Source organism: Cellulomonas sp. P1_C4 (assembly GCF_056406355.1).
Window position 1 is genome coordinate 115,344 of record NZ_JBFUAI010000003.1, and the last position, 56,167, is coordinate 171,510.

Genomic DNA, 56,167 nt, shown 5'->3' on the forward strand with positions numbered 1-56,167 from the left:
CCGCGACCGCGTCGCGTACGTGGTCCATGGCCGAGCGCCCGAGGGTGGTGCCGATGAAGGAGTTGGCGTCGTTGTACGTGACGTCGATCTGCGCCGCGGTCGGGTCGTCGCCTCCCGCGGAGACGAGGTCGGCTGAGAAGTCCGTGGGGATGGTGACTGCGAAGTAATAGTCGCCGTCGCGGACGCCCGCGGCCGCGTCGGAGGCGTCGGTGACCACCCAGTCGAGCGCGCCGCCGTCGGTGAGCTCGTCGGTGAGGTCCTGCCCGGCGGTCACGGGAGATCCGTCGCGCTCCGCGCCCGCGTCGGCGTTCACCAGGGCGACGGGCATGGCGTCCAGGTGCCCGGTCGGGTTCCAGAACGCCCACAGGTAGAGCGCGCCGTACAGCAGCGGCACGAGCAGCATCGCGGCGACGGCGAGCCGGGGGAGCCGACCGCGTCCGAACCGGCGGAGCTCGGTGCCGGAGGTGAGCGAGAGCATGACGATCCTTCAGTCGGTGAGGGAGCTGGGGGCGGAGACGGGCACGACGGTCCAGGTGGTGCCTGCGGCCTCGTCGGCGGCCGCGCAGGACACGACGACGGTGACGCCGGTGGCGGCGAGCGCTTCGAGCCGGTGCCAGACGATCCGGCGGCGGGCTCGGTCGTGGACCTGGTCGACGTCGTCGACGACGAGCAGGCCGGGACGCTGGGCCATCGCGAGCGCGATGCGGAGCAGGAGGACGTCGACCTCGTCGAGGTGCCAGACGACGGTCTGGACGTCGGGCACGGGTCGCTCGCCGAAGACGGGCGCGAGCACGCGGTCCACGAGCGCCTGGTCGGCGCGCGGCGAGCGGCGGTACCAGGGCGACAGCCACGCGAGGCGCTCCCGCACGTGGGCTCCGACGGTGACGGAGTCGTCCAGCTCGTCGATCCCGGCGAAGCCGGCCAGGGCCGCCTCGCGGTGGACGGCCGCGCGGTGCGCCGGGAGGTGGTGACCCAGGACGACGAGGTCCGACGACGAGTCGGGCACCATCCGGCCCGCGAGTGTGAGCAGCAGGCTCGAGCGCCCGGCGCCCTGCGGCCCCTGGATCAACGTGAGCTCGCCCGCGACGAGGTCGAGGTTGACCGGGCCGTACACGGTGCCGCGGTCGGCGTGCAGCTGGAGCGCGCGGGCGCGGACGGCGGGCGTCGGCGCCTCGACCTCGGGGGGGAGGGTCACGGGTGCGAGGGTCATCGGAACTCCTTCAACTGACCGGTCAGTACAAAAGCGTAGCCCGTCGTAGGGCCCTCGTCGCGGGCGGGGCGTGTCGTTCTCCTCACACTCGGTGGCCGGGCCCGCCCGCCCGAGGCTGCGGGCACCTCGTCGGCCGGTCCGCCGTGCGAGGATCGGCGCATGGCGATGCGAGAGATCCGGACAGTCGGAGACCCCGTCCTGCGCACACCCTGCGACCCGATCACGACGATCGACGACCGCGTACGCGGCCTCGTCGAGGACCTGCTCGAGACGGTCGACACCGACGGGCGCGCCGGCCTGGCCGCGAACCAGATCGGGGTCAGCCTGCGGGCGTTCTCCTGGAACATCGACGACGAGGTGGGCTACGTGCTCAACCCGGTCATCGTGGAGCTGTCGGAGGACGAGTACCAGGACGGCGACGAGGGCTGCCTGTCGGTCCCGGGGCTCTGGTACCCGACGCACCGGTCCTGGTACGCCCGCGTCGTCGGCACGGACCTGGACGGCAAGGAGGTCGTCGTCGAGGGTGTCGAGCTGATGGCGCGGTGCCTCCAGCACGAGGTCGACCACCTCGACGGGATGCTCTACCTCGACCGCCTGGAGCGGTCCGTGCGCAAGAAGGCCATGCGCGCCATCCGCGACACGCTCTAGCTGATCGGCCGCAGGCTGGCGCCTGCGGTGCTCGTCGGGCATGCTGTCCCCAGCACGCCGCGAGCAGCAGTACTTTGTGCGCGATTCTGAAACGTGACTGAGGTCGTTGGGGAAGGCGAACCTCGAGCCCGTTCAGGAGGACGACCATGGCTGGTGCGATTACCCGCGGTGTACTTTTCGTGCACTCTGCACCGCGAGCGCTGTGCCCCCACGTGGAGTGGGCGGCAGGCAACGTGCTGGGCACGCGCGCCTCGTTCGACTGGACGGCGCAGCCGGCCGGTCCGGGCTTCTACCGCGCCGAGCACTCGTGGCAGGGACCCCAGGGCACCGGCGCGCGTCTGGCGTCCGCCCTGCGCGGCTGGGCGCACCTGCGCTACGAGATCACCGAGGAGGCCAGCCACGGCGTCGACGGCTCCCGCTGGAGCCACACGCCCGAGCTGGGGATCTTCCACGCCGCGACCGACGTGCACGGCAACATCGTGGTGCCCGAGGACCGCATCCGTGCCGCGCTCGAGCACGCCGGGGACGCCCAGCGGCTGCGCACCGAGCTCGACCTGGCGCTCGGGCAGGCGTGGGACGACGAGCTCGAGCCGTTCCGCTACGCGGGCGCGGGCGCCCCGGTCCGCTGGCTGCACCGGGTCGGCTGAGCACGGCGGAGGCCCGCACCGACACCGGTGCGGGCCTCACGGCTGTCCGGACGGCTAGACCGATGCCACGACCAGAGCGACGTTGTGGCCGCCGAACCCGAACGAGTTGTTGACCGCCGCGATGTCGCCGTCACGCAGGGCGCGGGGCTTGTCGCGGACCAGGTCGAGCACCAGCTCGGGGTCGGGGTTGTCGACGTTGATGGTCGGCGGGGCGAGCCGGTCGCGCAGCGCGAGGATCGTGAAGATCGTCTCCAGCGCACCGGCGCCACCGAGCAGGTGGCCGGTCATCGACTTGGTGGCCGAGAGAGCAACGTGGTCGGCCTCGTCGCCCAGCAGGCCGCGGATCGAGCGGGCCTCGATGAGGTCGCCCACCACCGTCGAGGTCGCGTGCGCATTGACGTGGACCACGTCGATGCGGGCGATCCCCGACTCCTCGAGCGCGGAGCGCATCGCGCGGATCTGGCCCTCGCCGGACGGCTCGGGAGAGGTGATGTGGTACCCGTCGGCGGACAGGCCGACGCCGGCGATGCGGGCGTAGACCCGGGCGCCGCGGGCGGCGGCGTGCTCGGCGCTCTCCAGCACGACCACGCCGGCGCCGTCGCCCATCACGAAGCCGTCGCGGTCGACGTCGTACGGGCGCGACGCTCCCTCGGGGTTGTCGTTGCGCAGCGAGAGCGTCCGGGACGCGGCGAACGCGGCCACGTTCATCGGGTGGATCGACGCCTCGGTGCCGCCGGCGATGACGACGTCGGCCCGCCCGGTGCGGATCATCTCGACGGCGTAGCCGATGGCCTCGGCGCCCGACGCGCAGGCGGACACGACCGCGTGGGCCCCGGCGCGGGCGCCGAACTCGAGCGACACGTAGGCCGTGGGGGAGTTGGGCATGAGCATCGGCACCGTCATGGGCAGCACCCGGCGCGCGCTGTTGTGCGTGAGCAGGGCCTCCCACGCGTCCAGGATCGTGCGGATGCCGCCGATGCCGGAGGACACGACGGAGCCCAGCCGGTCGCCGTCCACCTCGGGCGAGCCGGCGTCGGCCCAGGCCTCGCGCGCCGCGATGATCGCGTACTGCGCGGAGGGGTCCATCTTCTTCAGCTCGGGGCGCGCGAGGACCTCGGCGGGGTCGACCTTGATGGTCGCCGCGAACTCGACGGGCAGGCCGAACCGCTCGACCCAGTCGTTGTCGAAGCGCCGGGCGCCCGACTCGCCGTTCAGCGCGGCGGCCCAGGTGCTGGGGACGTCCCCGCCGAGAGGCGTGGTGGCTCCCAGTCCGGTGACGACGACGTCGGGTACGTGGCTCATCGGTGCTCCTGGTCGGCGATCGAGAGGCGGCGAGGGGTGGTCGGTCCCGGGCGTAGGTGTCCGGGACCGACCCGGTGGCTCAGGCTCAGGCCTGGGCGCCCGTGATGAACGTGACGGCGTCGCCGACCGTGGCGAGGTTCTTGACCTCGTCGTCGGGGATGCGCACGTCGAACTTCTCCTCGGCGAGCGTGACGATCGTCATCATCGACAGCGAGTCGATGTCGAGGTCGTCGGTGAAGGACTTCTCGGGCAGGACGGAGTCCGTGGGCAGGCCGGTCTCCTCGCTGACGATCTCGGCCAGACCGGCCAGGATCTCCTGCTCGCTGTACGCCATGGGGTGTCTCCTCGTGTCGGGTGGTGCTTCGGGGATGAAGCTGTGGGGTCGGACGAACGGTACAACCGTGGCGGTCGAACCTCCGGGTTCAGGGCAGGACGACGACCTGCGCCGCGTAGACCAGGCCGGCGCCGAAGCCGATCTGCAGAGCCAGCGCGCCGCTCGACACCTGGCCCTCGCGCAGCAGCCGCTCGGCGGCCAACGGGATCGACGCGGCGGACGTGTTGCCCGTGTCCGCGATGTCGCGCCCGACGACGACCGAGTCCGGGAGCTTCAGCGTCTTGATCATCTGGTCGATGATCCGCATGTTCGCCTGGTGGGGGATGAACGCCTCGATCTCGTCGGCGGTCACCCCGGCGGCGTCCATGGCCTTCTGCGCGACGGGGGCCATCTGCCAGACCGCCCACTTGTAGACGCTCGGGCCCTCCTGGCGCAGGGTCGGCCAGCCGGCGCCCTCGTCGCGGGTGGCCAACCACGAGTGCGTCTGCCGGATCGCCTGCGACTGGCTGCCGTCCGAGCCCCAGATGGTCGGGCCGATGCCGGGCGTGTCGGACGGGCCGATGACGACCGCGCCGGCGCCGTCGCCGAGCAGGAAGGAGATCGAGCGGTCGGTCGGGTCGACGAACTCGCTCATCTTCTCCGCGCCGATGACGAGCACGTGCCGCGCGGTGCCCGCGCGGACCAGGGCGTCGGCCTGGCCGATGCCGTAGCAGTAGCCGGCGCAGGCGGCCGAGATGTCGAACGCGGCCGCCGGGGTCGCGCCGATGCGGTCCGCGATGATCGCGGCACCGGCCGGTGTCTGGTGGAAGTAGGTGACCGTCGACAGGATGACGACGTCGATGTCCGCGCCGGTCAGGCCCGCGTTCGCGATCGCCTGCAGCGCGGCGGCCTCCGCGAGGTCGAGCACGTCGGTGCCCGCCTCGGCGCGCCGCCGCGTGATGATGCCGGTCCGCTGCCGGATCCACTCGTCCGAGGAGTCGATGGGTCCGACCAGCTCGTCGTTGGGCACGACCCGCTCGCCGCGGACGCCGCCGAGGCCGAGGATGCGGGTGTGCGCCGGCCCGGTGGCCTGCGTGAGGGTGGGACGGGTCACGACGGGTTCTCCTGAGCTGGTGCGGGGGTTCCGGCGTGCCGACGGACGAGATCGCGCGCGGCATCGAGGTCGGCGGGGGTCTTGACGGCGACCGTCTCGACCCCGGGAAGCGTACGCCGGGCCAGCCCGGTGAGCACTCCTGCCGGTGCCACCTCGAGCAGGCCGGTGACCCCGAGCTCGAGCAGCGTGGCCTGGCACAGGTCCCAGCGCACCGGGTTGGCCACCTGCGCGACGATGAGCTCCAGGGCGCGCGCGCCCGAGGCGGTGACGCTGCCGTCCGAGTTGGTGAGCAGCCGCACCTGCGGCTCGCCGGGCGTCACGTCGTCCGCGGCGGCCCGCAGCTCGGCGACGGCAGGCGCCATGTGCTCGGTGTGGAACGCGCCGGCCACCTGCAGGGGGACGACGCGGGCGCGGGTCGGAGGGGCGGCAGCGAACGCGGCGAGGGCGTCGAGCGTGCCCGCCGCGACGACCTGGCCGCCGCCGTTGACGTTCGCGGGGACCAGCCCGTGGGTCGCGAGTGCCGCCAGCACCTCGTCCGGGTCGCCGCCCAGCACCGCGCACATGCCCGTGGGCGTCACGGCCGCCGCGCGGGCCATCGCCGCGCCGCGCACGGTGACCAGGCGCAGCGCCTCGTCGTCGGTGAGCACGCCCGCGATCGCCGCAGCGGCGAGCTCGCCGACGGAGTGCCCCGCCGTGAAGCCGGCCACCCTTTGCGCAGCGACCGCGAGGGAGCCGTCGGCGTCGAGGTCGAGGACGGCCCGCAGGCTCGCCAGGGCCGTGGCCACGAGGAGCGGCTGAGCGACGGCGGTGTCCCGGATGGTCTCGGCGTCGGACGTGGTGCCGTGGGCGACCAGGTCGAGGCCGGTCGTGCGGGACGCCCGCGCGATCGACTCGGAGACGGAAGGCAGCTCGAGCCACGGGGCGAGCATGCCGGGGGACTGGGCGCCCTGACCGGGGCAGACGACTGCGAGCACCCGACCACTCTGCCTGGCCCGCGACGCCGACCCGCCTCACGGCGTGCACCAACCTTCTCCGACGCCCTTGTGCGACTCCTACAAGAGGTCAGCGCGCGCTGACGGTCGGCGCAGCGGCGGCTGCGTCGAGCCGGCCGAGGGCCAGCGCGGTCTGCAGGACGTAGGACTCGCGGGCGTCCAGCGGGTCCCACCCGGTCACGTCCGACACCCGGCGCAGGCGGTACCGCACCGTGTTCGGGTGCACATAGAGCGTCCGGGCCGCGGCCTCGAGCGACCGACCGGTGCCGAGGTATGCCGACAGCGTCTCCAGCAGGGACCCCGGGCTCGCCGCCAGCGGCGCGTACGCCTGCGCGACGAGCGCGGTGCGCGCGGTCACGTCGCCGATCAGCACGCGCTCCGGCAGCAGCTCGTCGGCCTGCACGGGCCGGGGCGCCTGCTCCCAGGCCGGGGCCGCGAGCAGCCCGGACAGGGCAGCGCGGGCGGACCGCGCGGAGTCCGTGAGGTCACCCACCACCGGACCGATCACCACGGGGCCGGGGCCGAACCGGGGCAGCAGGGTGGCCGCCGCCGTGCGGAGGTCGCCCTCGCCGCCGAGGAACACGACGAGGCGGTCGCCCTGGATGCCCACGAGGGCGTCGTCGGCGGCGCGGCGGGTGGCCCGACGCAGCTCGGCCGCCCGGACGTCGTCGAGCGCGGACGTCGTCGTCCCCACCATGACCAGCGTCGATCCCCGTCCGCTCCACCCGAGCGCGGCGATGCGCGAGCGCAGCGCGTCGTCGACGTCGCCCCGCACGAGGGCGTCGACGACGAGCGCCTCGAGCCGGGCGTCCCACGCACCGCGCACCTCGGCGGCGCGGGCGTAGACCTCCGCCGCCGAGAAGGCCACCTCGCGCGAGTAGCGCAGGACGGCCTCGCGGACCTCGCGCTCGTCGCCCGGTGCAGCGAGGCGGTCGCTGTGCGTCTCGACCACGTCGACGACGACCCGGACCAGCTGCAGCGTGTGCTGCAGCGAGATCGACCGGGTCAGCTCCGGGGGAGCGGCGGCGAAGATGTCCCCGACGCCGTGCGGCGGCCGGGTCGGCTCCGCGAACCAGGTGACGAAGGCCGTGATGCCCGCCTGGGCGACCAGGCCCACCCACGACCGGTCCTCGGCCGGGAGCGCGCGGTACCACTCGAGGTCGTCGTCGAGCCGTCGCATCGCCGCCGCCGACAGGAGCCCGGCGCTGTCGCGCACCCGGCGCTGCGTCTCGGGGCCGCCGCGTGCCTCGAGCACGGGCGCCCGTCCGCGCGACGGTGAGGACCGCCGGGCACGTGCCGCCGCCGTCGTGACGTCCGGCTTCTCGGGCGGGGCGGTGAGGGCGGGGTCTGTCCCCTGGGCGGTGCTGGACATGGGGCGAGCATAGGGTCCGGCCTTGTGGGAAGTCGACAAACGAGGGTGGAGCGCGGCCTCGGCGCGGCCGCGCCCGGTGTGTGAGGTATCTCCGGAGCCCGGTGGGCGTCGCCCCTAGCGGATAGGGTCACGTCATGGCACTCCTGCCCCGTCTGCGACAACTCATGCGGCGGCCGACCTCGGCCTCGCGGGTCGGCTCACGCCGCCCGACGAAGGTCGCGCGCCGCGGAGACACCCTCCACGAGGACGCCCTGCGCTCCATGCTCAGCGACGACCCGAACAACGAGCGGGCGTTCGTCGCGCTGGCGGAGATCGTCCGGCGGCGCGCCGCGGAGTCGAGCACGGACGTCGACCCGCTCGCCGGGCCGACCGACGAGGGCGAGAGCCAGCGCGCTGCGGACCTGGCCGTCTGGGCCCTCGGTGAGGAGCTCGCCGGCAACCCGCGGGCCTGGTACCCGCTCATCGAGGTCGCGCGCCTGTCGGTGCACGACGACCACGAGGGCACCGTGCGCCGCCTGACCACGGCCGCGGAGCGCGACCCCTCCGGCAGGGCGCTCGTCGCGGCCCTGGCCGTCCTGCGCGAGGCGGAGCTCCCCGTCGACGCGCTGGGACTCGGCGTGGGCCACTGGCGTCCGCGGGAGCACGACCCCGAGGTCGCCCGCCAGCTGGTCCTCGCGTCCATCGAGGCGGGCCGACCGCTCGAGGCCAAGCAGCACATCGCCGCCCTCGACCTCTACCCGGACCAGAAGGCGGTCGCGGAGCTGAAGAGCGAGCTGGCCCGCGACGTCGCGCACGCGCAGCAGACCATGCCCGGCACCTGACGGGTCGGACACCACGAAGGCCCGGGCTCCTGGAGAGCCCGGGCCTTCGTCGTGCTGCTGCGTGTCAGCCGGTCAGCTGTCGCCGCCGGTGTTGCCGGACGTGCCGGCGGTGACGTCGTACAGCCGGTAGCGCTCGATCGCCTGGGCCGGTGCCTCGGGGGCGACCGCGCCAGAGCGGGCGAGCTGCTGGAGCACGCGGACCGCCGTCGACGGGCCGTCGATCTTGAAGTGCCGACGAGCCGCGGCCCGGGTGTCCGAGAAGCCGAAGCCGTCGGCGCCCAGCGTCGCGTACGTGCCGGGGATCCACGCCCGCACCTGGTCGGCGACGAGGTGGTCGAAGTCCGTCGTCGCGACGAACGGACCCTCGGCGCCCTGCAGCTTCTGCGTGAGGTACGGGACGCGCTCCTCCTCGCCCGGGTGCAGGTACGCCTGCTGGTCGGCGGCGAGCCCGTCGCGACGGAGCTCGTTCCAGCTGGTCACCGACCACACCGCGGCCTGGACGCCCCAGTCCTCGGCCAGGAGCTTCTTGGCCTCGAGCGCCCACGGCACCGCGACGCCCGACGCCAGGATCTGGGCGCGCGGCCCGTCACCCTCGGCCGGGGCGACCAGGTGGATGCCCCGCAGGATGCCCTCGACGTCGACGCCCTCGGGCTCCGCCGGCTGGTGCATGGGCTCGTTGTAGACGGTGAGGTAGTAGATGACGTCGCGGTCACGGTCGTGACCCTCGCCGTACATCCGCTCGATGCCGTCCTTGACGATGTGCCGGATCTCGTACCCGTAGGCCGGGTCGTAGTGCACGACGTGGGACATGGTGCCGGCCAGCAGCGGGGAGTGTCCGTCGGCGTGCTGCAGGCCCTCACCCGTGAGGGTGGTGCGGCCGGCGGTGGCGCCGATGAGGAACCCGCGCGCCATCTGGTCGCCGGCGGCCCAGAACTGGTCGCCGGTCCGCTGGAACCCGAACATCGAGTAGTAGAAGTAGAACGGGATGAGCGGCTCGCCGTGCGTCGCGTACGACGTGCCGACGGCCTGGAACGCCGACGCCGACCCCGCCTCGTTGATGCCCGTGTGCATGATCTGGCCGGACTCGGACTCCTTGTAGGAGAGCATGAGCTCGCGGTCCACGGCCATGTAGTTCTGGCCGTTCGTGTTGAAGATCTTGGCGCTCGGGAAGATCGAGTCGAGACCGAACGTGCGAGCCTCGTCGGGGATGATCGGCACCAGGCGGTGGCCGAACTCCTTGTCCCGCACGAGGTCCTTGAAGAGGCGCACGAGGGCCATCGTCGTGGCCACCTCCTGGTGCCCCGACCCCTTCGCGAGCCCGTCGTAGACCTTGGCGTCCGGCAGCGTCAGCGGCTTGTGCGTCGTCCTGCGCTCCGGCACGAACCCGCCCAGCTGCCGACGGCGCTCGAGCATGTACTGGATGCCCTCGTCCTCGGCGCCCGGGTGGAAGTACGGCGGGACGTACGGGTTCTCGTCGATCTGCTCGTCCGTGATCGGGATGTGCAGCGAGTCCCGCAGCACCTTGAGGTCGTCACCCTTGAGCTTCTTCATCTGGTGCGTGGCGTTGCGCCCGGCGAAGCCGGAGCCCAGGCCGTAGCCCTTGATGGTGTGGGCCAGGATGACCGTCGGCTGCCCCGTGTGCTCGCGGGCGGCCTTGTAGGCGGCGTAGATCTTGCGGTAGTCGTGCCCGCCGCGCTTGAGCGCCCAGATCTCGTCGTCGGTCATCCGCTCGACGAGCTGCTTGGTGCGCGGGTCGCGACCGAAGAAGTTCTCCCGGATGAACGCGCCGTTCTCGGCGCGGTACGTCTGGAAGTCGCCGTCGGGCGTCGTGTTCATCAGGTTGACGAGCGCACGGTCCTTGTCGGCCTGGAGCAGGGCGTCCCACTCGCGGCCCCAGACGACCTTGATGACGTTCCAGCCGGCGCCGCGGAACTGCGCCTCGAGCTCCTGGATGATCTTGCCGTTGCCGCGCACCGGACCGTCGAGGCGCTGGAGGTTGCAGTTGACGACGAAGGTCAGGTTGTCCAGGCCCTGCTGGCCGGCGAGCTGGAGCATGCCACGGGACTCGGGCTCGTCCATCTCACCGTCGCCCAGGAATGCCCAGACGTCCTGCTGGCTGGTGTCCTTGATGCCGCGCAGGTGCAGGTAGCGGTTGGTCCAGGCCTGGTAGATGGCCGACGACGGGCCGAGGCCCATCGACACCGTCGGGAACTCCCACAGGTCCGGCGCGAGGCGCGGGTGCGGGTACGACGGGAGGCCGCCGCCCGGGTGGGACAGCTCCTGGCGGAACCCGTCCAGCTGGTGGGCGCTCAGGCGGCCCTCGAGGAAGGCGCGGGCGTAGACGCCGGGGGAGGCGTGTCCCTGGAAGTAGACCTGGTCCCCGCCGCCGGGGTGGTCCTTGCCGCGGAAGAAGTGGTTGAGGCCCACCTCGGTGAGCGTCGCCACGGACGCGTACGACGAGATGTGCCCGCCGACGCCGATCCCGGGGCGCTGGGCCCGCGTGACCATGACGGCGGCGTTCCAGCGGATCCACGAGCGGTAGCGCCGCTCGAGGGCCTCGTCGCCGGGGAAGTACGGCTCGTCGTCCACCGCGATGGTGTTGACGTACGGCGTGTTGAGCGAGGCCGGGATGGCCACGTTCCGCTGGCGCGCGTGCCGCAGCATGCTCAGCAGCACATAGCGCGCGCGGGGGCCGCCCTTCTCGTCGATGAGTCCGTCGAGGGACTCCACCCACTCGCCGGTCTCGTCCGGATCGATGTCCGGCACCTGGCTGAGCAGGCCGCCGATGAGCGGTCCCGTCTCGTCGATCGAAGCCACCAGCGCTCCTTGCTTCTCGTCAGCGCGCACGAGCCCGGTCGGCGTCGGCGGCGCATCTGGCCCGGCCCGTGCGGGGCACGCCTGGATGGGCGGCTCGCCGGGTGCGGGTGGTCGCCCCATTCTCGGTCCGCGGGGGCCCGAAAGTCACACCGAGTACCAGGAACGTCCACGTGACGTCCACGACAGTGCCGGTGCCGAGCTCTGTCGCGACGCCCGCGACACCTTCGTCCGTGCAGGTCTTGCGTGCGCCCGGCCGGGTGCGGTGGGCTAGCGTGTGCGGCAATGAGCAGGTGTCCCGTCACCGGGACACCGAGAACGAAGGGAGCGGTCCGGACGTGTCATCCACCGCGGACGAAGGCGCGTCGCAGGTGGCCGCCCGCCTGGGCTTCACCTCGGGCCAGGTGGTCCAGGAGTTCGGTTACGACGACGACGTCGACGACGAGCTGCGCAGCAGCCTCGAGGCAGTGACCGGCGCCGAGCTGGTCGACGAGGAGTATGACGACGTCACGGACGGCGCCGTCATCTGGTTCCGCGACGGCGACGGTGACCTCACGGACGCGCTCGTGGACGCGATGACCGTGCTGGACGACGGCGGGCCGATCTGGGTCCTCACGCCCAAGGCCGGCCGCTCCGGTCATGTCTCGCACAGCGACATCGAGGAGGCCGCGACCACATCGGGCCTGCATGCGATGAGCACCTTCTCGATCGCCGCCGACTGGTCCGCCACCCGCCTAGGAGCCCGCGGGCGCGGTCGCTGAGCGACTCGCGGACGATTACAGTCCGCGACATGGCTGACACCCCCCTGCTCGGCGCCCCGGCGCCCGACTTCTCCCTGCCCGACACGCACGGCACCCCGGTCACGCTCAGCGGGCTGCGCGGCGGACCCGTCGTGATCGTCTTCGTGCCGTTCGCGTTCTCGGGGACGTGCACCGGTGAGCTGTGCGAGCTGCGCGACAACATCAGCGAGTTCGAGGCGGCCGGCGTGCACGTGCTCGTCGTGTCGTGCGACCCCGGGCACTCGCTGCGCGCGTGGGCGGCGCAGGAGGGCTTCGGGTTCGACCTGCTGTCCGACTTCTGGCCGCACGGCGAGGTGGCCCGCGCCTACGGCGTGTTCGACGAGGCCAAGGGTTTCGCCGTGCGTGGCAGCTTCCTGGTGGACGCCGAGGGCGTGCTGCGCTGGAGCCTGGTCAACCCTCCCGGTCGCGCCCGGGACTTCGCCGCCTACCGCGAGGCGCTCGAGGACCTCGCCGCCTGACCGGCGCCGCCCGGTAGGCTGTGCGCCCGTCGAGACGCCCGCCTGTCGGGTGTCCGTCGGGGCCTGTAGCTCAGCTGGTCAGAGCGCCGCGCTTACACCGCGGAGGTCGCCGGTTCGAAACCGGCCGGGCCCACCGTGCCGTCAGAGGCCGCCGCGACTCGCGGCGCCGGGACGCGCTCTTCGTGCTCGCGCGGCTCTCCCGACCGGTTGGTGGGGAGTGCCGCGCGGCGCAGGAGCCACACGGCCGGCACGGCGACCGCAACCCATCCGACGACGACGTCGAGGATCCAGTGGTTGCCCGTGAGCACGACGACCGCGGCGGTGCCCAGGGCGTAGCACGCGCCGATCCAGCGCACCGCGGGGGTGCGTGCGGCGACGACCAGGGCGAGCCCGACCCACAGCGACCACCCGGCGTGCATCGACGGGAACGCCGCCAGCTCGTTCGTCGGCACCGAGCCTTCCCCGCCCGCACCCGGCCACCAGCCGACGTCCGCCGTGTGCTGGAGGATGTCGATGTAGCCGGGCAGCAGTCGCGGTGGCGCCGTCGGGAGGGCGAGGTAGCAGACGAGCGCGACGCCGGTGGCGATGACGAGGGCCCTGCGCAGCGGTCGGTAGGCGTCGGGGTGGCGCAGGTAGAGCCAGAGCAGCACCGAGCCCGTCACGACGAGGTGCAGCGACGCGTACCAGAACGACGCGACGACCTCGACGCCCCGGACACCGGCCGCCCAGTGGTCGAGCGCCTGTTCGATGTTGATGTGCAGCGCCCGCTCGAGACCCAGGATCCTGACCGCCGACCCGTTCGCGGCGTCGACGTCGGTGCCGGCCGTGGCTCGCACGACCGTGTAGCAGATCCACAGCAGCACGAGCAGGGCGAGCTCGCGCAGCCCGCGCGCCCCACGACCGATGAACCCTTGCACCCGGACCAAGCCCCTCATTCCTCGTGACCGATGCCCCGAGCACCCAATTCTCGCACGCAGGTGGTGGCGTTCGTACGCCGTTCACCGGTGCGGCGTTGTTAGGGTCCGCCCATGGCCTTAGTCTCCGCCCTCACTGTCTACCCGGTGAAGTCTCTCGCGGGGAGTCCTGTGGACGCCATGACAATCGACAGGTCGGGGCCCCGCGGGGACCGTCGGTGGATGCTCGTCGACCGGTCCGGCGAGACGATCACCGCGCGCAAGCACCCGGTCATGCTCGGCGCTCGGGCCACGCCGGTCGAGGGCGGCGTCCGGCTCACCGCCCGCGACCGCGAGCCGCTCCTCGTTGCCGAGCCGGCCGGACCTGCCGACGTCCCGGTGCGGATGAGCAGGCTGGACACGGCCACGCGCGCGGGTGACGAGGCCGACGCGTGGTGCTCGGACCTGGTCGGTCGCGCCGCGCGGCTGCTGTGGCTCGACGACCCGGCCCGGCGCGGCATGGCCGAGAAGCACGGCGGCACCTTGGACGACCCCATGTCGCTGAACGACAGCGGGCCGCTGCACGTGACCACGACGGCGTCCCTCGCGCGGCTCGACGCGTGGGCGGCCGAGATCCACGACGAGCGCGTGGACCGGGCGCTGACCCGCGGCGAGCCCGCGCCCGCGGCCCGGCAGGCGCTCGACATGCGGCGCTTTCGGCCCAACCTGGTGGTCGACGGGGACCTGGAGGCGTTCGCGGAGGACCGGTGGTCGACCCTGGTCGCCGGCGACGTGGAGCTGCGGTTCGCCGACCTCTGCGGGCGGTGCGTGATGACGACGATCGACCCCGACACGCAGGTCAAGGGCCGTGAGCCGCTCCTGACGCTCGCCCGCCACCGTCGGTGGGACGGCGAGCTGTGGTTCGGCGTCCAGATGGTCCCCGTGCGCACCGGCCGGATCGTGGTCGGCGACCCGGTCGAGGTGCGATGAGCCGCCCGGTAGCGTGCTGGGCGTGAGCGTGCCCCGCCTGGCCGACGTCGTGCACCTCCTCGAGCGGCGCTACCCGCCGTCCACGGCTGAGTCGTGGGACGCGGTGGGACTCGTGACCGGGGACCCGGACCAGCCCGTGCGCCGGGTGCTGTTCGCGGTCGACCCGGTCGCCGCGGTCGTCGACGAGGCGATCGCGTGGGAGGCCGACCTCGTCGTGACCCACCACCCGCTCCTGCTGCGGCCGGTCCACTCGATCGCCGCTACCACCTTCAAGGGCGCGCTGCTGCACCGGCTGGTCCGGTCCGGCGTCGGTCTCTTCACCGCGCACACCAACGCCGACGCCGTGACGGGCGGCGTCGCGGACGCGCTGGCCGACGTGCTCGGGCTCGTCGGCACCGTGCCCCTGGACGCGGCACCCGCCGAGCCGCTGGACAAGCACGTGGTGTTCACCCCGGTCGGGGACGCCGAGCGGCTGGTCGACGCCCTCGCCGCGGCCGGTGCGGGAGCGCTCGGCGAGTACACGCGGTGCGCGTGGACGTCGACCGGCGAGGGCACGTTCACGCCGTCCCCGGCGGCGACGCCCACGATCGGGTCCGCCGGCGAGGCGTCCCGCGTGGTCGAGGCGCGGGTCGAGATGGTGGCGCCGCGCCGGTTGCGGGCGGCGGTCGTGGCCGCGCTGCGGGCAGCCCACCCGTACGAGGAGCCGGCGTTCGACGTGCTCGAGCTGGCGTCGTGGCCGGGGAGCACGGGCATCGKCCGCGTCGGTGCGCTCCCGGAGCCGACGACGCTGTCCGTGTTCGCTGCCGACGTTGCGCGTGCGCTGCCCGCGACCGCCCAGGGGGTGCGGTTCGCCGGCGACCCCGACGGGCGCGTCGAGCGGGTCGCCGTGGTCGGCGGCTCGGGTGACTCGCTGTTCGACGCCGTCCGCGCGTCCGGGGTCGACGCGTACGTGACCGCCGACCTGCGCCACCACCCGGCCTCGGAGCTGCGCGAGCGCGCCGACTTCGAGGGCGTCTCGACGCCGTACCTCGTGGACGTCGCGCACTTCGCCTCGGAGTGGCCGTGGCTCGCGCGCGCCGCCCGGGCGCTCGAGCACGACGTCACCGCCGCGGGGACTACGGTGGTCACTCGCGTCAGCACGCTCCGCACCGACCCGTGGACGGGTCGCGTCGCGAGCCCTGAGACTGCCGCACCACACGCCTCGACCGAAGGACACCCGTGACGACTGCACCCGCAGCGGACCAGCGCCGACTGCTCGACGTCCAGGAGCTCGACACCCGCCTGGACCAGATCGCCCACAAGAAGCGGACGCTGCCCGAGCTCGCGCGACTGATCGAGCTGGACTCGCAGGTCACCGACCTGCACACGGCGCTCGTGACGTCCCAGACGGCGGTGAGCGACCTGCGGCGCGAGCTGGCCAAGGCCGAGGCCGACGTCGAGCAGGTGCGGGTGCGCGCCGCCCGGGACCAGTCGCGTCTCGACTCCGGGCAGGGCAGCCCGAAGGACCTGCAGGCGCTGCAGAGCGAGCTCGGCACCCTCGGGCGTCGCCAGGCGGAGCTCGAGGAGATCGAGCTGGACGTCATGGAGCGGCTCGAGGCCCACGAGACGACGCTCGCCGAGGTGACGACCGCGCACGAGTCGCTCGCCGACAAGCGCGCCGCGGTCGAGTCCGAGCGCGACGCGGCCTACGCGACGCTCGACGCGGACGCCGAGGTCGTGCGGGCCGAGCGCGCGAAGGCCGTCGACGGGCTCGACGCCGGGCTCGTCGCGCTCTACGAGAAGCTGCGCGCCCAGCTGGGCGGCAAGGGTGCGGGAGCGCTGCGCGGTCGCCGGTGCGAGAGCTGCCGGCTCGAGCTCAACCCGCTCGACGTCGAGGCCATTGTCAAGGCACCCGCGGACCAGGTGGCCCGCTGCGAGGAGTGCGGGCGGATCCTCGTCCGGCTCCCCGAGCCCGCCAAGGGCTGACGGGGGTCGCGCACGCGGCGCGGGAGCGCCAGACTGCGATCGTGAGCGACGACGCCGAACCGTTGACCGACTCGCCCGCCCACCCGGCAGGGCCCCCGACGACCTCTCGGGCGCCACGCCCGTCCGGCGCCGGCGTCCGCTTCGACGAGGAGCAGCCGGTCACGGTCGTCCTCGTCCGGCACGGCCAGACGACCATGACCGTCGCGCGCGGCTACTCGGGCTCCGGCGAGCCCGGTCCGCCGCTCGACGACACCGGGCTGCGGCAGGCGCACGACGCCGCCGACCTGGTGGACCGCATCGGCCGCGACCTCTGGGGCGACATCCCGTACCCGAGCGAGGTCGTCGCCTCCCCGATGGTGCGCACGCAGCAGACCAGCGCGGTCATCGCGGAGACGCTGGGCCTGCCCGTCCGGACCGACGCCACCTTCCAGGAGGCGAACTTCGGCGAGTGGCAGGGCCTGACGTCGGAGCAGATCGAGGAGCGCTGGCCCGGGCAGCTGGAGCCGTGGCACACGAAGGCCGACGTGCGGCCGCCCGGGGGTGAGTCGATCGAGGACGTCGGGCGCCGGCTGCAGCGCGGGCTCGAGGCTCTGCTGGCGGAGGGCGTCGACCGCACGGTCGTCGTCGTCAGCCATGCGGTGTCGATCCGCGCGGCGCTCGGCGTCACCATGGGCGCGCAGCCGTCGTCGTGGAGCCAGTTGCGGGTCGCCCCCGCCTCGGTGAGCATCGTGCGGCTGTTCGCGGACCGCCGCGACGAGATCGCCGTGGTCGGGGTGCCGAGCGAGGGTTGGTCGACGACCGGACGGTCCTAGGCGGTCGCGACGAGCGCCGCGGTGGCGGCGACGACCGCGAGCGGCGCGAGCAGCAGCCCCTGGCGCACTATCGTCCCGGCGGGCACGTCGAGCAGCACGGTGCGGCAGCGTTGCCACCACAGGACTGTCGCCAGCGAGCCCCAGGGCGTGATCAGGGGCCCGACGCCCGTGCCGATGAGCAGCGCGGCCACCCGCACCGGGTCCGCGGCCACGGCCGGCTCGAGCGCGAGGTAGGCGGGCAGGTTGTTGATCGCGTTCGACGCGAGCGCGCCGACCGCAGCCACCCCGAGCAGGTCGCCCGCCGCGCTCCMGGTCCCGGCCGCGTGGGCGAGGACCGTCCCCAGGCCGTGCGCGTGGGCGGTCTCGACGACGACGAAGAGCCCGAGGACGACGAGCAGGGTCCGCCAGGGCACGAGGTCGCGCGCGGCCACCGGCAGCTTCTGGTGCCGCAGGAGGGTGGCCGCGAGGAGCGCGACGGCGACGACGACCGCGGTCGGTGCCGTCGGGGCGCCGAGGACGAAGGCGACCGCGAGCACGCCGACGGCGACGGCGCAGACAGCGAGCAGCACGCGGTCGCGGACCGCGCGGGGCGGGTGCACGTCGTAGCCGCCACGCAGCGACCGCCGATCCCGGACGGCGAGCACGGCCACCGTGATCACGACAGCTGCGAGCGCCGGTGCCCACATCAGCCCGAGGTAGCCGACGCCCGCCGCGCGCAGGGTGTGGTCGGCGAGCAGGTTGGTGAGGTTGGAGACGGGGAGCACGAGCGACGCGGTGTTGGCCAGCGCGAGGACGGCCAGCGCGAACGGCAGCGGGGGAGTGTGGGTGCGTCGGGCGAGCGCGATGACGACCGGGGTGAGCAGCACCGCGGTGGTGTCGAGCGACAGGACGGCCGTGCTCACGACCGCCAGCAGCACGACGAGGCCCCACAGCGCCCACCGGTGGCCGCCCGCCACGCGGGACGCGAGGCCGGCGGCGGCGTCGAACAGCCCGGCTCCCGCGCACATCTCGGCGACGACGGTCAGCGCGGCGACGAACACGAGCACGGGCAGCGTCCGCTCCGCCAGCGCGCGGGCGTCGTCGGCGGGCAGCGCGCCCGTGACCACCGCGAGCGCGCTCACGGCCACCGCGACGAGCCACCAGGGCACGTGCCGTCGGCGGCTCACTCAGGCCACGACGAGCGAGAGCGTCCGTGCACCGCGGGCCGGCGGCCCCAGGTCGACGGCCAGCAGCTCGGAGCCGACGAGCTCCTGCGCCACCCGCGCGAGCGACGCCGCGTCGTGCGGTGCCCGGCCGCGGCGGGTCAACAGGTGCCGCGTGAGGACGCCGCGGGTGTGCTTGGCGTTGTGCGAGACGACGGACCGGTGCCCGTCGAGCTCCCGCAGCACCCGGACGGCGACCCAGTCGGCCGACGCCGGTGGGTGCCAGGCGGCGAGGTACGTGGCCGAGCGGCAGTCGACCACGAGCTCGCCCTCGGCCCGGTCGGTGAGCTCGACTCCGAGCGGACCGCGCCACGCCCCGGCCAGCGGGCCGATGCCGGGCAGGTCGGTGCCCATCGACAGCCGGTACGCGGGGATCTGGTCGTCCGGCGCGACGAGGCCCCAGAGGCCGGACACGATCCGGACGCTCTCCGCGGCCCGCGCCCGTGCGGTCGGTGTGAGGCGGTCGAGGCCGGCCGCCGCGTACAGGACGCCCGAGTACACCTTCTTCGCGGGAGCCGTCGGGGCGGTGCGCAGGTCGGAGTTGCGGGCGACCTCGTGGGCGAGGCTGGCCCCGACCCCGAGGACGCGCATGGCGTCCGTCGTCGCGCTGACCTGGATCAACGCGTCGAGCACCTTCTCCCGCACCGGCGTGAGACCGGGTGCGCCGAGCCCGTCGAGGTCGAGCTGGGGGCCGCGGGCGCGCGGCGGCGTCTTGCCCTCGGAGGGCGGCAGGAGCACGAGCACGCCTGAACTGTAGGCTCCGCGCGACGCCCCAGCGCGAGGAGGACCACATGGCGCACGTCAAGATCTACGGCCGCCGCGACGTCTGGCAGGACCGCCGCGGGTCGGTGTCGGACGCGATCCACCGCGTGATCGTCGGCACCTGGGGACTGCCCCCGGACAAGCGGTTCCACCGCTTCCTGCTGCTCGACGGCGACGACCTGGTGGCACCGCGCGGCAAGGACTACCTGGTGGTCGAGATCCTCTGCTTCACCGGCCGGAGCCGCGAGGCACGCCGGGCGCTCATCGCCGCGTTCTACGACGACGTCGCGCCCACCCTCGGTCTGTCCGCGGACGACCTCGAGGTGATCATCATCGAGAGCCCGCCGGAGAACTGGGGGATCCGGGGAGTCTCGGGCGACGAGCTGTCGCTGAACTACCGCGTCGACGTCTGAACGGCAGGGTGCGGCACCTCCGTCAGTCGCCGATGCCTCTGCCCGATCTCGGGCATGCCCAGGTCGGCGGGCACGAGCCCGAGGCGCCGCCCGTGCGTGAGCGCCGACTCGCGATCGGCGACCCCGAGCTTGAGGTAGATGGAGCGGACCTGCGACTTCACCGTGTTCCGGGTGACGAACAGCGAGCCGGCGATCTCGCCGAGCGTGAGGGGCAGGGCCAGGTGGGCGAGGATGACGCGCTCGCGCTTGGTCAGTCCGTGTGTGGTGTCCATGCCCGTGGTTCGGGGCCAGAGGCGACGCGGATGGGTGAACTTCCCAGGTGCTTTCGGCCCGAGGCGGGCCTAGCCTCCAGAGATGAGCGGACTCGTCGTCCATCGCCGCCCGGCCCTCGCCATTCTCGCCCTTGCTGCCACGCTCTCGTGGTCGCTCGCGGGCTGCGGCTCAGCGGACGACGGTGGAAGCGGCACGAGGTCGACGAACGGCCTCGGCGAGTTCTCCTTCAGCACCGCCGACGGCAAGCTCTCGGTCTCCGGCACGGCGTCGACCTGCGAGAACCCCGACAAGGCCACGCTCAGCGTGACGTTCGAGGGCGACAACGCCACCGTGACCGTGGCCGTGAAGGGTGGCAAGGGCAGCATCGTCGTCACCGGCGACGACGGCTTCCAGGGCACGATCTCGAACGTGCAGGTCGCCGACAGCGGCGACGTGGACGCCTCCGGCACGGGGGCGACGGCGGACGATGCCGAGACCGACACCCGGTTCACGTTGACCGGCCGGTGCCCGTGACCGCTCGCGCCGACTAGGCTGGCGGCGCGGATGAGTCAGTCAGGCGGCCGCGTCGAGCCCTCGGGCTCGCCGAGGAACGTCCGGGCTCCGCAGAGCAGGGTGGTGGGTAACGCCCACCCGGGGTGACCCGCGGGACAGTGCCACAGAGAACAGACCGCCCGACCGGTCCGCCGGACGGGTAAGGGTGAAACGGTGGTGTAAGAGACCACCAGCGTGCCGGGCGACCGGTGCGGCTAGGTAAACCCCACCCGGAGCAAGGTCAGACAGGGAGCGTTCGAGGGCTGCTCGCCCGAGCTCCCGGGTAGGCCGCTGGAGGCGTGCGGCAACGTACGTCGTAGAGGGATGGCCGCCACTCGCGCAGCTGCGGGCAACCGCGCGCGAGGACAGAACCCGGCGTATCGACTGACTCATCCGCCTTCACGGCGGCCGGCGCGGCGAGATATTCGACCTGTCCGCTGAGGGATGTGTGGGGCACCTGTGCCGCCATCCTCGAGGCAGGACCTTGGGCCCACACGCCTCCGGTGGTGACCACGCACACTGGACGCATAGCCAGCGCTGGCGCTGGCGCACTGATCTGAGCGATCGGCAGGGAGCGAGGCACCCTCGGGTGCCGCACCCCGATCGCCGGGTCAGAGGTCAAGGCCTCTGCCTCTTCTGAGTCCTGTCTGAGCGTCTCGTCGTTCGTTGCCGAGCCTGCCGCCATCCCGGTCACCACCTACCGGATCCGACTTACAACGACTTGCCGAGACGCCGCCCGGCGTTGCCTCGGCAGAGCTTCAAGTCCACCAGGAGTGGACCCACCGAGAGGTACGACATGTTCAAGCGCATCATCATTGCCGCTGCGGCGAGCCTCGCGCTCGTTGTGGCAACCGGGGGCGCTGCCCTCGCCGATGTGGAGCCACCGGATGACAACCCGTCCCTGTGTGGCGTGGTCGATGAGATCAGCCACCAGGAGTACGACTACCAGAAGGTCACCGCGACCGACTGGGTGCTCGCCACCCCCGGCGAGGGCTGGGTCAAGTTCGGCGAGCGGACGGTCACCACCAAGGACGCCGAGGACGTGCAGGTCGCGGAGGCCCAGCACTACTCGCTGAAGGGCAACTCCGGCATCGGCAACGACGACACCCCGCTGCCCCCCGGTGACGCCGACTACTGGACGGCGAACACCCACCAGGAGCCGCACGGCTCGGACAACATCACCTGGATCGGCACCGTCGGCGTCGGCCTGCACTACGCCAGCGCTGGATCGTCCGGCAACCGTGACTGGTTCTTCTTCGCCCCCGCGAAGTTCGAGCACCATGACGCCGTGACGCACCAGGAGTTCCGCTTCCGCCTGACCGAGACGGCCGAGGGGGTTCTCCAGTCGCCCGGTGCGGGCTGGACCCAGATCGACGAGCGAAAGGTCATCACGGTCGAGGGCAACGCGGGACACCCCTGCGACCTCCCGAAGGACGCTGGGGCCAACGTAACCATCACGCCCGCCACCTGCGACGCGCCGGGAGTGCCCGGCATCTCCGGTGCGAACGCTCGACTCGTCGGTTCGTTCGACCTGACGCCGGGTGACTACGAGGCCACCTTCAAGGCGGTCGACGGTCACCTGTTCGCCAACGGCACGGACACCCTCGTGGTGCCCTACACGATCCCCGACAGGGACCTCAGCTTGTGCCCGCCGACGGACGCTGGTGCGAACGTGGTCGTGGCTCCCGCCACCTGCGACGCAGACGGCACCATCCTGGGCATCTCGGGGACGTTCGCCTCGGTCGACGGGGGCCTCGACAGCCTCGACTCGACCCCTGGTGAGCACGAGGCGACCTTCACGGCACTCCCCGGTCACTGGTTCGCCAACGGCACCAACACCCTCACGGTGAAGTACACCATCGAGGCTGCCACGGATGACTGCCCGCTCCCGCAGGACGCTGGGGCCAACGTGGTTGTCGGGGACGGCACCTGCTCTGCGACGGGTAGCGCTCTGGGTATCTCTGGGACGTTCGCCACGCTCGACGAGGCCAGCCTTGACTCGACGCCTGGCGATCACACGGTGCACTTCACCGCCCTGCCGGGCCACCTGTTCGCGGACGGGACCGCCCACCTCGCGGTGAGCTACACCATCGGCGACAAGGACCTCACGAAGTGCCCGCACCTCAACGTCGCGCAGTTCAACGCCGGGCCTGGTGCTCCGAAGTGCGACGCTGCTGGGACGTTCAACCCGGACCTGACCGGGGCGACCTTCCTGGTCGAGAACGACGGCGTGCGGTACTACTCGCTGGCTGGTGACACGGTGCGCCTCTCGGTGCAGCGCCTCGGCCTGGGCGTGAACCTGTACTTGTTCGCCAACGATGACGCGACCATCCTCGAAGGTCTGTCGTCGGAGTGGCTCGTTAACAGGGACGGCCGGTCTGCCACCCGCACTGTCGTGCTGGAGGACGCCACTGGGGTCACCCAGTCGACCGACCCCGAGGCGGGCTGCTACGTCGCTCCCGAGCCTGAGCCGATCCCGACCACGCCGATCACGATCCCGGCCACCAAGGTGACGCCGGCGGGCGACGAGGTCCTTGCCGCGGACACCCCCGTCCCCGCCGGGTTCTACTCCGAGGTTCTTGCCGCGGAGGACCCCGCCTCGGCTGAGCTCGCGCAGACCGGAAGCAATGGCGTGGCGATCACGCTGGGAGCCGCACTGGTCCTCGTCTTCTCCGGGCTCGGCCTGACGGTGTTTCGTCGGCGGGCTACCCGCTGACGTGGTCGATCCCATCGCCGCCGAGGTGTCGGCGCGGATGGGTTGAGGCTGTGTGACGATCCGCGTGAGCGGGTCGTCGACCAAGACCTCCGGTCGTGGAGCGGGACCCGCACAGGGTTCCGCACCGCGGCCGGAGGTCTTCGTGCGCCCGGCATTCCGACTGCGCCGATGGGCACGGCCGGGGCACGATGGCTCCCATGAGCACCCTCGACCAGCTGACGTCCGACCTGACCACCGCCATGAAGGCCCGCGACACGGAGCGCACGGGGATTCTGCGCCAGATCATCGGCGCCGTGCGGTTCGAGGCGAAGGCCGGGGCGGTCGAGAAGGAGTTGTCGGAGGACGAGGTGCTCAAGATCCTGGCGCGCGAGGTGAAGAAGAGGCGCGACTCGGCGCAGATCTACACCGACGCCGGGGCCGCCGAGCGGGCGGCGACGGAGACCACCGAGGCGGATCTCATCGAGACGTACCTGCCGGCGCAGCTGTCGGACGACGAGCTGGCGGCACTCGTGAAGGCGGTCATCGCGGACGTCGGTGCCAGCTCCGTGCGGGACATGGGCGCCGTGATGAAGGAGGCGACGGCGCGGGCCGGGGCGTCCGCGGACGGCAAGAAGCTGTCGACGCTGGTGCGCGCCGCGCTCAGCTGACGGCCGACTGTGCGGCGAGGATCGCCGCGACCTGGTCCGGGGTGCTGCGCAGCAGGCAGAACTCGTTGCCCTCGGGGTCGGCCAGGACGTGCCACGGGACGTCTCCCTGCCCGATGTCCACGCGCGTGGCACCGAGCGTGAGCAGGCGCTCGAGCTCGGTGGCCTGGTCGGAGCCGTTCGGCGGCCGCAGGTCGGGGTGCAGGCGGTTCTTCACGGTCCGCACGTCCGGGACCCTGAGGAAAAGCCAGCCGGTGGAGCCGCCGTCGGCCGGCCCGATCGCGACCTCGTCGTCGTCCTCCGCCACGTCCCAGAGGTAGGTCCACCCGAGCACGTCGCGCCACCACTGGGCCAGGGCGTGCGGGTCGGCGCAGTCGATCGTCAGGTGGGAGACCACAAGTGCCATGCGCGGCACGCTAGAGCGAGCCCCCCGCGCGCGCTACCGGGGCGGGGGTTCCGGGTCGAGGCGGACGACGCCGGAGTCGAGGTCGAGCCGGCCCGCGGAGTCGCCGGTCTGCTGGATGTCGAGCTTCTGCCGTTCCTGCTCAGCGGTGAGGTGGACCCGGTTGGGCTGGAAGACGTCGATGAGGTCGCCGAGCATCCCGCTGGCGGCGGCGCCCTCGGCGGGCCGGCGTTCGCGGGGGCGTCGGCGGTCGAACCAGCCGCGCGCGGTCATACGGTCGACCGCGACGAGCAGGACCGCGAGCGCGACGACGACGCCGGCGACGAGCCATCCCATACCGGTCATGGTGCCACGGCCGCGCGCTGGGCCTCGTGCGCGGCGGCGGCCCAGGGGAGCGCCAGGCGGTCGTCGTCGCACGACGTCCCGCCGACGAGTGCCGCCAGGTAGGCGCGGTCCGCGGCCAGTCGGCGCTGCAGCTCGTCGGCACCCCCGACGTGGCCGTGACCAGGGACGACGACCTCCGCCCCTACGGACTCGAGCAGGTTCAGCGCGGCGAGGTAGTCGCCCACCGGCTCCGAGGCGGTCAGGTCGAGCAGCGGGATCTCGAGGTCGGAGAGCATGTCGCCGGCGACGAGGACGCTGGCCTCCGGCAGCACGAGGGCGGTGTGCGGGCGGGAGTGCGCGTCGTGCCGCAGGACGTGGACGGGCGGCCCGTCCCAGTCGAGCACGCCGGGCGTCCGTTGAGGGTAGGGCGTGCGGAGCGCGGCGATCGGCGCCGGGGGCTCGCCACTGCGGGCGAGCTCGGGGTCGGCGTCGCGCTCGGCGGCCAGCGTCTCGGCGTCGGTGGCCGTTGCGCCCTCCGTCCAGCGGGGGAGCCGGTGGAACCCGGGTCCGTCCAGGACGTGGTCCCAGTGCGCGTGCGTGGACCAGCAGGCGACCGGGGTCCATCCCCGGTCGCGGATCGTCGCTGCGAGGCCGTCGACTTCACGCGCGGTGACGGCCGGGTCGACCACCAGGCAGGTCCCGGCCGCACCGACGACCACCGTCGAGGTGGTCGTGTACACCCGGCTGGTCGCGACGTGTACGCCCCGCGCGACCTCCACGAGGTCGCGCACGGGTCAGCCGCGCGCCTCGGCGGCGAGGGCGGCGGCGCCGACGATGCCGGCCGCGTTGCGCAGCTTCGCCGGGACGATCGTGGTCCGGATGTCGAGCAGCGGCAGGAAGTCGGAGTGGTGCTTGCTCACGCCGCCGCCGACCACGATGAGGTCGGGCCAGAACAGGTTCTCGACGACGGTGAAGTACCGCTGCAGGCGCTCCGCCCACTGCGCCCAGTCGAGACCCTCACGGTCCCGGACGCTCTCGGCCGCGCGGGACTCGGCGTCGAACCCGTCGATCTGGAGGTGACCGAGCTCGGTGTTGGGCACCAGGTGCCCGTCGACGATCAACGCGGAACCGATCCCGGTCCCGAGGGTGACCACGAGGACCACGCCGTCGATGCCCTTGGCGGCTCCGTACTGCACCTCGGCATACCCGGCGGCGTCGGCGTCATTGACGGCCAGCACCTTGCGACCGGTCGCGTCGTGCACGGCCTTCTCGACGTCGGTGCCGATCCATGACTTGTCGACGTTCGCCGCGGACTGCGCGACGCCGTGCAGGATCACGGCGGGGAACGTGACGCCGATCGGCACGTCCTGGGCCAGGTGGAACGAGTCGACCACCTTGGCCACCGTCTCGGCGACGGCTTCGGGCGTCGACGGCTGGGGCGTCGGGATGCGCAGTCGGTTGGCGGCGAACTCGCCCTCGGCGAGTGACACCGGCGCGCCCTTGATGCCGCTGCCCCCGATGTCGATGCCGAAGGCCGTGTCGGGGGACTTCGTGTGCTTGTGGTCGCTCATGGCAGGGTCAGGATCTCCGCTCCGGTGTCGGTGACCAGCAGGGTGTGCTCGAACTGCGCGCTGCGTCGGCCGTCGGCCGTGAGAACCGTCCAGTCGTCGTCCCACATCACCCAGTCGGGGGTGCCGAGGTTGAGCATGGGCTCGATGGTGAACACCATCCCCGGCTCGATGAGGGTGTCGTAGGCGGGCGCCGCGTCGTAGTGCGGGACGATCAGCCCGGTGTGGAAGGCGGGACCGACGCCGTGCCCGGTGTAGTCGCGGACCACGCCGTACCCGAAGCGCGTCGCGTACTTCTCGATGACCCGGCCGATCACGTTGAGCTCCCGGCCCGGCGCCACGGCCTTGATCGCGCGGTTCAGGGACTCGCGCGTCCGCTCGACCAGCAGGCGGGACTCCTCGTCGACGTCCCCAGCGAGGAACGTCGCGTTGTTGTCGCCGTGCACCCCGCCGATGTAGGCGGTGACGTCGATGTTCACGATGTCCCCGTCCTCGATGACGGTCGAGTCGGGGATGCCGTGGCAGATGACCTCGTTGATCGACGTGCACAGGGACTTCGGGAAGCCGCGGTACCCGAGGGTCGACGGGTAGGCGCCGTGCTCGATGAGGAACTCGTGACCGATCGCGTCGAGCTCGTCCGTCGTCACACCCGGCGCAACATGGCTGCCGACGAGCTCGAGGGCCTGGGCCGCGAGGCGCGCAGCGACCCGGATGCGGTCGATCATCTCCGGCTCGAGCACGTTGCTGCCCGACCAGTGCGCGGGACCGGGCCGCCCGACGTACTCGGGGCGGGCGATCGCCGACGGCACCGCACGAAGCGGGCTCAGCGTCCCCGGGACCAGGGCGGCTCGTGGCGCGTGCACGGTCGACATACCTGGCAGTCTACGGACAGGAGGGCATCGGGGCCGGTCACGGCTGGTGCCCCGGGCGAGAGGAGATCACCGTGGCAGGCAACTTCTGGTTCAACACCGAGACCCACGAGGTCGAGGAGGGCCGGCAGAGCGACTGGACCAAGCTCATGGGTCCGTACACCTCGCGCGAGGAGGCCACCCACGCGCTGGAGAAGGCCCGCAAGCGCAACCAGGACTGGGACGCCGAGGACGAGCAGCCGTCCTGAGCCGCCGCCGTCAGGAGTCGAAGCGGTGGGCGGCGTCCGGGAACGTGCCGCCGCGCACCTCGTCGGCGTAGGCCGTCGCCGCGGCCTTGAGCGCTGCGCCGATCTCGCCGAACCGCTTGGCGAAGCGCGGCGACCAGTCGGTCATGCCCGCCATGTCGACCCAGACGAGCACCTGGCCGTCGCACTCGGCACCGGCACCGATGCCGATGGTGGGGATGTGCAGGATCTCCGTGACGCGCGCGGCCACCGGGGCGGGCACCATCTCGAGGACCACGGCGACCGCGCCGGCCTCCTGGATCGCCACGGCGTCCTCGCAGAGCAGCTCGGCGGCGAGATCTCCGCGGCCCTGGACCCGGGGGCCGCCGAGCAGGTTCTCCGACTGCGGCGTGTAGCCGAGATGCGCAACGACGGGGATGCCTGCGTCGGTCAGGGCCTTGATCTGCGCGGTGACGCGCTTGCCGCCCTCGAACTTCACGGCGGCGACGCCGGTCTCCTTCATCATCCGCACCGCGGTCTCGAGTGCCTGCGCCGGTCCGGCCTCGTAGGAGCCGAAGGGCAGGTCGGCGACGACGAACGCGCGCTTGGCGGCGCCGGCGACGGCCCGGGCGGGTGGGATGAGGTCGTCGACCGTGACGGGCAGCGTCGTGGTGTGCCCGTGCATGGTGTTCCCGATCGAGTCGCCGACGAGCAGCATGTCGATGCCGGCCTCGTCGAAGATCCGCGCGGTCACGGCGTCGTACGCCGTGAGCATCGTCAGCCGCTCGCCGCGCACCTTGGCCTCGCGCAGGTGGTGCACGCGGACGCGCTTCGGGGTCTGGGTCATTCCAGATGCTCCTGTCGGGGTGCTCACGGCTCGCGCCAGCGGGTGGTGATGGGCAGCCGGCGGTCGCGGCCGAAGGCCAGCGCGGTGACCTTGGTGCCCGGCGGGTACTGCCGACGCTTCCACTCGGCGCGGTCGACGAGCGCGAGGACCTTGTCGACGACGGCCGGGTCGAACCCTCGCGCGAGCAGCTCGGACCGGCCCTCGGCGCTCTCGACGTAGGCGTCCAGCACCTCGTCGAGCAGCTCGTACGGCGGCAGCGAGTCCTGGTCGACCTGGCCGGGCCGCAGCTCGGCCGACGGCGGCTTGGTGATCGACGACTCCGGGATGGGCGGGAGCTCGTCGGGACCGAAGACGCCGTCGAGCGCGGCGTTGTTCCGCCAGCGCGCCAGCGCCCAGACGCGGGACTTGTCGACGTCCTTGATGGGGGCGAAGCCGCCGATGCTGCCGGCGTCGTAGATCGTCGTGTACCCGACCGCGAGCTCGGACTTGTTGCCCGGCGCGATCACCAGGTGGCCCTCACGGTTCGAGATCGCCATGAGGATGACGCCGCGGACCCGGGCCTGGAGGTTCTCGGCGGCCACGCCGTCGAGCGGGATCTCGCCCTCGAACGCGTCGACCATGGCCTTGATCGGCTGGACGCGGAAGTCGGCGCCGATCCGCTTGGCCAGGTCCTGCGCGTCGTCCTTGCTGTGGTCCGACGAGAACACCGACGGCATCGAGACACCCACGACGTTCTCGCCGCCGATGGCGTCGGCGGCGATGGCCGCCACCAGCGCCGAGTCGATGCCGCCGGACATGCCGAGCAGGACCGAGTGGAACCCGTTCTTGGTCACGTACCCGTGCAGGCCGGCGACGAGCGCCCGGTAGACCTCCTCGTCGGGCGCCAGCGGCTTCGCGACCGGGCCGGTGGCCGGTGCGTCGTCATCGTCCAACAGGTCCCACACCAGCAGGTGCTCGACGAACTGCGGCGCCCTGGTCAGGACGGTGCCGTCGGTCGCGATGACGAACGAGCCGCCGTCGAACACGAGGTCGTCCTGCGCGCCGACGAGGTTCACGTAGGCGACCGGCGCCGCGACCTCGTGCGCGCGCCGCGCCGCGAGCTCGATTCGCTGGTAGCCCTTGCCCTCCTCATAGGGGGAGGCGTTCAGCACGACCAGCAGCGAGACCTCGTTCTCGTCCATCTGCGAGACGGGCCCGCCGTCCTGCCAGATGTCCTCGCAGATGACGACGCCGACGCGGCGACCCTGCACGTCGATCACGCAGACGTCGTCGCCGGCCGCGAAGATCCGGTACTCGTCGAACACGCCGTAGTTGGGCAGGTGGTGCTTGTCGTAGCGCACCTGCACCTGCCCGTGCTGCAGGAGGACCGCCTGGTTGGTGGGTCGTCGCGGTCCCTCGGGTGCGCCGGGCTCGTGCACCGGGGTCACGGACTTCTCCCCGACGGTGCCGACGAGCACGGCGAGCCCGCCGAGACCGTCGTCGGCCAGCGCCTTCGCCGTGCGCTGCAGGGCGGCCTCGGCGCCGCGGCGGAACGACGCCCGCAGCGCCAGGTCCTCGATCGGGTACCCGGTGAGCGTCATCTCGGGGAAGACCACCAGGTCCGCGCCGGCCTGTGCCGCGGTGCGCGCCCAGTCCAGCACCGCCTGGGCGTTCGCGTCGACGTCCCCCACGCGCGTGTCGATCTGCGCGAGGGCGATGCGGGGATGAGACATGGGGTCGAGCCTAACCATCGCGCCGCCGGCCGCACGCGCCGCGTGGCCGTCCTCACGTGCACGGGGACCGTCGGCGGACCCGTGCCGACCCACCTCGGACAGTGACGCTCGGCGAGGCGGTTCATCAGGCAGGATGTACCGCATGGACAGGCAGCAGGAGTTCGTGCTCCGCACGGTCGAGGAGCGGGACATCCGCTTCATCCGTCTCTGGTTCACCGACGTGCTCGGGATCCTGAAGTCGGTGGCGGTGGCCCCGGCGGAGCTGGAGGCTGCGTTCTCCGAGGGGATCGGCTTCGACGGCAGCGCCATCGAGGGCCTGACCCGGGTGTACGAGGCGGACATGATCGCCAAGCCCGACCCCTCGACGTTTCAGGTGCTGCCCTGGCGCGGGGAGCGGCACGGCACGGCGCGCATGTTCTGCGACCTGCTGACGCCCGACGGCGAGCCGTCGCTGGCCGACTCGCGCAACGTGCTCAAGCGCGCGCTGTCCAAGGCCGCCGACCAGGGGTTCACCTTCTACACGCACCCCGAGGTCGAGTTCTACCTGTTCGACGCGCCCGCCGACCCGACGCTGCCGCTGGTGCCGGTCGACCAGGGCGGCTACTTCGACCACGTCCCGCGCGGCACGGCGCACGACTTCCGGCGCGCCGCCATCACCATGCTCGAGTCGATGGGCATCTCGGTCGAGTTCTCCCACCACGAGGCCGGGCCTGGCCAGAACGAGATCGACCTGCGGTACGCCGACGCCCTGACCACCGCGGACAACATCATGACGTTCCGCACCGTGGTCAAGGAGGTCGCGCTCGAGCAGGGCGTCTTCGCCTCCTTCATGCCGAAGCCCCTGGCCGACCAGCCCGGATCCGGCATGCACACGCACCTGTCGCTATTCCAGGGCGACCGCAACGCGTTCCACGAGGCCGGCGGTCACCTGGAGCTGTCGAAGACCGCCCGCTCGTTCATCGCGGGCCTGCTCAAGCACGCCCCAGAGATCACCGCGGTGACCAACCAGTTCGTGAACTCCTACAAGCGGCTGTGGGGCGGCGCCGAGGCGCCGAGCTACGTGTGCTGGGGTCACAACAACCGGTCGGCGCTGGTGCGCGTGCCGATGTACAAGCCCGGCAAGGGCAACTCGAGCCGCATCGAGTACCGCGCGATCGACTCCGCCACCAACCCGTACCTCGCCTTCGCGCTGCTGCTCACGGCCGGCCTCAAGGGCGTCGAGGAGGGCTACGAGCTGCCCGAGGGCGCCGAGGACGACGTCTGGGAGCTCACCGACGCCGAGCGCCGCGCGCTCGGCATCGAGCCGCTGCCGCAGTCGCTGGACGCCGCGATCTCGATCATGGAGCGCTCGGAGCTCGTCGCGGAGACGCTGGGCGAGCACGTGTTCGACTACTTCCTGCGCAACAAGCGCCAGGAGTGGGAGGAGTACCGCTCGCAGGTCACGCCGTACGAGCTGCGGCGGTTCCTCCCGGTCCTGTGAGCGTCCCGGAGGGCGGCCGCACGGCCGGACGCGGGGCGTCGCTGGCCGCACGGCTCACGCGGGTCGGGGTGGCCGACGCGGCGCGTGCGGAGCGGCTGCTGTCGGACGCGGCGCTCCTGCGCGTCGTCGACGAGCCCGCCGAGGTGCTGATCACGCCGCTCGCCGACGTCGCCGACCCGGACCAGGCGCTGCTCGCGCTGGCGAAGCTTGCCGGCGCCGTCGGCGGGGACCCGGAGCTCCTCGGCATCCTGCGCGGCATCCTCGCCGAGGACGGTCCCGCGCGGGCGAGGCTGCTGGCGGTGGTGGGTGCGTCCGTCGCGCTCGGCGACACCCTGGTGGCGCACCCGGACAACCTCCGCGTGATCCTCGACCAGACGCCCGGCACCGGTGTGCCGGTCGCCTCGGTGCGGGCCGAGCTGCTCGCCGCGGTCGGGGCGGACGCCGACGCAGACGTTCCCGTGGCGACGGTCGTCGGGTCGCCCGGCACCGACGCGATGCGTCTGGCCTACCGCAGCCGCCTGCTGCGGATCGCCGCGACCGACCTCACCAGCACGGACCCCCTGAGCCGCCTGCCGGGCGTCGCGGCGGCGCTGGCCGACCTCGCGGGGGCGGCCCTCGAGGCGGCCCTCGCCCTGGCCCGCGCCGACCTGGACGATCATGGGCTCGGCGTCCGCCTCGCGGTCATCGGGATGGGCAAGGGCGGCGGACGCGAGCTGAACTACGTGAGCGACGTCGACGTCATCTACGTCGCCGAACCCGTGGACGGGGTCGACGAGGCCGAGGCGCTCGCCGCGGCCTCCCGGTTGGCCGCCGGTCTGGCACGCGCGTGCTCGACCCCGTCGGCCGAGCCCGCGCTGTGGCCGGTCGACGCCGCGCTGCGCCCGGAGGGCAAGGACGGCCCCCTCGTGCGCACGCTCGCCAGCCACAAGGCGTACTACGAGCGGTGGGCCAAGACATGGGAGTTCCAGGCGCTGCTCAAGGCTCGGCCGCTGGCCGGCGACCAGGCGCTCGGGCGCGAGTACGTGGAGATGACGCAGCCGTTCGTGTGGAGCGCGGTGACGCGCGAGCACTTCGTCGAGGACTCGCAGACCATGCGCCGACGGGTCGAGGGGCACGTGCCGGCCGCCGAGGCCGACCGGCAGCTCAAGCTCGGCGTCGGCGGTCTGCGCGACGTCGAGTTCACGGTCCAGCTGCTGCAGCTGGTGCACGGCCGGGCCGACGAGTCGATCCGCAGCCCCAGCACCCTGACCGCGCTCGCCGCCCTGGCTGCCGGCGGCTACGTCGGGCGGTCGCACGCCGCCCAGCTGGCCGTCTGCTACCGCCTGCTGCGCGTGCTCGAGCACCGGATCCAGCTGTACCGCCTCCGCCGCACGCACCTCATGCCCACCTCGGAGCCGGACCTGCGGCGGCTCGCCCGCTCGATCGGCATGCGCGCCGAGGGCGCGGCGGGACTGAACGAGCGGTGGCGGGCGGCGCGGCGCGAGGTCCGAGGGCTGCACGAGGAGCTGTTCTACCGGCCGCTCCTGCCGGCCACGGCGCAGCTGTCCACCGAGGAGGCCAGCCTCGCGCCGGACGCGGCGAAGGCGCGCCTGGCCGCCATCGGCTACACCGACCCGGCGGGCGCGATGCGGCACATCGCCGCGCTGACCGAGGGCGTCTCCCGGCGCGCGTCGATCCAGCGGCAGCTCCTGCCCGTGATGCTCGGCTGGTTCGCGGACGGCGCCGACCCCGACGGCGGGCTGCTCGCGTTCCGTCGGCTCTCCGACGAGCTGGGCACGACGCACTGGTACCTCAAGCTGCTGCGCGACTCGGGCACGGCCGCTCGTCGGCTGGCGCTCGTGCTGTCGACGTCGCGCTACGTCGCCGACGCGCTGACCAGGTCGCCGGAGTCGGTCACGTGGCTGGCCGACGACGCGGACCTGGTGCCACGGACCTTCGAGCGGCTGACGGCCGAGGCCGACGCGATCCTCACGCGGTCCGACGAGCCCGTGCCCGCGGTCACCGCGCTGCGCGGGCTGCGCCGGCGCGAGCTGGCCCGCACGGCCGCGGCCGACGTGCTCGGCGTCGTCACCGGCGAACGGGCGTCGCGGAGCCTGAGCGCGGCCTCGGACGTCGTGCTGATCGGCGCGCTCCGCGTCGCCGAGTGGGAGGTCCGCGTCGAGCGCGGGCTCGAGCAGAACCCGACGCGGCTGCTCGTCGTCGCGATGGGGCGGTGGGGCGGGGGCGAGATGGGGTACTCGTCCGACGCCGACGTCCTGTTCGTGCACGACCCCGTCGAGGGCGAGAACGCCGTCGTCGCCCAGGAGTTCGCGCTCCAGGTGACGACGAAGCTCCGCTCCCTGCTCGGGACCGTCGGCCCCGAGCCGACCCTCGAGGTCGACGCCGACCTGCGCCCGGAGGGCCGCAACGGGCCCCTGGTGCGGTCCTTCGACTCCTACGCCGAGTACTACGGGCGCTGGTCGTCCACCTGGGAGAGCCAGGCGCTGCTCCGGGCCCGACCGGTCGCCGGCGACGGCGAGCTGGGGGAGCGGTTCGTCCGCCTCGTCGACCCGCTGCGCTACCCGGCCGGCGGCATCGACCCCGCGGCCGAGCGAGAGGTGCGCCGGATCAAGGCGCGCGTCGAGTCGGAGCGGCTCCCGCGCGGCGTCGAGTCCGCCCGGCACCTGAAGCTCGGACGCGGGGGCATCTCCGACGTGGAGTGGACCGCCCAGCTGCTGCAGCTGCAGCACGCCCACGCCGTCCCTGCGCTGCGCACGACGGCGACCCTGGGGGCGCTCGACGCCGCGGCATCAGCCGGGCTGCTGGACGCCGACGACGCCCGGGTGCTGAGCGAGGCGTGGCTGCTGGCCAGCCGGCTGCGGGACGCCAACGTGCTGTGGAGCGGTCGCGGCGGTGCGCACGCCGACGTGCTGCCGCACGACCGGCAGGCGCTGGCGGGCCTGGCGCGAGTGGTCGGCTATCCGGCCGGTTCCGGCGGCGAGCTGGAGCAGGACTACCTGCGCACGGCTCGTCGCGCCCGCGCCGTGGTGGAGCGCGTCTTCTACGGCTGATCGGTCGGGCGGCCGGCGAGCTCGGGATCCGTCGGCTCGTCCTCCGGGACGTCGACCCATCCGCGCTGGCGCCGCAGCGCCTGCTCGTCCTCCTGCAGGAGCTCGTCGTCGACGAGGTCGTGCCGGCGCACGTACGTCGAGGAGACGGCCTGGATCGTCGCGACGACCGGGAGGGCGAGGAACGCCCCGATGGGACCGAACACGGCGCCGAACCCGATGACGGCGAGGAACGAGACGGCGGGGTTGATCTCGAGCGAGCGCGCCGAGACCTTGGGGGAGAAGATCAGGTTCTCCAGCTGCTGGTACCCGATGATGAACGCCAGCGTGAGCAGGCCCTTGACGGGGTCCACGGCCAGCGCCACGGCGACGGGGAGCGCGCCGCCGATGTAGGTGCCGATGGTGGGCACGAACTGCGAGACGATCCCGGTGAACGCGGCGAGCGGCAGCGCGTACGGGATGTCGAGGAGGGTCAGGAAGACGAACGTGAAGGCCGTGGACAGCGCGGCAAGCACGATCCGCGAGTTGATGAAGTCCGCGACCTTCTCCTGCGAGACCTCCCAGAGCCGCAGCACCTCCCGCTGCCGGGCCGGCGCCAGCAGGCGGCAGATGGCTGCCCGCAGCCGCGGACCGGCGCTCGCCATGTAGTAGACGACGAGCAGCACGGAGCTCGTGGTGAACAGGCCGCCGAGGACGGACGAGCCGAGGCCGATGAGGCCCGGCGCGAGCTCCTGCCAGTGCGCGCTCAGGTTGATCAGGAGCTCGTCCGCCTCCGGCATGTCGACGGCGAAGTTCGTCGCCACCCAGTCGGCGAACTGCGCGTAGTACTCCGGCAGAGACTGCACGAGCTCGAGCAGCTGCGTGATGAAGAGCCCGCCGAAGAGCGCGATCACGACGACGATCGCGACCAGCGACACGGCCATGACCACGCCCGTGGCCCGCGTGCGGCGCAGACCCCGTGCGACCAGCCAGCGGATCAGGGGCTCCATCGCCAGCGACAGGAACCAGGAGATGACGACGATGAAGATGACGTTGCCCAGCTGGGCCAGGGCCTTCCACGCGAACACGCCGAGGAAGACGGCGACGGTCGCCATGACGAGTGCCCGCGGGAGCCACGCGGGGGGCTTGCGGGGGTCCGTCGCGGCCAGGATGACCGGTCCGGTCTCGCGTCGTTTCGGCATCGTTCCCCCCGACGGGTGGGCGAGCGGGCTCGCGTGCGGCGTTCGTCTCGAGTCGCACCGTATCGGTCGCGCGGGGCCCGTCCACGGCTCCGCGCGGACCGGACGGGAACCCGGACGAAAAGCCACGCAGCGGCGCCTGTCGCGCTCTGAGCAGCGGAACTGACATGCTCGACACGTCGCAGTACATGTCGGACATATCCGGGGGATTCCGTGGTCGAGAACAATCCGTCGTCCCGCAAGCCGCGGGGCTCCGCCGCCGAGCCGCCGGCTCCGGAGCCGGGGGGGACCGTTGACCCGCCCGTCGACGACGACGCGGCGCAGACCCCCGAAAACGGGGGGTCGCCGAACGTCACGCCCGACGCCGGCGAGCCGGAGAGCGTCACCCCCGCGGCGGTCACGTCTGACGCCGGCGAGCCGGAGAGCGTCACGCCCGATGCGGTCACGCCAGACGCCGCCGAGTCGACGACCACGCCCGACGCGGTTCCGCCGGAGAGCGTGACGCCCGACGACGTGGCGCCGGACACCGAGACCCCGGGGGCGTCGGAGAACGACACGCTGCCGCTCGACACCTCGAGTGTCGCCGCGCCACAGAACGTCACCCAGGAGATCCCCGAGCACGTCGACGTCGTGGTCCCGCCGTCGTCGCCGGCCGAGGACACGGCCGTGCTGCTCGCCCGCCTCCAGCTGCTGGAGACCGAGAACGCGCGGCTGCGGGCGGAGACCACCCAGGCTCCCGTCGTCGTGGCGCCCCCGCGTCGGCGGCGCAAGGTGGGGCGTTCGGCGGCCGCGGTGGTGTTGATCCTGATCGGTGCGTTGTTGGCGCCGGTGGCGGTGGTGGGGTCGTGGGCGCGGGGTCTGGTGGTGGACACCGACCGGTACGTGGAGACGGTTGCGCCGATCGCGTCGGACCCGTTGGTGCAGTCTGCGGTGTCCAACCGGGTCACGACCGCGGTGGTGGACGCGTTGAACGTCAAGGAGCTGACCACGCAGGCCACGGACGCGGTCGCGGGTCTGGACCTGCCCCCGATCGTGGCCGGTGCGGTGCAGTCGTTGCAGCAGCCGTTGCAGGACGCGATCACCAACGTGGTGCACAAGAACGTGACCAAGATCGTGACCTCGGACGCGTTCGACACCATCTGGGTTGAGGCGAACCGGGCTGCGCACGAGCAGATCGTGGCGACCCTGCGCGGGGACCCGGACGCGTTGGCCAAGATCAGCGACACCGGGGTCCTCACCCTGGACATCACCCCGATCATCGAGCAGGTCAAGACGACCCTGGAGCAGGCCGGGTTCGCCCTGGTCTCCCGGATCCCGACGATCAGCGTGACGTTCCCGATCGCGTCCAGCGCGGACCTGGTGCGACTGCAGAACGCCTACCGGCTGATCGACGTGCTGGGTGCGTGGCTGCCCTACCTGTCCCTGGGGTTGCTGGCCGCGGGGGTGCTGGCCGCGCAACGCCGGTCCCGGGCCCTGGTCATCGCCGGGTTGTCCCTGGCTGGGGCGATGGTGCTGCTGGGTGCCGCCCTGGCCGTCGGCCGGTCCCTGTACGCCGACTCCCTACCGCCCACGGTGCAACGGGTGGACACCGCGGTCGCGATCTACGACCAGGTCATCTCCCTGCTGCGGGTCCAGCTGCGCGTCGGCCTGGTCCTGGGGCTGCTGCTGGCGATCATCGCGTTCGCCGCCGGCGGGACCACCGCGGCCCGCCAGCTGCGCGCGTCCTCCTCCCAGGCCTCCGCGTGGGTGCGCGGCGCCGGGGACCGGCACGGCATCAGCACCGGACCGGTGGGTGTCTGGCTGGACCAGCAACGCACCCTGATCCGGGTCGTGGTCATCGCCCTGGCCGCCCTGGCCCTGGTCCTGGCCGACACTCTCACTCCTGCCTACGTCGTCACCGTCTTCGTCATCGCCCTGCTCATCCTCGGACTGGCCACCCTCGCCGCACGACCACGCGCCGCGGCGCCGGCCGTGGACGAGGAGGAGGTCATCGTCTAGCGCTCGGCGCATGACGAGCCGGAGCCGGCGTCCTGGGCGAGCAGCTGCGCTGCGCGCTCCCGGCTGACGTTCCAGTCGGCCAGGCCGGTGGCGGGGGTGACGTCGGCGGACGCCAGCAGGCACGAGCGCAGGAACGGATCGTCCTCGATCTGCGCGAACGCGGGCACGGCGTCGGCGGAGAGCCCGACCAGGTAGCCGACGTCCAGGTCCGCCGCCAGGTCGGCCGTCGTGTTGTGCCGGACGATCTGCGCGTCCGGGTTGACCAGCGCGAGGCCGAGCATCGCGACCGCGGCGACCTGGACGACGGCGCGGGGCAGCCACCGGCCGCGCCAGCGGATCCCCGCGACCAGCAGCAGGATCAGGACGGCGGCGAGCGCGACCTCGACCACGGTGACGAACACCCGCAGGCGCGTGAGCCCGAACGTCTCGACGTACAGGTCCATGCGGCGCAGCGCGGACGCGACCACGCCCAGCGTGCCGACGCACAGCACACCCAGCGCCACACGGGTGAGGAGTCGGTCGGTCGCGGTATCGCGGGGCGCGCGACGCGCGGCCACGGCGACGACCACGAGTGTCAGCGCGGTGACGACGAGCAGCTGCCAGAACCCCTGCCGGGCGTACTGCGCGTAGGTCAGGCCGACGGACTCCAGGACGTGCCGGTGCCCGCCGAGCAGCGCGCCGACCTGCACCATCACGAACAGCAGCACCATCGCGTCGAGGGCGACYACCGGCAGCAGCCACTCGCCGCGGCGCGCGGGCCTGCCCGGGGCGAGCCGCACGTCGGCCCAGCTGGGCGGCGCCAGGGCGAGGTGCGCCAGGCTCGCCGCGACGAGAGCGATCAGCGCGCCGACGACGACCTGACCGGGGATCAGGTCGCCCTGCGCGCGCGGCAGGAGGCTGGCGAAGACGCGGTCGGCGCTGGCGAACAGCAGGCCGAACACGAGCAGCAGAACGACGGTGATCGCCACGCTGCGCAGAGCGACCAGCAGCTGGCCGCGGCGCGACCCGAGCCGCGTCTCGATGCCCTTGGCCACCCAGGGGAGCGCCCGCACCGCGCCCGCAGCCCAGCTCAGCGGCGCGAGCACCGCGGCCGGCGCCGACCTCGAGGACGTGACGGCCACGACTCCCGCCCACGCCGCCGCCAGCGCGCAGAGGACGACGACCCACCCCGCGTCCCGGACCGCGACGACGGCGACCAGGGCGATCGACAGGACCGCGGTGGCGAGGTCGTTCACCGACCGTCGCCGGATCAGGTCGGGAGCGGCCGCCGCCCACAGGGTGAGGCCGACCAGCGCGACCCCGAGGCCCGGCCGGTGCCCGACGAGCAGCGCCCCGCCCAGTGCCCCGACGGTGCCGCACACCACGAGCGTCCGGGTGGCGACCGGTCGTCGACGCTCCGCCCAGAAGGGCACCAGGACGCGGGCGAGCCGGCCAGGCTCGCGCGCGACGGGAACAGCCCGGCCCGCCGTCCAGGAGGGCGGCGGGCCGGGGAGAGCGGGCGGGGGCGGGGGCGTCGGTGCACCGGAGTCGGTCATGAGCGCCACGCTAGGCACCGGTGTCCCTGCACGTCAGAGACTTGCGCGGGGGTCCCGTGGACGTTGTGTGCAGTGGACCGGCGGCCCTCCACAACTGGTGCCCAGCCCGCACACAGGCGGTCAGCGGCGCACGGTGACCACCCGCTCGGCGGTCGTCGTGCTGCCCGCTGAATTGCTCAGCACCGCCACGAAACGGTAGGTCCCGGGCGCCAGGCCGATCACGGTGGTGGCGGTCGACTGGCGGTTCGGGGTGGCGGCCACGAGATCGTGCTCGTCGACCAGCACACCGTCGCGGTACAGCGCGTAGTGGGTCGCGTTGGTGCCCCACCAGAGCGTCGTCGTGACGGTGAAGGACCCGTCGCCGTCGCGGTTGTCGTCTCCGACGACCGCCTTGCCCGGGGCCGCGTCGGTGACGCGCACGGTGTGCGGCGCCGAGCTGCTGGTGCCGTACGGGTTGAGCAGCTCGACGACGTAGGAGTAGGTGCCGTCGACCTTGCCGGTGACGGGGAACGCCACCGTCTGGGCGTGGGGCGTCGTGCCGGTGAGCCACTGCGCGCCGACGAGCGCGCCGTTCTCGTAGAGGCGCGCGACGGTGGCGTTCTGGCCCCACCAGAGGTTGGCGGTCACCGTGTAGGAGCCGTCGCGCAGACCGGTGTCCCGGCCGTTGTCGTCGCTGACCACCGCCGTGCCGGGCGTGCCGGTGGCCACCGGCGTGCCGGATTCCAGCACCCCGGCACCGGCCTGGGCGCGCACGATGGCGGGCACGTCCTGCACCGGGTCGAGCACGTAGTCGTAGACGTCGGCGGGGTTCCACCGGGCCGTCGGCGCGAGCGGGACCGGCGCCGTGGCGTTGAACGCGGCGAGCAGGTCGGTGGGCTGTCCGTTCACCGTCGAGCCGGTCTCGTAGAGCTGCGTGCCCGACCACCGCGTGATGATCCGGCCGGGGTCGACGCCCGGCGCGAGCTCGAAGGCGTTGTTCTCCGCGTAGATGCTGGACTCGATCCCGGCGCCCCAGTAGTACTGGAACAGCGCCTCGGTCGTCTGCGTGTAGAGGTTGTCGTAGACGTGCACGTCCCCGAACCGCACGCGCGGGGCGCGCTGGCCGATGTCGATCCAGTGGTTGTGGTGGATGGTCACCCGGTGCTGGCCGCGGTCCTGCGGTCGGGAGTCGGAGGAGCCGATGAGCTCGGTCTTGTCGTGCTGGTCGAGCTCGTTGTACGACACGGTCACGAGGTCGGAGCCGTGCGTGATGTCGAGCAGGCCGTCGTGCACCTCGAACGGCCGGCCGTAGATGGTCGGCAGCGCCTCGTGCGGGTGCGCCCCGTCGTCGAACGTGTTGTGGTCCACCCAGACGCTCGTCGCGGTCCACACGGAGACGTTGTCGTACGCCGAGTTCCAGTTGCCGACGGCCGTGTCGGTCGGGTCCCAGACCGGGAAGCAGTCGTAGGCGTCGGAGATGGTGAGGTTGCGGACGATCACGTTGTGGGCGTCGCGGATGCGCAGGCTCGCGCCGACGATCCGCGCGTCCTGGCCGACGCCGACGAGGGTGACGTTGGAGCCGACGTGCTGCAGCGTCTGGGCGGCCTGGATCGCCGCGGCGGCGACGCGGGCGTTCTCCAGCGGCCCGCTCGGCTTGGCCTTGCCCCACGGACCGGTGGGGTCGTAGTAGGCGATGTAGTCGGCCATCCGGAACGGCAGGCCGGAGTCCGAGACGGTGACCTGGCCGGCGTAGTCGTCGCAGCTGACGGCGGGGTCGAACGCGGTGATGGTCCCCGCCACGTAGACGATGCGGGGGACCGTGCTGGTCCGCGCGTCGGTCTGGCCGCCCCCCGGCTTGCCGGCGAGGGCGTCGCGCAGCTCCTGCCACGTGTCGACGACGTAGACCTGCTCAGGGTCCGCGGCCGCGCCGCCGGTGGTGCCGGTCGCGACGGTCGGCTTGCCGTCCGGGACGGTGGGTCCCTCGTAGGAGGCCCAGCCGTCGCCKGGCGGCAGCACGGCGGTGCCCAGGTCGACCGGTGTCGGCGGGGGAGCGGCGTGGGCGGTCGTCGCCGGGAGGAGGAGCGCTCCGGCGACCAGGGTGGCGATGAGGGTGCGACGAGCTCGCATGAGACGGCCTTGTCTCGAGCAGATGGATGGGTGAGGAATCGCGTGAGAAACCGGTTCCCCACCGTGGCACACCAGACTTGGTAAGCGCAATCCATCAGGACGACGAGTACGCCTCGCTCATGCCTGGGATGGCGCCCAGGTACGCGCGGACCTCGGCCGGAGCCCAGCCGTGCGTCTCGCGCAGGCCGACGTCCATCGTCCGCAGGTAGGCGTCGCTCGGGGCGGCCAACGGTGCGTCGTCGAACGGCTCGGACGTCAGGGTCACCAACGGGATCCCGTCGCGGGCGCCCAGGTGCACGATCGTCTCGTAGCGCCCAGGCCCGTAGCGGTGACGGCCGTCGCGCCAGAGGGTCTGCAGATCCAGGTCCTCGCCGGGGTCGCGGCGCATCTCCTGGGCCAGGACGTCCGCCAGCTGCCCGGAGCTCAGCAGGTAGGCGGCCGCGGCGACCCGGCCGGTCCCGTCGGGGTCGAAGACCGCCGTGCCCCCACCCCAGGCCTTCGACGCCCCCGTGAAGGACAGGCTCCCGCGCACGATGAGCGGGACCGTGCGCGCGGGCTCCGTCCCGTCACGGCACCCGGGGTAGTCGCGCAGGCTCCCGGGCGGCCGGCCGCCGCGCAGGTAGAAGCCGAACCGGTCGGCGCTCAGGTTCGACCCGTACGCGACGTACCAGACGCGGTCGACGGCGTCCGTCGTCATCCCGGCAGCACCCGCGAGCGCCCGGCCGCCACGGCCTCCGCCAGGAGAACATCCTCGGCACGCCGGTACAGGTCCATCGCCTGCTCGGGCGTGTCACCGACGGCGGTCAGGCCCACGCGGCCCAGCTCCGTCAGGCAGCTGATCATGTGGAACACCACGCCGGTCTGCCGTGACTGGTCGAAGTGCAGACCGTGCCTCGCGACGACGTCGAAGAGGTCGACCACGCGCAGCGCACGCAGCTCCGGCGCCTCGAGGTGGTCGGTGGCGACGAGGTGCTTCTCGTCGCCGGTGGAGGTGAGGTACCGACCCGAGGGTCCGTCGTAGTGGCCGTCGGTGAGGAACTGCAGCGTGAGGAACGGGTGCGTGGTCCCGCCCTTGCGCAGGTTCAGCTCGATGGCGTGCGCCGTCCAGGCGCCGGACTCGTCGCGGACCACGACGAAGTCGACGGCGAACCGGCCGAGGACCCCCTCCCGTGCCAGGCGGCGGCCGATGACCTCCGCCGGCTCGCTGATCAGCCGGCTGTACGCCGGGTCCGCAGGGAAGGTGCACCCCAGGTAGCGCTGGCCGCTGGGTCCGCCCAGCAGCTGGTCGTGGGTGGAGAGCAGCTCGACCGTGCCGTCGGGCAGGACGCGGAGCTGGACGCTGGGGCTGCGCAGCTCGGTGCCGGTGACCCGTTCCTCGACCACGCCGCCGCCGCTGGCGAACCGGTCCCAGTAGTCGTCGCGGCTCAACGTCGCCGACTCCAGCTCGAGCGCCGCCACACGGTCCGCCACCTCGGCGCGCAGGTCCGTGCCCGGGAGGTCCCGCAGGTCGACGACCGCGTTGCCGTTGCCGGAGACCCCGTCGTTCAGCTTCACGATCACCGAAGCGGTGCCGGGGCGTTCGGTGAGCATCGCCAGCACGGCATCGACGACGTGGTCGCGCGTGCGCAGGCCCTCGGCGCCGGCGGGGTGCAGGACGCCCTCCGCGGCGAAGAGGCCTCGGCAGCCCGTCTTGCTGCCGAGGTCGGCCAGGCGCGGGTCCGAGCCGTACATCGGGATGCCGAGGTGCAGCGCCAGGTCGCGTTCCCGCTCGGTGGTGCTGTAGGCGATGAGGTGGCACCGCGCGCGGTTGGGGATCCCCGCCGCGATGCTCGCCAGCAGCCGCGGCCGCTCGAGGACCTTCTCGTTGAGCGGGCGCAGCGTGGCGTCGTCGACGGACACGAGCGTGAGGCGCGCGCGGGCGTGGCTGGGGATGACGCCCGGCAGCAGGGCCAGGTAGTACTCGATGATGCTGTCCTTGATCGGTGTCGAGGTCACGTAGGTCATCCGCAGGAACGGCTGGCGGAGCAGGAGGAGCAGGAACAGGAAGCGTTCCTCGTACGCCTGGACCAGACCGGCGCTGGTCTTCGCGTCGACCCCCACGGACGGGATGACCACGACGGACTCGTCCTCGTGGTGCTGCCGCATGACGTCCCAGACCGATCTCATCCGCTGCTGGAGCATCGCGAACCGCTCCTGGCGCTCGGCCTCGTCGAGGTCGTCCAGCGTGGTCACGGCTGCCTCACCTCAGCCCTCTCGACGGCGAACGTGCCCACGGGTCTGCTGAAGCCCCGCAGGTCGAGCTCACCCATGGGTCGGCCGCCGACGCGGTCCTCCACGGCGGAGAAGACGCGCTGGCTCACGAGGACCTGCCCGGCCGTCGCCTCGGCGCACAGCCGCGCCGCGAGGTTGGTCACGCTGCCGATGGCGGCGTAGTCGGACCGGCCCTCGAACCCGATCCGGCCGAGCGTGGCATAGCCCTGCGCGACGCCGATGCCGAAGCCGAGCTCGTGGCCCCGGCGGGACCAGCCGACGGCCAGTGCCGCCACCCGGTCCTGCATCGCCATCGCCATCGCCACCGCCCGCCACGCGGGGTCGTCGCACGTCACGGGGTCGTTGAAGAAGACCATCAGACCGTCGCCGGTGAACCGTTCGAGCGTCCCCTCGTACTTGTCGATGAGCTCGCCCAGCGCCCGGTGGTACTCGCGGAGCACCGTCATCACCTCCTCCGGCTCGGACTGCTCCGCGAAGGGGGTGAAGCCGCGCAGGTCGCAGAACACCACGACGATCTCCCGGCGGTGACTGTCCAGCAGCGACTCGTCACCGGAGTCGATCACCAGGTCGGCGAGCTGCGGCGGGAGGAAGCGTCGGAGCCGGTGCAGGCGCTGCAGCTCGTCGACCTGGGTGCGGACGCGCTCCTCCAGCTCGGCGTTCCAGCCCGCCAGCTCGGCCGCCTGCCGGGCGATCGTGTCCTGGTACCGCTTCACGCGGGCCAGCGACGCGACCCGGGCGACCAGCTCGTCCTGGTGGAAGGGCTTCGTGACGAAGTCGTCGGCCCCGGCCTCGATGGCGCGCAGCTTCTCCTGGTCCCCGCTCGCCGTGATCATCACCACCGGGAGGTAGGCGGTGGTCGGGTCCGCGCGGACCCGTCGGCAGACCTCGTACCCGTCGATCCCGGCCATGACGATGTCGAGCAGGATCAGGTCGACATCGTCGTGACCGGGATCGTGCAGGAGATCCAGCGCCTCCTCGCCCGACCCGGCGAGCAGGAGCCGGTATCCGCGCGGCTCGAGGACCGCCTGCAGCAGACGCAGGTTCTGCGGCAGGTCGTCGACGGCGAGGATCGTCACCTCCTCAGGCATGGGCGTGCCCGATCACCATGAACGCATCGACCTCGGACGGCAGGGCCCGGACGCTGATCGGCTTGGACAGGTACCCGTCGAAACCGTCGGCCAGCGCGCGGTCACGGTCCTCCTGCATCGCGAAGGCGGTCACGGCGACCACGGGCACGTCGGCGACCACCGGATCCCGACGCAACCGGTGCATCGCCTCGACCCCGTCGATGCCGGGGAGCTGGAGGTCCATGAGGACGAGGTCGGGGCAGCAGACGTGTGCCAGGCTGACGCCCTCCTCGCCCGACCTGGCCTCGACGACGTCGTAGCCGCGGACCTGGAGCACGTCGCGGATGAGCTTGAGGTTCAGCGCGTTGTCCTCGACCACGAGGATGCGGCCCGATGTCGTCACAGCATCCCCCCGGTGGCACTGGCGTCGACGGGAAGGGCCTCGGCACGGCGCAGCGCGCGCACCAGGTCGTCGCGGGCGACGGGCTTGATGAGGTACTCGGCCGCACCCGAGGCGATGCCGCGTGGCCGCTCGTCGACGATGGACGCGATCACCACGGGGATATCGCGCGTCGCCTCGTCGGCCTTCAGGCGCTCGAGGATCTGCCAGCCGTCCATGCCCGGCAGGCGCAGGTCCAGCACGACGGCCGCCGGCAGCAACGACCGGATCTCGTGAAGCCCGGCCCTGCCGTCGCGCGCCCGGACGACCCGCACACCGAACTCGTCGAGGTAGGCGGCGAGCAGGTCGAGGGAGGCGCGGTCGTCGTCGACGAGGACCACCACGGGAGCGTCGTCGCTCGACCCGGTCGAGCCGGTCCCCGCTGCGGTGCCCGAGGGCACCACGAAGCCGAACGTGCTCCCGACGCCGACCTCCGTCTCGAGCCACATCCGGCCGCCCAGGAGGGCGACGAGCCGTCGGCACAGAGTCAGGCCGAGCCCCGTGCCCTCCTCCCGAGGAGCACCACGCCGTCCCTGTTGGAACGCCTCGAAGATGCGTTCGCGCTCCTCGGGCGCGATGCCCGGGCCGTCGTCCGTGACGGTGAGCTCGAGCTCCGGCCCGACGTGCCGCGCAGCGACGACGACATGGCCGCCGTCGGGCGTGAACTTCACCGCGTTGCTCAGCAGGTTCACCACGACCTGCTTGAACTTCAGCTCGTCGGACTCAACGAGATCGACCGTCGGGTCGAGCGAGAGCGCGAGCGCGATGTCGTGGTCGTTGGCGCGTCCCCGCACCGTCGCGATGCCGTACTCGATCGCGGCCGGCACAGAGAAGGTGGACGGCTCGAGCTCCATGCGGCCGGCCTCGACCTTGGACAGGTCGAGGATCTCGTTGAGCAGCTCGAGCAGGTGCTGCCCCGAGCTCAGGATGTCCCGCAGGTACTCCTCCTGGCGCTCGTTGATATCGCCGAAGAGCCTCTCGAGGAGGACCTCGGAGAACCCGATGACGGCGTTCAAGGGCGTCCGGAGCTCGTGGGACATGCTCGCCAGGAACTCCGACTTGTGCTGGCTCACGACCTCCAGCTCGGCCGTCTTGACCTCGAGCTCGCGGAACAGCCGCGCGTTGGTCACCGCGAGCGCCGACTGGCTGGCGAACGTCTCCAGGAAGTCGACCGTCTCCTGTGCGAACGGCCCGACGGAGCGACGGCGCACGACGAGGGCCCCGACGATCCGCTCGCCGCGCAGCACGGGCACCGCGAGGACGGAGCGCCAGCCGTCGGCGTGCAGGACCGCCAGGTGAGGATCGAGGTCGACCTCGTCCAGGTCGGGGACCGCCACCGGGTGCCGCTCGAGCGCGGCCCGTCCGACGAGCGTGCCGCGCAGCTCGATCCGCACGGAGCGCAGCGCGGCCAGGAGCTCGGGGCTGCTGGCGTACGCGCTGCGGACCGAGAAGACCTGGTCCTCCTCGAGGTACTCCATCATCGAGCCGCCGTCGCAGCCCGAGAAGCGGACGGCGTTCTTGATGATCGTGGCCAGGACCTCGTCCAGGACGAGGCTCGAGCTCACGATCCCGCCGACCGCACTCAGCGCCTCGAGCTGGTCCACCCGCCGGGCGAGCTCGGCTCCGCGCGCATCGAGCGCCGCGAGCAGGTCCACGTGCCGCACGACGATCGCAGCCTGCGCCGCGAACGCCTCGAGGAGGGCGACCTCGCCCGGGTCGAACGGGTCCACCTCGCTCCGCAGCAGCGACAGAGCGCCAACCACCTCGTCGTCCAGCACCATCGGGGCAGCGACCACGGTGCGGAACCCGACCATCTCCTGAAGGTCGCGCCGGCGGTAGGCGGGGTCGACGAGGACGTCGGAGATCTGCTGGACCGCCCGGCGGGTGGCCGCGCGGCCCACGATCGTGTCGCCGTCCACCCTGATGGGGTGCTCGCGCCAGTAGCTCCGCAGCTCGGCGGTCAGGCCGACCGACGACGCGAGCGTGAACCGGTCGCCGTCGATGAGGTAGACCAGCACCGTCTGGGCCCGGCACAGCCGCCGCGCCGTCTCGACGATGGTGTCGAGCACGGCGTCGGGATCGGCGGCGGACCCCAGCGCCGACAGGACCGCGTTCGCGGCCGCGAACTGGTCGGTGGCGTCGTCGTAGGCGCGGCGCAGGCGATCGTGCTCCGCCTGGCTGACGGTCCCGCTGTCCAGTTCGGCCATCGTTGGCCGCCCTTCCCCGGGTCTCGACGTCCCGGGCGCATCTCAGTGTGCTCGCGGGCGCCGGACGTGTGCAATGACGGCGACGAGCTCCCGATGTGCGGTCTGCCAGGCTGGCGTCATGAACGCCTGGCGCACACGCACCTCGACGACCGTCTACGAGAACCCCTGGATCCGCGTGCGCGAGGACGAGGTCGACCGGCCCGACGGCGGGATCGGGATCTACGGCGTGGTCGAGCTGCGGAACCCGGCGGTGTTCGTCGTCCCGCTCACCGACGACGACGAGGTCGTGCTCGTGGAGGTCTCGCGCTACGCCACGGGCGCCGTGTCCCTCGAGGTGCCCGCGGGTGGGTCCGACGGGGAGGAGCCGGAGCTGGCGGCCCGCCGCGAGCTGCGCGAGGAGACCGGTCTCGAGGCGGACAGCTGGGAGCCCGTGGGCTCGATGTTCGCCCTCAACGGCGTGTGCCACGCGCCCGAGCACGTGTTCCTCGCTCGTGGACTGCGCGTCTCGGACCTGCCGGTCGAGCAGGCGGAGGAGGGCATCACGGGGATCCGACGCGTGCCGTGGCCGCAGGTCCTGCGGCTCGTCGCCGACGGGACGATCACCGACGGCGAGACCGTGGCGGCGCTGATGTACGCCGCGATCGCCCTCGGTCGGGTGGCCTGACACCGGCGCCCTGCGACCGCCCGGTCGGGCGGTCTCGGTGATGATGGGGACATGACCGACCACCCGACCATGCGGGGCCGCCTCTTGGTGGCCGCGCCTGCGCTGCGCGAGCCGGCCTTCCATCGCACCGTCATCCTCCTGCTCGACCACGGTGACAACGGTGCGCTCGGGGTGGTGATCAACCGGCCGTCGTCGGTCGACGTCGGTGTGGTGCTTCCTGACTGGCATACGCACGTCACGGACCCGCCAGTGCTGTTCCTCGGCGGGCCGGTAGGCCAGGACACGGCGATGGGCGTGGCGGTGCTGGCGGTGGGCGCGACCGCGTCGCCGGACGTCGACGCGGTGATCGGGCCCTTCGGGCTGGTGGACCTGGACGCCGTGCCGGAGACCGTCGGGGCGCGCGTGCGCGGGGTGCGGGTGTTCGCGGGGTACGCCGGCTGGTCGGAGGACCAGCTCGAGCGCGAGCTCGACGAGCGGTCCTGGTTCCTCGTCGACGCCCTGCCCGACGACCTGCTCACCCGCGAGCCCACTGGGCTGTGGCGGCGGGTGCTGCGTCGTCAGGGCGGGGACCTGGCGATCGTGTCGACGTACGCCGAGGACGCGTCGCTGAACTGACGTCAGCCCTCGTCGGGGCACGTGCGCTCGTACGCTTCGTGCTCCACGTACCTGCCCCACTCCTCCTGGGTGAGGTTGCGACCGGCAAGCCCGCAGGCGACGTCGACGAGGTGCTGAGGACTGGTGTCCCAGGTCAGCACCTGCCCCTGCGGGTGGGCGAGCAGGAGCGTGTGACCGTCGGCCAGCGGTCGGGCCGTCGCGATGTCGTCCTCGCCGCCGACGCCGAGGCTCCCCAGGTGCCCGAGGGTTGCCGCGTCCCACAGCTCGACGACGCCGCTGCCCATCGTGATGATCTGCGTGCCGTCGTCGCTGTAGATCAGGTCCCAGACGTGGTTGCTCGGGAAGGCGCGGACCGGGACGAGGTACTCGAGCCGACCCTCGCGCAGGGCGGCGACGTCCACGACACCCCAGACGCCGCCGTCGTAGTAGACCGCGAGGCCCGCCCCGTCAGGCGAGAAGTCCATGGCGGAGCCGTAGCCGTCGAGCGTGACGGACCTGACGGTTCCGGTCGTCACGTCCACGACGGCGGCCGCGGAGCTCGCCCAGCGACGCAGGACCACGGTGTTGTCGTCGGGGCTGACGACGGGAGTCTCCCAGTCCTCCCCCGGCAGTGAGGGGAGCAGGACCGTCGGCCCCTCGGTCTCGAGCGTCGTGGGGTCGATCCACCGCATCGCGTCGTCGGGTCCGACGCTCACGAGCGACGACCCGTCGCTCGTGAAGGCGTGCCACTTCCCGGCGGCGCGATCGTTGCGCCGGACCAGCGTCCCGGTCTGCGGATCCCAGGCCTGGAGCCAGAAGTTCTTCTCGGCCAGATCGCTCCCCGTGGCCAGCACGAGGGTCGAGTCCGGGCTCCAGAGAGCCTGGAAGACGTTGCCGGCTTCCTGCAGCGGTGTCAGGGCACCGGTGGCCAGATCGCGGAACTGGAACGTCTCGTGCCCGCGTGCGTGACCGTAGGCGGAGTACAGCACCTGCCTCCCGTCCGGCGACGGGTCGCTGGCGTGCACGGCCCGGCCCGCCGGCGCCTCGGGGAACGAGCGCCAGCCGGGGAAGCCGCGCGTCCCGCCGACGTCCCAGGCGAGGAGCAGGCGGTCGGGGGCGACGGAGTAGAGGGTGTTCCCGTCGGGGCTGAACGTCAGGTCGGAGACCTCCTTGGCGTGGCCTCGGAAGGTGTGCACCGCCTGGCGGGCCGCGAGGTCCCAGACGACGACCGTGCCGTCGGCGTACCCGGCGGCAAGCTGGGTGCCCTCGGGGCCGAAGGCCAACGCGCTCACACCTCCCGACTCACCTGTGAGGGTGAAGAGGCGCTCGAACGTCCCGGCGTCCAGCACGACGAGCCCTGTGACGTCCGAGCGGGCGAGCGTCGACCCGTCCGGGCTGAGCGCGATGATGCCGCCGCGCTCACCACCCCAGTCGGGAGCGGCGGACCGGAGCAGGTTTCCCGTGTCGACGTCGAAGGCGCGCAGGCTGTCGGCGCCGGCCCGCTGGGCGACGTAGAGGGTCCTGCCGTCCGGGCTCAGCTGGACCAGGCCGTAGATCTCGGGCATCGGGACGCGGAAGATCGGCCGTGCAGGGTCGTCGGTTCCCCAGACCATGGCCTCCAGCGGCGCGTCGCCCAGCCAGGCGACGGCTGCGAGTCGGGTTCCGTCCGCGCTGAAGTCGAGACCATCACCGGCCACGAAGGCCCCGTCGACGAATCCGTCGAACGTCCCCACCTGCGCGAGCGAGCGGGCGTCGAGGGCGTGGAGGGCGTGCGCGTCCGGGTGGTTCACGCCGCTGCCCAACGGATCCCACCCCGCCACCGCGACCACGAGCTGACCTCCGTCGGGGCTGTAGGCCAACGCCGCGGTCCGGAGATCGGGCCGGCCGCCCGTCCTGGCCAGCGTCACCGCGTCGTACGTCGTCTGGCCCTGGACGTCCGCACCGTCGGCGCTCGTCACCGCCACCGTGCGTCCGTCCGGACTGACGTCGACGTAGTCGAAGCCGGACCCGCGGGCGACCGCGACGAGGTCGCCCGTCTTCCCGAGCACCTCGGACAGCGCGGAGCGGGTCGCCAGCGAGTCGTCGAGCCGCACCGCCTGCAGTCCCAGCAGGACCGCCAGGTCGGGCTCGACCGTCGTGACTGCCTCGGCGGACAGCCGGCGGGCGTCGGCGATCCGTGCCTGTTCGTCGGACCGGCRTGCGGCGCCCACCGCGACGACGCCGGCGCCGAGCGCGACGACGAGGAGCGCGGCGACGCCCGCCAGCGCGAGCCGCAGCCGCCGGTTGATCCGGGCCTCCGCGTGCAGCTCGCGCTCGGCGTTGGCGCGGGAGGCGTCGAGGAACGACCGCTCGGTCCCCGTGAGCTCGACCTGGTGCCGGTCGGTCCACTCGGTCGCGCCCACCAACCGCACCCCGCGATAGAGCTCGCTGTCGGGGCGGCCCAGGGCGTCCCAGCCCTCGGCGGCCACCGTGAGGTGCCGGAAGACGCGCTGGCCCTCGACATCGTCCTCCAGCCAACCCCGCAGTCGCGGCCACTCGCGTGCCAGCGCCTCGTGCGCGATCTGCACGTCGCCCTCGTCGCTGCTGACCAGCCGAGCGGCGGCCAGCAGGTCGATGAGCCGCTCGTGCGACGCGTCGAGCGCGAGCCGCTGCCGCGGAACCCGCGACCGGGTCGGCGCGCCGTCGTCGCTCGGGGTGACCAGGCGGAGGAACAGGGCACGTACCTGCAGCTGCTGGCGTTCGTCGAAGTGCGTGAACAGGTCCTCGGCCGACTGCGCGACGGCGTCGCGGATCCCGCCGGTGGCGCGGTAGCCGTCGACCGTGAGGGTGGGGCCCTCGCGTCGTTCCCAGGTCTGCCGGAGCACGTGCGACAGCATCGGCAGCGCGCCGGGCTCGCCCTCCACCTCCCGCACGAGGAGGTCCACCAGGCCGGGCTCCAGGCGCAGGCCCGCCTGTCGGGCCGGTCCCTCGATCGCGGCGCGCAGGTTGTCCTCGCTCATCGGCGAGAGCAGGTAGAGACCACGTTCGACGAGCCGGGCGAACCCGGGATGTGTCGACAGCTCGCCCAGCCGGTCGGCGCGCAGCGCGAGCACCACCTGGCCTTGGTAGGCGGCGAGGACGTCGAGGTACGCCGTCCGCTCGGCGACATCGGCGCACAGCGTGACCGCCTCCTCGGCCTGGTCGACCACGAGCACGGGGAACGGCGGATGCGTCGGCAGGCCCGCGAGGGAGTCGAGCGGTCGGCTTCCCGGCGTGGTCATGAGCACGCGCGTGCCCTCCGCCACCAGGGTGGCGACGACGCCGGCCCGCACGAGCGACGACTTGCCGGTGCCGGACGGGCCGACGACGGCAAGCGCGCCGCGCGCACGAAGCCGGGAGAGGCACGCCTCGACGTCGGCCTCGCGCCCGAAGAACGTCTCCGCGTCCCCACTGCCGTAGGGGAGCAGCCCGCGGTACGGGCAGACCAGGCTGGTGGCCAGCGACTCCGTCCGCTCGAGCGCGGGGTCCTGACGAAGGATCGCCTCCTCGAGGGCGAGCAGCTCGGCGCCCGGGTCGAGCCCGAGCTCCTCGCGCAGCTTGCGCCTGGCCTGGCCGATCGCGTCGAGGGCCTCGCTCTGCCGACCGGACTGGTAGAGCGCGCGAGCGAACAGCGCCCAGCGCCGCTCGCGGTACGGAGCCTCCCGCACCAGCGCGCGGGCGTCCTCCAGTCGCACCCGCGCGCGACCGGCCGCGATCTCGGCCTCGACGCGCAGCTCCTGGGCATCCATGCGCAGGCCGTCGAGCCGCTCCGCCTCGGTGCGGCCGGGCTCCCACTCGTCGAGGTCGCTCAGAGCTCGGCCCCGCCACAACGACAACGCCTCGTCCAGCACGAAGGAGGCGCGATCGGGGTCGTGGTCGACCAGGTGCTCGCGCGCCCGCGCCAGCATGCGCTCGAACCGGTGGCTGTCGACCTGGTCGTCGCTCACGCGCAGGACGTACCCGCCGTAGGAGGTGGTCTCGATGACGTCCCGACCGAGCTGCTTGCGCAGCCGGCTGATGCACCCCTGCACGACCTTCGGCCAGCTCGCCGGTGGCTCCTGCGCCCACACGGCATCCGCCAGCACCTCCGGGTCCACCGCCTCGTTGGCCCGGACGACCAGCACCTCCAGGACGACCCGGTCGCGCAGCCCGTAGCCGTCAGCACCGCCGACGGCGAGGGGACCGAGCACCTGGATGCCCACGGCCCGACTCTCCGCCCCTCTGCACGACGGGGTCAACGGGCGCGATACCGAGGTGATACCGCGCCCGGCGCCGCGCGATACCGGCGGGTGCCACAACGGACATCAGCACCGCAGCTCCGCGGCGCAGACCACCTTGGAGGGCATCATGAAGAAGTTCCTCGGCATCGTCACCGCCGTCGTCCTGGCCACCGGGCTCAGTGCGTTCGGCACCGGCGCGCTCCACGCGTCGCCGGGCAGCGGCGACGACACACAGACCGTCGCCCTGCCGTACTGCAGGGGCCCGCACTGGTGCTCGTACTGAGGCGCGTCGTCGGTCTTCGTGCCCTCGACCCGGCCGCCACAGGGGGGCGGCCGGGTTGCTGTTCGTGCGGCCTGCACCGGCTCGCGTCCCGAACCCCGACGCGCGCGCATTCAGCCACGTCAGGCCCCGTATCGGGGGGGCCGACGGCGTAGATTGCGAAACGTCGGAGCGTCCTGTGTGGCGCGGGCGGAGAGCGAGCGAAGTGACCGCGACCGGGAGTCTTCCACTGCTGTCGGACGAGCTGCTCCGGCTGCGCGAGCTGCTCCTGGGCGCCGACAGCGTCGAGCTGAAGCTGACGGTGCCCGAGATCGCACATCGATCGACGACGGCGACGCTCGGCCTGGACCCGCTCGACGCCCAGATCCGCCACGTGTACTTCTTCGACACCCCGGATCTCCGGCTCAGCAGGGCTGGCGTCGTGGTGCGGGCGCGACGGATCCAGGGACGAGGCAACGACTCGGTCGTCAAGCTGCGACCCGTGGTTCCCGCCGACCTCCCCAGCGAGATCCGCCGGTCGCCGAACTTCAACGTCGAGGTGGACATCGTGCCCGGCAGCTACGTGTGCTCGGCGTCGCTGAAGGGAAAGCTCCCGGCGACCGCGGTCCGCAGCTCGGCGTCCGGTGAGCAGCCGCTGCACAAGCTGTTCTCGAAGGAGCAGCGGGCGTTCTTCGCCGAGCACGCCCCCGACGGTCTGAAGATCGACGACCTGTCGATCCTCGGCCCGATCTTCGTGCTCAAGCTGAAGGTCGTGCCGGAGACGTTCGGCCGTGGCCTCGTCGCCGAGATGTGGTTGTACCCGGACGGCTCCCGCATCCTCGAGCTGTCCACGAAGTGCCACCCGACGGAAGTCGTCGCGGTCACCGCCGAGCTCCGGCGGTTCCTCGCCGACAAGGGCGTCGACATCACCGGCGAGCAGCAGACCAAGACCAAGACTGCCCTGGAGTTCTTCTCTGCGGAGCTGCAGGCTCTGCCGGCATGAGTCGTGTCATCGGGATCGAAGGCCGGGACCGCCCAAGACAGCTGAGGACGTGGTGACCGATGGCGACGACTCACATCATCCCGCGCTGGGAGTGGCGCACGTTCGGCGTCCAGTTCGGCCCCGCGGAGGAGTTCCTGGCCGGCCAGACGCCCACGGGGTCCAAGCAGAGCGACGAGCTCTATCTCCTGTCGGTGGGCGGTGACACCGTCAAGGTGCGCGACGGGCTGATGGACATCAAGCTCCTGCGCGAGGTCGGCACGGGTGGGCTGGAACGGTGGGAACCGGTCCTCAAGGCCGAGTTCCCGCTGGGCCGGGACGACATCGAGGCCGTCTTCGCCGCACTGCGCCAGCCCCTGCCCGACCTGGCGCACGACACGTACAGCCTCGAGGAGCTCCTCCGCGAGGTGGTGGACCCGCACCCTGGCGTTCGCTCGGTACCCGTCCGCAAGCGGCGCGTCCGCCACACCATCGAGGGCTGCATCGGGGAGCTCTCCGAGGTCGAGGTCGGCGAGTGGGTGACCAGGACGCTCGCGATCGAGTCGGAGGATCTCGACGCGGTCGTGGCCGCCGTCCGAGCCGTGGGACTGGGCAACCGGGTCAACACGAGCTACCCGCGTGGCCTGGGAGCCCTCTTCGACGGGGAGCCGCCCCGCTACGCGACCATCGACGTCGGCACGAACTCCGTGAAGTTCCACATCGGCCAGCCGGTCGCGGGCGGCTGGGAGGCGCTGGTCGATCGCGCCGAGGTGACCCAGCTCGGCGCGGGTCTCGCGCAGACGGGGAGCATCTCGCCCGAGGCGCTCGAGCGGACGACGGAGGCCATCCGCGGGATGGTCGCGGAGGCCCGCCGGTACCTGGTCCGACAGATCGCCGCCGTCGGGACGGCCGGGTTGCGCATCGCCGACAACCGGGCCGAGGTCCTGGACGTCATCCAGGCGGCGACGGGCGTCGCCGTCGAGGTCATCTCCGGTGAGGAGGAGAGCCGTCTGGCCTACATCGCCGCCCTTGCCGGCCTCGGCGTGGCGGACGGCTCGATCGTGGTCTTCGACACCGGCGGCGGCAGCTCCCAGTTCACGTTCGGCCATGGCGACGTCGTCGACGAGCGCTTCAGCGTCGACGTCGGAGCCGCCCGCTACACGGAGCGCTTCGGGCTCGACGGTGCGGTCTCGCGCGAGACGCTCGAGGAGGCGCTGGCGGCGATCGCCGGCGACCTGGCCCGGCTCGACGACCGGCCCGCGCCGGACGCTCTGGTGGGGATGGGCGGGGCGATGACGAACCTCACCGCCGTCAGGCTGGGACTCGAGCGCTACGACCCGGATGCCGTGCAGGGCTCCGTCCTCGAGCGCGACGAGGTCGACCGCCAGATCGAGCTGTACCGGACGCAGGATGCCGAAGCGCGCCGATCGATCGTGGGCCTGCAGCCGAAGCGCGCCGAGGTGATCCTCGCCGGCGCCTGCATCGTGCGCACCGTCTTGGACAAGCTGGGCATGGATCGGCTGACGGTCAGTGACCGCGGCCTACGGCACGGCCTCATCAACGAACGGTTCGGAGGCGGCGAGAAAGAGGCGCACAACATGCCGACGTGAGCCAGGGGTTCGGCACGGACTCGACCCCATCGTGGAGCAGCCTTGGTCGCGGCTGGTCTCCGGTCGTTGTTGCACGAGGTCCGATGTCCGCTCCCGGTCCTCGTCTGGTCGCCACACGTGCGAGCACGACCCGCGTGCGCAGGCGCGAGTCGCAGAAGATCCCCCGCACATGGACGAGCGATTCCCGACGCGACGATGAGCACGATGCGACCATCAGCCCATGGCCGAGCCCCAGCCCAACGCCAAGACGACCGTGCTGCCGCTCTGGACCCCGTCGCTCCCGGCACTCTGGGTGCTCACCGGCTTTGCGGTAGCCGTCGTCGTCTTCGCGATCCTGGAGCGGACAGTCGGGTCCTGGTTCGTCGCTGCGTCGTTCGTCATCACGACCACGAACGTCTGGATCCGCCGACGCGGTGCGAAGCGACGGTCTTGACCATCGCGGCTCCCCAAGGGAGTCGCCGACTGCCGCACGCACAGCCAGCTCGCCGACGCAGGCGGCGGGGGAGCCCGGAGACGACTGTGCGTGACACGCGTCCTGCTCCGTGGGAGGAACGAGACCGTCGGAGGTGCCCGAATCGCTTCCCCACGTGTTCCCGACGGAGATCCGCAAGTCAGGCACAGGAAAACCCCTGGCCGGAGCAGCGGCCAGGGGTTCACCTATCGGGCAGAACGTCCACACTCAGACGTCGTAGTAGAGCTCGAACTCTCCCCGCACCGTTGGAAACCGTGGGCTAGCGGGGGATAGGTGCGCTGACCTGCGCTAATACGAGCGCCGAGCGTTGGGCACCGTTGGCGTCCGCTGAACCTATTGCGGACTCCCTGCGGACTGGGCTCGATGGCTGAGCCTCACGGAACG

51 protein-coding genes, 1 tRNA gene and 1 other RNA gene (1 of these 53 running past the window's edge) are annotated in these 56,167 nt (G+C 72.5%); 25 read left to right on the forward strand and 28 right to left on the reverse strand.

The features are described from left to right. Together AC1DYZ_RS03205 and AC1DYZ_RS03210 are read right to left on the reverse strand one after the other, a co-directional pair. Positions 1–478, reverse strand: the start of a protein-coding gene (locus AC1DYZ_RS03205; protein ID WP_477063775.1) for a YhgE/Pip family protein. The gene continues 1,523 nt to the left of window position 1, outside the view; 478 of the gene's 2,001 nt are visible here — the first part of the coding sequence; its start codon is at positions 476–478; the stop codon falls past the left edge of the window. Positions 479–487: 9 nt separating this feature from the next. Further along, positions 488–1,210 (reverse strand): ATP-binding cassette domain-containing protein, encoded by a 723-nt coding sequence (locus tag AC1DYZ_RS03210; protein WP_477063776.1) that lies wholly within the window; start codon positions 1,208–1,210, stop codon positions 488–490. 159 nt (positions 1,211–1,369) lie between these two features. On the opposite strand from AC1DYZ_RS03210, the gene def reads away from it, so the two are divergent. Further along, positions 1,370–1,858, forward strand: coding sequence for a peptide deformylase (def, locus tag AC1DYZ_RS03215; RefSeq protein WP_370504120.1), 489 nt, complete (start codon positions 1,370–1,372; stop codon positions 1,856–1,858). A 146-nt stretch (positions 1,859–2,004) separates the two neighbouring features. Then, entirely contained in the window at positions 2,005–2,505 is a 501-nt protein-coding gene (locus AC1DYZ_RS03220; RefSeq protein ID WP_456825538.1) for a DUF3145 domain-containing protein, read from the forward strand. 54 nt (positions 2,506–2,559) lie between these two features. Here AC1DYZ_RS03220 and AC1DYZ_RS03225 read toward each other — a convergent pair whose 3' ends face one another. The 5 genes from AC1DYZ_RS03225 to AC1DYZ_RS03245 form a co-directional block, all read right to left on the reverse strand. Further along, the gene (locus AC1DYZ_RS03225) at positions 2,560–3,807 is read right to left on the reverse strand and encodes a beta-ketoacyl-[acyl-carrier-protein] synthase family protein (protein ID WP_477063777.1); all 1,248 of its coding nucleotides are present in this window, start codon (positions 3,805–3,807) and stop codon (positions 2,560–2,562) included. Between the two features lie 85 nt (positions 3,808–3,892). Further along, positions 3,893–4,141: an acyl carrier protein gene (locus AC1DYZ_RS03230; RefSeq protein ID WP_055913595.1), complete on the reverse strand. Its 249-nt coding sequence runs from the start codon at positions 4,139–4,141 to the stop codon at positions 3,893–3,895. 88 nt (positions 4,142–4,229) lie between these two features. Next, positions 4,230–5,234 carry a beta-ketoacyl-ACP synthase III gene (locus AC1DYZ_RS03235; RefSeq protein WP_477063778.1) on the reverse strand — a complete coding sequence of 335 codons (1,005 nt, stop codon included), beginning with the start codon at positions 5,232–5,234 and terminating at the stop codon, positions 4,230–4,232. Further along, a complete protein-coding gene (locus tag AC1DYZ_RS03240; RefSeq protein ID WP_477063779.1) occupies positions 5,231–6,208 on the reverse strand; it encodes an ACP S-malonyltransferase in 978 nt (325 codons plus the stop codon). Before AC1DYZ_RS03240 ends, AC1DYZ_RS03235 begins: the two co-directional genes overlap by 4 nt. Positions 6,209–6,296: 88 nt before the next feature. Next, positions 6,297–7,598: a PucR family transcriptional regulator gene (locus AC1DYZ_RS03245; RefSeq protein WP_477063780.1), complete on the reverse strand. Its 1,302-nt coding sequence runs from the start codon at positions 7,596–7,598 to the stop codon at positions 6,297–6,299. 134 nt (positions 7,599–7,732) lie between these two features. Here AC1DYZ_RS03245 and AC1DYZ_RS03250 point away from each other — a divergent pair, with 134 nt between their 5' ends. Further along, positions 7,733–8,419 (forward strand): hypothetical protein, encoded by a 687-nt coding sequence (locus tag AC1DYZ_RS03250; protein ID WP_477063781.1) that lies wholly within the window; start codon positions 7,733–7,735, stop codon positions 8,417–8,419. Between the two features lie 72 nt (positions 8,420–8,491). On the opposite strand, the gene aceE is transcribed toward AC1DYZ_RS03250, so the two are convergent. Beyond that, positions 8,492–11,236, reverse strand: a complete 2,745-nt coding sequence (gene aceE / locus AC1DYZ_RS03255) for a pyruvate dehydrogenase (acetyl-transferring), homodimeric type (protein ID WP_477063782.1) — start codon at positions 11,234–11,236, stop codon at positions 8,492–8,494. 335 nt (positions 11,237–11,571) lie between these two features. On the opposite strand from aceE, the gene AC1DYZ_RS03260 reads away from it, so the two are divergent. The 3 genes from AC1DYZ_RS03260 to AC1DYZ_RS03270 all read left to right on the forward strand — a co-directional run bounded on the left by AC1DYZ_RS03260 (position 11,572) and on the right by AC1DYZ_RS03270 (position 12,624). Next, positions 11,572–11,994, forward strand: a complete 423-nt coding sequence (locus AC1DYZ_RS03260; RefSeq protein WP_477063783.1) for a DUF3052 domain-containing protein — start codon at positions 11,572–11,574, stop codon at positions 11,992–11,994. 29 nt (positions 11,995–12,023) lie between these two features. Continuing rightward, positions 12,024–12,491, forward strand: coding sequence for a peroxiredoxin (locus AC1DYZ_RS03265; RefSeq protein ID WP_477063784.1), 468 nt, complete (start codon positions 12,024–12,026; stop codon positions 12,489–12,491). Positions 12,492–12,550: 59 nt separating this feature from the next. Next, positions 12,551–12,624 (forward strand) — tRNA-Val (locus AC1DYZ_RS03270). Here AC1DYZ_RS03270 and AC1DYZ_RS03275 read toward each other — a convergent pair. Continuing rightward, entirely contained in the window at positions 12,584–13,426 is an 843-nt protein-coding gene (locus tag AC1DYZ_RS03275) for a phosphatase PAP2 family protein (RefSeq protein WP_477063873.1), read from the reverse strand. The genes AC1DYZ_RS03270 and AC1DYZ_RS03275 overlap by 41 nt on opposite strands. A 93-nt stretch (positions 13,427–13,519) precedes the next feature. Between AC1DYZ_RS03275 and AC1DYZ_RS03280 the strand changes: the two genes are divergently transcribed. Genes AC1DYZ_RS03280 through AC1DYZ_RS03295 form a run of 4 tightly spaced genes read left to right on the forward strand, consistent with a single transcriptional unit; the run spans position 13,520 to position 17,151 of the window. Beyond that, a complete protein-coding gene (locus AC1DYZ_RS03280; protein WP_477063785.1) occupies positions 13,520–14,374 on the forward strand; it encodes an MOSC domain-containing protein in 855 nt (284 codons plus the stop codon). Positions 14,375–14,396: 22 nt separating this feature from the next. Beyond that, positions 14,397–15,596 (forward strand): Nif3-like dinuclear metal center hexameric protein, encoded by a 1,200-nt coding sequence (locus AC1DYZ_RS03285; protein ID WP_477063786.1) that lies wholly within the window; start codon positions 14,397–14,399, stop codon positions 15,594–15,596. Then, the gene (locus AC1DYZ_RS03290; protein ID WP_477063787.1) at positions 15,593–16,339 is read left to right on the forward strand and encodes a zinc ribbon domain-containing protein; all 747 of its coding nucleotides are present in this window, start codon (positions 15,593–15,595) and stop codon (positions 16,337–16,339) included. The genes AC1DYZ_RS03285 and AC1DYZ_RS03290 overlap by 4 nt, the downstream gene beginning before the upstream one ends. Before the next feature lie 41 nt (positions 16,340–16,380). Beyond that, positions 16,381–17,151, forward strand: coding sequence for a histidine phosphatase family protein (locus AC1DYZ_RS03295; RefSeq protein WP_477063788.1), 771 nt, complete (start codon positions 16,381–16,383; stop codon positions 17,149–17,151). Here the strand turns inward: AC1DYZ_RS03295 and AC1DYZ_RS03300 are convergent. Further along, positions 17,148–18,317, reverse strand: a complete 1,170-nt coding sequence (locus tag AC1DYZ_RS03300) for an SLC13 family permease (protein WP_477063789.1) — start codon at positions 18,315–18,317, stop codon at positions 17,148–17,150. The two genes, AC1DYZ_RS03295 and AC1DYZ_RS03300, sit on opposite strands and share 4 nt — an antisense overlap. Then, positions 18,318–19,097: a YaaA family protein gene (locus AC1DYZ_RS03305; RefSeq protein WP_477063790.1), complete on the reverse strand. Its 780-nt coding sequence runs from the start codon at positions 19,095–19,097 to the stop codon at positions 18,318–18,320. It lies immediately after the preceding gene. 47 nt (positions 19,098–19,144) lie between these two features. Between AC1DYZ_RS03305 and AC1DYZ_RS03310 the strand changes: the two genes are divergently transcribed. Continuing rightward, positions 19,145–19,528, forward strand: a complete 384-nt coding sequence (locus tag AC1DYZ_RS03310) for a tautomerase family protein (RefSeq protein ID WP_477063791.1) — start codon at positions 19,145–19,147, stop codon at positions 19,526–19,528. Here the strand turns inward: AC1DYZ_RS03310 and AC1DYZ_RS03315 are convergent. Beyond that, positions 19,510–19,800 (reverse strand): LuxR C-terminal-related transcriptional regulator, encoded by a 291-nt coding sequence (locus tag AC1DYZ_RS03315; protein WP_456824164.1) that lies wholly within the window; start codon positions 19,798–19,800, stop codon positions 19,510–19,512. The two genes, AC1DYZ_RS03310 and AC1DYZ_RS03315, sit on opposite strands and share 19 nt — an antisense overlap. Positions 19,801–19,882: 82 nt before the next feature. Here AC1DYZ_RS03315 and AC1DYZ_RS03320 point away from each other — a divergent pair, with 82 nt between their 5' ends. The 4 genes from AC1DYZ_RS03320 (at position 19,883) to AC1DYZ_RS03335 (ending at position 23,695) form a co-directional block, all read left to right on the forward strand. Further along, positions 19,883–20,314 carry a hypothetical protein gene (locus AC1DYZ_RS03320; RefSeq protein ID WP_477063792.1) on the forward strand — a complete coding sequence of 144 codons (432 nt, stop codon included), beginning with the start codon at positions 19,883–19,885 and terminating at the stop codon, positions 20,312–20,314. 31 nt (positions 20,315–20,345) lie between these two features. Continuing rightward, positions 20,346–20,728, forward strand: an RNA gene (gene rnpB, locus AC1DYZ_RS03325) — RNase P RNA component class A. A 514-nt stretch (positions 20,729–21,242) separates the two neighbouring features. Continuing rightward, positions 21,243–23,048, forward strand: coding sequence for a hypothetical protein (locus AC1DYZ_RS03330; RefSeq protein ID WP_477063793.1), 1,806 nt, complete (start codon positions 21,243–21,245; stop codon positions 23,046–23,048). 197 nt (positions 23,049–23,245) lie between these two features. Further along, the gene (locus AC1DYZ_RS03335; RefSeq protein WP_477063794.1) at positions 23,246–23,695 is read left to right on the forward strand and encodes a GatB/YqeY domain-containing protein; all 450 of its coding nucleotides are present in this window, start codon (positions 23,246–23,248) and stop codon (positions 23,693–23,695) included. Here AC1DYZ_RS03335 and AC1DYZ_RS03340 read toward each other — a convergent pair. From AC1DYZ_RS03340 to map, 5 genes are read right to left on the reverse strand one after another with little or no spacing between them, the layout of a single operon-like run. Next, a complete protein-coding gene (locus AC1DYZ_RS03340; RefSeq protein ID WP_477063795.1) occupies positions 23,688–24,098 on the reverse strand; it encodes a VOC family protein in 411 nt (136 codons plus the stop codon). The genes AC1DYZ_RS03335 and AC1DYZ_RS03340 overlap by 8 nt on opposite strands. Before the next feature lie 33 nt (positions 24,099–24,131). Next, positions 24,132–24,431: a DUF6191 domain-containing protein gene (locus AC1DYZ_RS03345; RefSeq protein ID WP_477063796.1), complete on the reverse strand. Its 300-nt coding sequence runs from the start codon at positions 24,429–24,431 to the stop codon at positions 24,132–24,134. A gap of 5 nt (positions 24,432–24,436) precedes the next feature. Further along, positions 24,437–25,210: an MBL fold metallo-hydrolase gene (locus AC1DYZ_RS03350; RefSeq protein WP_477063797.1), complete on the reverse strand. Its 774-nt coding sequence runs from the start codon at positions 25,208–25,210 to the stop codon at positions 24,437–24,439. Positions 25,211–25,213: 3 nt separating this feature from the next. Further along, positions 25,214–25,990, reverse strand: a complete 777-nt coding sequence (gene ppgK / locus AC1DYZ_RS03355) for a polyphosphate--glucose phosphotransferase (RefSeq protein ID WP_477063798.1) — start codon at positions 25,988–25,990, stop codon at positions 25,214–25,216. After that, complete coding sequence (gene map, locus AC1DYZ_RS03360) at positions 25,987–26,859, reverse strand: type I methionyl aminopeptidase (RefSeq protein WP_477063799.1); 873 nt, start codon at positions 26,857–26,859, stop codon at positions 25,987–25,989. Before map ends, ppgK begins: the two co-directional genes overlap by 4 nt. A 71-nt stretch (positions 26,860–26,930) precedes the next feature. Between map and AC1DYZ_RS03365 the strand changes: the two genes are divergently transcribed. Continuing rightward, positions 26,931–27,104 carry an SPOR domain-containing protein gene (locus AC1DYZ_RS03365; protein WP_477063800.1) on the forward strand — a complete coding sequence of 58 codons (174 nt, stop codon included), beginning with the start codon at positions 26,931–26,933 and terminating at the stop codon, positions 27,102–27,104. A 10-nt stretch (positions 27,105–27,114) separates the two neighbouring features. Here the strand turns inward: AC1DYZ_RS03365 and panB are convergent, their stop codons facing one another. Both panB and AC1DYZ_RS03375 read right to left on the reverse strand, forming a co-directional pair. Beyond that, a complete protein-coding gene (gene panB, locus AC1DYZ_RS03370; protein ID WP_477063801.1) occupies positions 27,115–27,927 on the reverse strand; it encodes a 3-methyl-2-oxobutanoate hydroxymethyltransferase in 813 nt (270 codons plus the stop codon). Between the two features lie 23 nt (positions 27,928–27,950). Next, positions 27,951–29,639, reverse strand: coding sequence for an NAD+ synthase (locus AC1DYZ_RS03375; RefSeq protein WP_477063802.1), 1,689 nt, complete (start codon positions 29,637–29,639; stop codon positions 27,951–27,953). Positions 29,640–29,781: 142 nt separating this feature from the next. Here AC1DYZ_RS03375 and glnA point away from each other — a divergent pair, with 142 nt between their 5' ends. Both glnA and AC1DYZ_RS03385 read left to right on the forward strand, forming a co-directional pair. Beyond that, a complete protein-coding gene (gene glnA, locus AC1DYZ_RS03380; protein ID WP_477063803.1) occupies positions 29,782–31,119 on the forward strand; it encodes a type I glutamate--ammonia ligase in 1,338 nt (445 codons plus the stop codon). Next, a complete protein-coding gene (locus AC1DYZ_RS03385) occupies positions 31,116–34,169 on the forward strand; it encodes a bifunctional [glutamine synthetase] adenylyltransferase/[glutamine synthetase]-adenylyl-L-tyrosine phosphorylase (RefSeq protein WP_477063804.1) in 3,054 nt (1,017 codons plus the stop codon). The genes glnA and AC1DYZ_RS03385 overlap by 4 nt, the downstream gene beginning before the upstream one ends. On the opposite strand, the gene AC1DYZ_RS03390 is transcribed toward AC1DYZ_RS03385, so the two are convergent. Further along, positions 34,160–35,347 (reverse strand): AI-2E family transporter, encoded by a 1,188-nt coding sequence (locus tag AC1DYZ_RS03390; RefSeq protein ID WP_477063805.1) that lies wholly within the window; start codon positions 35,345–35,347, stop codon positions 34,160–34,162. The two genes, AC1DYZ_RS03385 and AC1DYZ_RS03390, sit on opposite strands and share 10 nt — an antisense overlap. 210 nt (positions 35,348–35,557) lie before the next feature. Here AC1DYZ_RS03390 and AC1DYZ_RS03395 point away from each other — a divergent pair, with 210 nt between their 5' ends. Beyond that, positions 35,558–37,342, forward strand: a complete 1,785-nt coding sequence (locus AC1DYZ_RS03395) for a hypothetical protein (RefSeq protein ID WP_477063806.1) — start codon at positions 35,558–35,560, stop codon at positions 37,340–37,342. Here the strand turns inward: AC1DYZ_RS03395 and AC1DYZ_RS03400 are convergent. The 7 genes from AC1DYZ_RS03400 to AC1DYZ_RS03430 form a co-directional block, all read right to left on the reverse strand. Further along, positions 37,339–38,877 (reverse strand): DUF4153 domain-containing protein, encoded by a 1,539-nt coding sequence (locus tag AC1DYZ_RS03400; RefSeq protein WP_477063807.1) that lies wholly within the window; start codon positions 38,875–38,877, stop codon positions 37,339–37,341. The two genes, AC1DYZ_RS03395 and AC1DYZ_RS03400, sit on opposite strands and share 4 nt — an antisense overlap. Positions 38,878–38,997: 120 nt before the next feature. Continuing rightward, positions 38,998–40,983, reverse strand: a complete 1,986-nt coding sequence (locus AC1DYZ_RS03405) for a pectate lyase family protein (RefSeq protein WP_477063808.1) — start codon at positions 40,981–40,983, stop codon at positions 38,998–39,000. Positions 40,984–41,077: 94 nt separating this feature from the next. Further along, the gene (locus AC1DYZ_RS03410) at positions 41,078–41,680 is read right to left on the reverse strand and encodes a histone deacetylase (protein WP_477063809.1); all 603 of its coding nucleotides are present in this window, start codon (positions 41,678–41,680) and stop codon (positions 41,078–41,080) included. Continuing rightward, positions 41,677–43,215, reverse strand: a complete 1,539-nt coding sequence (locus tag AC1DYZ_RS03415; RefSeq protein ID WP_477063810.1) for a peptide ligase PGM1-related protein — start codon at positions 43,213–43,215, stop codon at positions 41,677–41,679. The genes AC1DYZ_RS03410 and AC1DYZ_RS03415 overlap by 4 nt, the downstream gene beginning before the upstream one ends. Continuing rightward, positions 43,212–44,342 (reverse strand): adenylate/guanylate cyclase domain-containing protein, encoded by a 1,131-nt coding sequence (locus tag AC1DYZ_RS03420; protein WP_477063811.1) that lies wholly within the window; start codon positions 44,340–44,342, stop codon positions 43,212–43,214. Before AC1DYZ_RS03420 ends, AC1DYZ_RS03415 begins: the two co-directional genes overlap by 4 nt. Continuing rightward, positions 44,335–44,724: a response regulator gene (locus AC1DYZ_RS03425; protein ID WP_477063812.1), complete on the reverse strand. Its 390-nt coding sequence runs from the start codon at positions 44,722–44,724 to the stop codon at positions 44,335–44,337. The genes AC1DYZ_RS03420 and AC1DYZ_RS03425 overlap by 8 nt, the downstream gene beginning before the upstream one ends. After that, positions 44,721–46,967, reverse strand: coding sequence for a GAF domain-containing protein (locus AC1DYZ_RS03430; protein ID WP_477063813.1), 2,247 nt, complete (start codon positions 46,965–46,967; stop codon positions 44,721–44,723). The genes AC1DYZ_RS03425 and AC1DYZ_RS03430 overlap by 4 nt, the downstream gene beginning before the upstream one ends. 118 nt (positions 46,968–47,085) lie before the next feature. On the opposite strand from AC1DYZ_RS03430, the gene AC1DYZ_RS03435 reads away from it, so the two are divergent. Both AC1DYZ_RS03435 and AC1DYZ_RS03440 read left to right on the forward strand, forming a co-directional pair. Further along, positions 47,086–47,631, forward strand: coding sequence for an NUDIX domain-containing protein (locus tag AC1DYZ_RS03435; RefSeq protein ID WP_477063814.1), 546 nt, complete (start codon positions 47,086–47,088; stop codon positions 47,629–47,631). 51 nt (positions 47,632–47,682) lie between these two features. After that, entirely contained in the window at positions 47,683–48,246 is a 564-nt protein-coding gene (locus AC1DYZ_RS03440; protein ID WP_477063815.1) for a YqgE/AlgH family protein, read from the forward strand. Positions 48,247–48,248: 2 nt separating this feature from the next. On the opposite strand, the gene AC1DYZ_RS03445 is transcribed toward AC1DYZ_RS03440, so the two are convergent. Then, on the reverse strand, positions 48,249–52,445 hold the full coding sequence (locus AC1DYZ_RS03445) for an nSTAND1 domain-containing NTPase (RefSeq protein WP_477063816.1): 4,197 nt from the start codon (positions 52,443–52,445) through the stop codon (positions 48,249–48,251). Positions 52,446–52,590: 145 nt separating this feature from the next. Between AC1DYZ_RS03445 and AC1DYZ_RS03450 the strand changes: the two genes are divergently transcribed. From AC1DYZ_RS03450 to AC1DYZ_RS03465, 4 genes are all read left to right on the forward strand, one after another. Beyond that, the gene (locus AC1DYZ_RS03450) at positions 52,591–52,746 is read left to right on the forward strand and encodes a hypothetical protein (RefSeq protein WP_477063817.1); all 156 of its coding nucleotides are present in this window, start codon (positions 52,591–52,593) and stop codon (positions 52,744–52,746) included. A 202-nt stretch (positions 52,747–52,948) separates the two neighbouring features. Further along, a complete protein-coding gene (locus tag AC1DYZ_RS03455) occupies positions 52,949–53,725 on the forward strand; it encodes a CYTH domain-containing protein (protein WP_477063818.1) in 777 nt (258 codons plus the stop codon). Between the two features lie 59 nt (positions 53,726–53,784). After that, positions 53,785–55,311: a Ppx/GppA phosphatase family protein gene (locus AC1DYZ_RS03460; RefSeq protein ID WP_477063819.1), complete on the forward strand. Its 1,527-nt coding sequence runs from the start codon at positions 53,785–53,787 to the stop codon at positions 55,309–55,311. Between the two features lie 220 nt (positions 55,312–55,531). After that, positions 55,532–55,744 (forward strand): hypothetical protein, encoded by a 213-nt coding sequence (locus AC1DYZ_RS03465; RefSeq protein WP_477063820.1) that lies wholly within the window; start codon positions 55,532–55,534, stop codon positions 55,742–55,744. The last annotated feature ends 423 nt before the right edge of the window (positions 55,745–56,167 follow it).

Coding starts and splice junctions, on each gene's coding strand:
- AC1DYZ_RS03210 (WP_477063776.1), bottom strand. CDS start 1,210: ATGACCCTCGCACCCGTGACCCTCCCCCCCGAGGTCGAGGCGCCGACG.
- def (WP_370504120.1), top strand. CDS start 1,370: ATGGCGATGCGAGAGATCCGGACAGTCGGAGACCCCGTCCTGCGCACA.
- AC1DYZ_RS03220 (WP_456825538.1), top strand. CDS start 2,005: ATGGCTGGTGCGATTACCCGCGGTGTACTTTTCGTGCACTCTGCACCG.
- AC1DYZ_RS03225 (WP_477063777.1), bottom strand. CDS start 3,807: ATGAGCCACGTACCCGACGTCGTCGTCACCGGACTGGGAGCCACCACG.
- AC1DYZ_RS03230 (WP_055913595.1), bottom strand. CDS start 4,141: ATGGCGTACAGCGAGCAGGAGATCCTGGCCGGTCTGGCCGAGATCGTC.
- AC1DYZ_RS03245 (WP_477063780.1), bottom strand. CDS start 7,598: ATGTCCAGCACCGCCCAGGGGACAGACCCCGCCCTCACCGCCCCGCCC.
- AC1DYZ_RS03250 (WP_477063781.1), top strand. CDS start 7,733: ATGGCACTCCTGCCCCGTCTGCGACAACTCATGCGGCGGCCGACCTCG.
- AC1DYZ_RS03265 (WP_477063784.1), top strand. CDS start 12,024: ATGGCTGACACCCCCCTGCTCGGCGCCCCGGCGCCCGACTTCTCCCTG.
- AC1DYZ_RS03275 (WP_477063873.1), bottom strand. CDS start 13,426: ATGAGGGGCTTGGTCCGGGTGCAAGGGTTCATCGGTCGTGGGGCGCGC.
- AC1DYZ_RS03280 (WP_477063785.1), top strand. CDS start 13,520: ATGGCCTTAGTCTCCGCCCTCACTGTCTACCCGGTGAAGTCTCTCGCG.
- AC1DYZ_RS03310 (WP_477063791.1), top strand. CDS start 19,145: ATGGCGCACGTCAAGATCTACGGCCGCCGCGACGTCTGGCAGGACCGC.
- AC1DYZ_RS03315 (WP_456824164.1), bottom strand. CDS start 19,800: ATGGACACCACACACGGACTGACCAAGCGCGAGCGCGTCATCCTCGCC.
- AC1DYZ_RS03320 (WP_477063792.1), top strand. CDS start 19,883: ATGAGCGGACTCGTCGTCCATCGCCGCCCGGCCCTCGCCATTCTCGCC.
- AC1DYZ_RS03335 (WP_477063794.1), top strand. CDS start 23,246: ATGAGCACCCTCGACCAGCTGACGTCCGACCTGACCACCGCCATGAAG.
- AC1DYZ_RS03340 (WP_477063795.1), bottom strand. CDS start 24,098: ATGGCACTTGTGGTCTCCCACCTGACGATCGACTGCGCCGACCCGCAC.
- AC1DYZ_RS03345 (WP_477063796.1), bottom strand. CDS start 24,431: ATGGGATGGCTCGTCGCCGGCGTCGTCGTCGCGCTCGCGGTCCTGCTC.
- ppgK (WP_477063798.1), bottom strand. CDS start 25,990: ATGAGCGACCACAAGCACACGAAGTCCCCCGACACGGCCTTCGGCATC.
- map (WP_477063799.1), bottom strand. CDS start 26,859: ATGTCGACCGTGCACGCGCCACGAGCCGCCCTGGTCCCGGGGACGCTG.
- panB (WP_477063801.1), bottom strand. CDS start 27,927: ATGACCCAGACCCCGAAGCGCGTCCGCGTGCACCACCTGCGCGAGGCC.
- AC1DYZ_RS03375 (WP_477063802.1), bottom strand. CDS start 29,639: ATGTCTCATCCCCGCATCGCCCTCGCGCAGATCGACACGCGCGTGGGG.
- glnA (WP_477063803.1), top strand. CDS start 29,782: ATGGACAGGCAGCAGGAGTTCGTGCTCCGCACGGTCGAGGAGCGGGAC.
- AC1DYZ_RS03390 (WP_477063805.1), bottom strand. CDS start 35,347: ATGCCGAAACGACGCGAGACCGGACCGGTCATCCTGGCCGCGACGGAC.
- AC1DYZ_RS03410 (WP_477063809.1), bottom strand. CDS start 41,680: ATGACGACGGACGCCGTCGACCGCGTCTGGTACGTCGCGTACGGGTCG.
- AC1DYZ_RS03420 (WP_477063811.1), bottom strand. CDS start 44,342: ATGCCTGAGGAGGTGACGATCCTCGCCGTCGACGACCTGCCGCAGAAC.
- AC1DYZ_RS03430 (WP_477063813.1), bottom strand. CDS start 46,967: ATGGCCGAACTGGACAGCGGGACCGTCAGCCAGGCGGAGCACGATCGC.
- AC1DYZ_RS03435 (WP_477063814.1), top strand. CDS start 47,086: ATGAACGCCTGGCGCACACGCACCTCGACGACCGTCTACGAGAACCCC.
- AC1DYZ_RS03440 (WP_477063815.1), top strand. CDS start 47,683: ATGACCGACCACCCGACCATGCGGGGCCGCCTCTTGGTGGCCGCGCCT.
- AC1DYZ_RS03450 (WP_477063817.1), top strand. CDS start 52,591: ATGAAGAAGTTCCTCGGCATCGTCACCGCCGTCGTCCTGGCCACCGGG.
- AC1DYZ_RS03460 (WP_477063819.1), top strand. CDS start 53,785: ATGGCGACGACTCACATCATCCCGCGCTGGGAGTGGCGCACGTTCGGC.
- AC1DYZ_RS03465 (WP_477063820.1), top strand. CDS start 55,532: ATGGCCGAGCCCCAGCCCAACGCCAAGACGACCGTGCTGCCGCTCTGG.